Here is a 57,671-nt window from a genome sequence, read left to right on the forward strand (position 1 = left end):
GACTGACTATGCAGCTGATCCAAAAAGCCTTTAAACGCCTGCATTATCCCACCGATATTATTGCTCAGTGCGTCCGCTGGTACCTGGCTTATTCCCTGAGCCTGCGTAATCTGGAGGAGATGATGGCGGAGCGGGGTATCACCGTCGACCATTACACGCTTCACCGCTGGGTCATCCGTCTGGTACCAGTGCTGGATAAGGCGTTCCGCCAGCATAAATGTACCGTGGGACACCGGTGGCGAATGGATGAAACCTACATAAAAGTCAGTGGGCAGTGGAAATATCTTTACCGTGCGGTCGATACCGAATGCAGGACAATCGACTTTCTGCAGACGGCGAAGAGGGATGCCACAGCAGCCCTGCGCTTCTTCCGCAACGCCATTCGCTATCACGTTAAACCGGAAGTCGTTACCATCGCTAAAAGTGGCGCCAACACCGCGGCACTGGCCATACTCAATGCCGGAGAACCGGATGAAGAAACCATCGCCATCAGGCAGAGTAAATACCTGAATAACGTTGTTGAGCAGGATCATCGTAGCATTAAATGCCGGATAAAACTGATGCTGGGATTCAAATCGTTTCGTCGGGCACAGTCGCTCCTGGCTGGCATCGAGCTGGTCCACATGATACACAAAGTGCAATATCAGCATCCGGACGGGGAAGGATTATCTCCGGCAGAGCAGTTTTACCTATTGGGTGCCTGAAAAACAGGCAATGCACTTTTTGACAACCCGCTGCCGTTAATGCGACAGAACCGACAAAAGCATCACCCACACAGACGTTTGAAACGTGGTTTCTGGACTGAGCCGGAAACCGCCGATCTTAATCGGGAATAAGGTAATGACTCCAATTTATTGGTAATGATTTATCGTCAGATAGTGCCCGATGACTTTGTCATGCAGTTCCGCCGATTTTGAGAACGACAGCGACTTCCTGCCCAGCCGGGCCAGATGTTGCCTCAGGTTCAGATTATGACGCTCAATACGCTGCGTGTAACGCTTGCTGATAACGTGCAGCTTTCCATTAAGCCGGGATTCATACAGCGGCCAGCCGTCCGTCATCCATACCACCACCTCAAAAGCCGACAACTGGCTCATAAGACGTTCCAGTGTGACCATGGTCCGCTCACCAAAGACGTGGGCTATCGCGGTCCTGCATATCCTGTCATACGCGTAAAACAGCCAGCGCTGGCGTGATTTGGCCCCATACCTGTGAGGAATCCAGAGGCCTGACTGCATAATCGGCTTGTGGATGGTCTCCTTAGAAAGCATTACACCGTGAAGCTCGGCCAGTTTCTCGCAGGCTAGCGTCGGACCAAAGTCAGCATAATACTCTCGGATGATCTGAACGGCGCGTTCAACTAGACCTCCGGTCAGCCATACCTAACGGGACTTCAGCGAGATAGCGCTGGAGCAGACGGCGACACTGCGTGACGGAAATACCGAGAAGTTCTTCCGCGAGACGGGTTGTCAGCCACCGGTCGACGATATCCTAAGTTATTTTAAGCAGGTTAACTTCATTTATTGTGAAAAAATCCGCGCCAGAAGACGTCATAACAGGTTCCGCAGCGGGTAAGTCACCCGAATCGGCCATATCAGCTTAGCTCAAGCGAAGTTCGTATTTATGTTAAATTTCATCGTTATTAATGCTTTTTATAAGGTTTTTTAATGACTTATTTGAAACACTTATTATTCATATTTACCATGAACAGGCTTGCAATTAATAACGATAATTGTTATCATTTTCATTAGCATTAATAATGCCTAGGGTTAGAAGTTATTAAGATTTCAATTGGTGGTATTGGTATTACTAAAAAATTTATTGAATGCTAATGAAAAGGGAGGTATTCATGAAAACGGAGAAAAATTTAATCAACAGCCTTGAGTTAATAAATGATGAAAGTGCGTTAAGTTGGGTAAACTCACAGAACCATATTACTTTAGAAAAGTTTTGCAATACAGAGAGTTTTTTTAAAAGAAAAGATATTTACCTTAAGTGCTACAATGATAATTCTAATATACCTTGGGTTACTCATTACGGAGACAAAGTATATAACTTTTGGCAAGATGAAAATAATCCGAGAGGTAAATGGCGGCGCTCAGATGAAAAGTCTTATTTACTTGGTGAACCTGAATGGGAGATTATTCTTGATCTTGATGCTCTTAATGAGAATGAGCAATCAAATTTGATTTTTAATTATGCACAATTGCTATATCCGAAATTTGAAAAAGCACTTATTTATTTATCACATGGTGGTGATGCATGTGAAATTAGAGAGTTTGATTTGATCAAGAAAGAATTTATTGCTGATGGTTTTTATCTTCCTGAAAGTAAAAGCTCTGTCTCTTGGTACGATGAGAACACATTACTATTATCTCTTGATTACGATGAAGAATCACTAACTTCATCGTGTTACCCACGTTGTGTATATAAATGGAAAAGAAACACATCGCCAACAGAATCAATTCTTATTTATTCTGGTGAGAAAAGTGATTTGGCTGTTTCTTCTTGGCACGTATTTCATCCAGGATACGAGAAAACTATTATTTGCCGTCAAATAGACTTTTATAGAAGTTGTATATACATACTTAAGGGAGGTAATGAATTAAAACAGCTAGAAATTCCTCATGATGCTTATTGCGATTTTTTCTTTCAATGGCTTATTATTCGTTTAAGTAGTTCATGGGTAATAAAAGAAAAATGTTATCTTGCCGGATCCCTTCTTGTTATTGATACTAATAACTTTATTAATGGTGAACGAGAATTTTCAGTTTTATTTGAGCCGCAGTATAATGTTACGTTGCAGGGCTTCAGCTTCACGCGTGATTATATTATCTTAAATTTGACACGTGATGTTGTTGGAACGGTAAATGTATTAAAAGCAATAGATGGAGATTGGATAAAATTTCAAGAAATAAAATTGCCAAACTTTACTAATGCATGGGCCGCTGGCATCAGTTTAGAATCAAATAGTTTTCAATTGATTAGCAATGGTTTTCTGCAACCCTGTTGCTTAAGCTATGGAGACCTTGATAATCAATCAAAAGAAATCATATTTCGGGATCCGGATTTTTTTGATTCAGATTCATTTGACGTTTCACAGCATTTTTCGAATTCCCTAGATGGAACTCGCATACCATATTTCCAAATTGCAAACAAAGAACTAAAGCTAACCGGTGAAAATGCAACTCTGATATATGGCTATGGTGGTTTTGAAGTTTCTCTTGTTCCTGAATACATAGGAGCCAAAGGGCTTACTTGGTTAAATGAAGGGGGAGTCTATGTAGTAGCTAATATACGTGGTGGAGGTGAATACGGGCCACAATGGCATCAGGCTGCGCTAAAAAAGAATCGTAATCTTGCTTATGAGGATTTTTCTTCAATAGCTTATGATTTGATTAGGCGTAAGGTAACCAGTAAAGGTAAACTCGCGGCTCAGGGGGGAAGTAATGGTGGTTTACTTATAGGAAATATGTTAACTGACTATCCTGATCTTTTCAGTGCTCTTGTATGTGAATTCCCTTTACTCGATATGTTAAACTATACTAAATGGCTCGTTGGGTCATCATGGATTGCAGAATATGGTGACCCTAATATTGATGAAGAGAAAGAGTGGCTTAAAAAATATTCACCATTTCATAAAATTTCTTGCGACGAAAAATATCCAGCTGTGCTTTTCATTACAGGCACGTTTGATGATAGAGTTTCTCCTGCGCATGCACGTAGAATGGTTGCACTCATGCAAGAAAAAGGACATAAAGATGTTTGGTTTTATGAAGAGCCTAATGTGGGTCATTCTGGAGCACCTGAAAAAAATGAAATTGCATTTAAAAATGCTTTGGTTGATGAATTTTTAACGTATGCTTTAAAAAAATCCAAACTTGATTTAGATTTTGAGTGAATTAAAATTTTATAAAAACATTAACTCTTAGTAATGTATTTGATCTGCCCCCAGAATTAGATACAACGCTCAGTTAATAATGTTAGTTTGTTTACGTTCTAATTTTTCATTTCGCCAGTTTGCTGCAAATCAAGCTGGCGTCTGGTAATTCAGCGATGAATGAGGTCTGGACTCGTTATAGTCCTGCCGCCAGTCATTAATCGTTTTCCTGGCATAAGCAATATCGCTGAACCCGTGTTCATTCAGGCATTCATCTCTGAATCGTCCGTTAAAACTCTCAATAAATCCGTTCTGAATCGGCTTGCACGGCTGGATAAGCCGTAGTTCCACACCATGCTCAAAGGCCCATTGATCGGTCGCGCGACAGGTAAATTCCGGGCCCTGATCGGTTCTTATTGTCGCCGGATAGCCCCTGAACAGCGCGATGCTGTCCAGAATATGCGTGACCTGAACGCCTGAAATACCGAAAGCAGCGGTGATCGTCAGACACTCTTGCGTGAAATCATCCACACAGGTCAGGCACTTGATCCTCTGACCGTTGGCAAGTACATCCATGACAAAATCCATCGACCTTGTCAGATTCGGCGCAGCCGGGCGCAGAAGCGGAAACCGTTCGGTTGCCAGCCCTTTACGGCGTTGCCTGCGCTTTACGCTCAGTCCATTAAGGTGGTAAATACGGTATACCCGCTTGTCGTCTAATCAGTCAATATCAGGATCAGATGGAGTCTTTGTCGTCTTCGTAGTCATTTTTTCAATGCTAAAACATGCATCATGGAATAAAATTATCTGTGCAGTAATTTTGATATTATGGAATATATTCAATAACGCATTGTAATAATATATTTTTTATAAAGTTTAGGGTTTACTAAACCCTAAACTCATTAGGTTTTTCCAAAATAATTTTCGGCTTCATTTAAATAGAAGCACCTATTCCATGATAGTCACCCCAACACTTTTTTAACTTTTTTGCCAATTCAAAGATGATATCATTCCTATATTTTAGTTACATTAATCCTAAATAAAATGATAATATTCTTAGTGGGAAGTGATATAAAACAAAAAAACCCAAATTCATTAAAAAAAATTATTCCACCCCGTTAATTTTATGATACGCTAATTATAAGGATATTTTTATTGACATTTGTTATTTCAAAATGGAGGAGTTTCATTTATGAAGAAAAATTATGGTGTTTTTGTTTTAACAACTTCTCTTTTTTTTTCTATTAGTGTTGCTACTGCAGCATCACAAAATACGATTCGCTTTCAGGGCGAGGTCAATGCACAAACCTGTAACGTCAATGTTAATGATGCAACCGGCAGCCCGATTATTCTGCTGCCGACCGTTTCAACGGCCGAGCTGAGTACGGCAAAATCAACCGCCGGTAAAACACCTTTTACGATTAACTTAACCGGTTGCGTCGCACCGGCTTCCGGAACAACTCAGCAAGTTGATATCAATCTGGCTGGCAATAATATTTCGCCCACCGGCGATTTACTGAATACCGGGACCGCCAAAAACGTGGCGCTGCGTTTACTGGACAGTAGTGACAAACCGATCGATTTGTCGGGTGGAACGGTAACAGTTCCCGGAATGAAACTGGAAAGCGGAAGCACCAGCGCATCCCAGGATTTTTCGGTCGAATATTACAGCGACTCCGGAAGCGCGGGCGCCGGTACGGTTTTAAGTAGCGTTCAATATTCTGTCAGCTATCCCTAATCATCAGGCCCCCTTATTTTAAGGGGGCAGGAGAACCCTGTGTTGAAGTCTCTTGTTCTTCTTTTTCTGGCCTTTTCAGCCATGTGTTGTCAGGCAAGCGTCGTATTAAATGGCACGCGCGTCATTGTAGACGGTGCGAAAAAAGAAAAAACGCTTCAGTTTACGAATGCTGGCGATCAGCCAGCGCTGATTCAGATTCAGGCGATCAATCTCAATAATCATTCTGTCCCCCCTTTTGTGGCGTTGCCGCAAATATTCAGGATTGCTCCTGAAGCCGGCCAAACGGTAAAGCTCAACGTGACGGAGAATAATCTTCCTCAGGACAGAGAGTCACTGTTTTATATGGATTACACCGAAATTCCCTCGTTAAAAAAAGGGCTGGAGGATAAGAATAAACTCTATTTAATTATTAAGAACAGAGTAAAGGTTATCGTTCGCCCAAAGGGACTGAATTTTTCCATGGATAACCTGAAGAATGCGCTCTCATACCATATTCAGGGACATGACATCGTCTTCCGCAATGCCTCGCCCTTTTACGCCAATATTCGATCTTTTGCGTTGGTTAAAGGAAATAACCGTGTTCCCTGGCATGAAGCCGTGACGCTGGCACCGTTTAGTGAGCAGCGTATTACGTTAAAAGGCCAGTCATCCCTTCAGGGATATACGCTTAACGCCGTTCTTATTAATGATTTTGGTGCCGACGAAAGAATAAACGTGAACGAAAAGTAGCAGAAATGAATAGAGTCTCATTAGTCTTATTGTTCGCTTTGAGTCTGCTTTTCCTCCGGGGCGGTCAGGCGGCTGAAGGTCAGGATGACTATCTGTTTGATCCTGCTTTAGTGCGCGAAATGCTGCCTGGACAGATTGCGATGCCTGACAATGTGCAGGACGCCTGGTTCCAGCCCGGCCGCTATGATGTCGATCTTTATCTCAACGGTAAATTTCAACAGTCCACGTCGGTTGATATCGTTCGTGCGGGCAGAGCGCTTTCGGTATGCCTGCCGTTGTCCTTTTATCAGGCCTTTGGCGTCAAGGCCCACTATCTCACTGCGCTCAAGGCGAAAGACTGTGCCAGGCCCGATGCGCTTTTGACGGGCGCGTCAGTTAACGTGAATACGGGCAGCCTGCGTGTAGACGTTACCGTCCCACAGGCGATGCGGGTTCAGCGGCCCGTCGGCTATATCGCGCCCGAAAACCTGACGGCGGGCACGACCATGGGGTTCGTGAATTACAATCTGAACCAGTTCTATTCCGATTATAAAAATGCGCAGCGTTTCGAATCCACGTATCTGGGTATTAACAGTGGCATCAATGTCGGCATGTGGCGTTTTCGTCAACAGGGAAACTTTACGCATGACGAGGTCGGCAATCGCTGGCAAAGCGCCAGGGCCTGGGTACAACGTGCGCTGCCGTCATTACGAAGTGAGGCGGGCATAGGCGAGCTTTTCAGTAACGGCGATCTGTTTACGGCGGTCAGTTTCAACGGGGTCAGTCTGGACTCTGATGACCGTATGCTGCCGGATTCTGTTCGGGGTTATGCACCGCTGGTGCGCGGCGTGGCAAACAGCAATGCCCGCGTGACGGTCTGGCAGGGCAAGCAACGGATATATCAGACAACCGTGCCGCCAGGGCCGTTTACGATCAATGACCTGAGCCCGGTGAGCTATGGCGGCGATCTCAGCGTGGAGGTTCAGGAGTCTGACGGCAGCCTGCATCGTTTTAGCGTGCCGTATGCGGTCTTACCGCAGTCGCTGCGTCCAGGCCGGACAGACTACAACTTTGCCGCCGGTAAAGTCAGGGATTACAGCAAAACCAACACCTTTACTGAGTTAACCGTCAGGCACGGCCTGAGCAATGCCATTACGCTGAACGGCGGCGTCAGGCTGGGCGAACGCTATCATGCCGTGCTGGCTGGCGGCGTCTGGGCTTCAGACATAGGGGCCGTGGGATTTAACAGCGCGTATTCCAGCGCGGTTCTGAACGGCGGTGAGTCGACCCAGGGATGGCGTTACGCACTGAGTTACAGCCGGACCTTTCAGCCCACGAATACCACTCTGACGTTTGCGGGCTACCAGTATTCCACCCAGGGTTACCGCGATCTCAACGACGTGATTGCACTGAATAATGCGGAAACGCCGGGCCGCAACAGTATTACCAGCGAATATATGCAGCGTACCCGCCTGCAGATGACCCTGAATCAGACGCTGGGGCAGTGGGGCAACATCTATCTCTCCGGCTCGAAGCAAAATTACTATGACGGTCGCTCACGGACGACACAGTTTCAGGTCGGTTATGGCACGGTGCTGCCCAAAAACATCGCACTGAATATTTCCCTGTCCCGCCAGTATTCGCGCAGAGCCTATGCCACCGATCCGCGCATGGCGGTGATGGCCCAGCATGCAGACGATACCTTTTATAAAGATACCCAGTTGCAGGTCAGCCTCTCTGTGCCGCTGGGCTCGGACGCCACCTCACCCTATCTGGCTCTGGGCGGCACGCGGGGAAGCCAGAACGGCAGTAACTACAACGCGTCGTTCAGCGGACTGAGCGGCGAGAGCGGCACCAGCTATAGCGTAAATGTGAATCGCGATCAGCAGCAACGTGACACGACAGTAAGCGGCAGCCTGGGCAAAAAGTTTTCAGAAGCCAGCGTGACCGGTACCGCATCGACCTCTTCGCGGTTTAACCAGATGTCCGTTAACGCGATGGGCGCAGCAGTGATCCACAGCGGCGGCGTGACGTTGGGCAATTATCTCGGCGACACCTTCGCCCTTGTCGAAGCGAAAGGCGCCAGGAACGCCCACGTTCTCAACAGCCAGGGTACCGAGATCGACCGCTTCGGCTATGCCCTGGTGCCGTCGCTTAACCCCTATCACTACAACACGATTTCGTTGGGAGCCGGCGGCAGCGATAGCCATGTTGAGATACAGGACAGCGAGAAAATCGTCGCGCCCTATGCCGGTGCGATGGTGAAGGTGTCGTTCAGAACCTTACGCGGTTATCCGCTCATGTTAAAGACCCGCACCAATCGCGATAACACGGTGCCGATGGGCGCAGATCTGCTGGACGAGTCGGGCAATCGGGTGGGTACATTTGGTCAGGGCGGCAATGCCTGGTTGCGGGTGGCTAAAACTCAGGGGCAACTGAAGGCCGTCTGGGGAGAGGGCGCACAGTCATCCTGTTTAATTGATTACCGCATCCCGAAACCCAAGCCCGACGCGGTGATCACCTACGCGGATGCCGTCTGTCGTTTTTAGATTCTAAGGTGTTAATGATGAAACGCGTTTTAACGGTAATGACATTCTTTTTTTTGACCGCATGGCTCCCGGCTTACGCGACCTGCACCCGGGTCAACCCGGTCGATCAGGGCTGTGATGCCTGCGGTGCGTCCCTGAATTTCGGTAATATCGGCTTGATGAATCTGCGTTATCAGCCGGCCGGCACCGTGCTGGCCCGCTCGGTGTTTCGGGTCGTACCGGCTGTCAATAACAGCGATCCGGACCGCGTGTTGTACGAGTGTGATCTGGCGGACAAAGACCAGCTGTATGAGGTCTTCGCCACCAATGGCGACAGTAACGTTGGCGGCGCCTGGGACATGGGCGACGGCTATTTCCAGACCTACTTCCCCTATACCGCATTAAAACTGGTTCACGTGCGCAGCGGTACGCCCTTTACCCGTATCTGGCAAAAGGTGCCGCTCACCCAGTATGAAATACAGGGGAATAAAATCCTGATCAGGGGACGCGACTTCAGCCCCATCAGTGCGGAGCTCATTCGTACCGACAGAAACAACCGCACGCCGGCTTCGGCGACATGGGGCTGCCCCTCGGCGGCGGCCGATAATTACACTGGCTCTTACAGTTGCAACCAGCCCAATGGCTATGTGGTGTTTATGGGGCCGGGGATGAATGTGCCCGAAGCGGGTCAGGACAGTTGGAGTCATCATGAGACTTGGGGAACCGGACGTTACATGGCCTTTGGGATGAATACCGCGCCGGTCGCCACTCTGACGCAAAATATGACCCAGGGCTGCCGGGTGGAGAATTATACCGCAAACGTCCTTTTCCCCGGCATCAGCATCAATGCGCTCAATGAGGGCCAGGCGGTGACGGCGCCGCTCAGCATTACGCTGGCCTGTGCGGACGGAACCGAAAACATCTCGGGTATTAACTCAGGCCAGCTGTCTCTGGGCTTTCAACCGAGCTACGCCGCGTGGCTGCAGGCGCAGCAGCTGGGACTGACGACGGGAGACGGGCTTTCGCGCTACCTGGTGTCCGATCATTACGACAGTTTACCGTCGCTGGCGAAAGGCGTCGGGATTCAGCTGGAAACGTCAGGTGGCCAGCCCGTCTCCTTTTTAAGCTGGAGCAGCTTCAGCAGTAATGCGGGCTGGCGGCCGGTGCTGGAGGACGCGCAGGTGATCAGCGGCAGCCAGCAGAGTGACGAGAAACTGTATCAGCGTACTTTCAACGCCCGTCTGGCAAAGCTCCCGGGTAAAACGGTGACGGCGGGCCATGTTGATGCAACCGCATCTATCCTCATTCGGCTGCAATAACATGAAAACGTTTCTTTGGTTATGTATGTGTATCGTGATTAACGCCCGGGCCGCGGTAATTCCGCAGCAAAGCCGACTGATCTTCCATCCCGGCGAGGTGCAAACCCCGTTACTGCTGATTAACAGCGGCGACGCACCCGTGTTGATCCAGACCTGGGTCGACAGCGGCGCACCGGAAAAATCGCCGGGCAGTAAAGCCTTTCCTTTTGTCGCGCTTCCCGGCGTTTTTACGCTGAACAAAGATGAAAAAAAACAGATTACCGTTTTGCGCACTGAGCTGGCCGCAACGCTGCCACAGGATCGGGAATCCCTTTACTGGCTCAATCTGTACGAAATCAGCGCCGTAAAAAAAGGAACGATACAGCCGGGCAGCGATAAGATCAGCATGGCGCTGAATACCCAACTTAAAGTGATCAACAGACCGTTTAAGAAGGCGATACCGTTTACGGCACGGGTGAACGCTGTCACCTTTCAGGTCAGGAAAATGCAGGGGCAGGTTTTCATTCGTGCCACCAACCGTAGCGGCTACTTTTTTACCCCAGGCAAGATGACGGTGGCCATGGGCGGTAAACGGTACCCCGTTTATCTGGACGGGGATAAGACGCTCGCCCCATTTTCAAGTAAAGAGTATCCCCTTATGGGAGATGCGCTTCTGGCGGCGAGCCATATCCTGCTGGATTACACGGCGCTTGATGACCAAGGAAACCCACATCATTTTAAAAAAAATTTAACTCAAATCTAAGGGATGCTGCTTGATATTAGCACTTTTATAATTAATGGATATAGATGACTTAGGTAGTTAATTTCAATCTGAATTGACTATACAGACTAAAAAAAGGATAGCTTTATAAGGAATGCAGCAAAGATAATTTTGCCACTATAGATGCTGGTATCGAGGTGAATTGCCATGAAGTTTCACTTTCCAGTGGTCCATGAGGGCTACTGGAATTTGATAAACACAATTTTCAACGACATATAATACTTAACCGTTAGTGTCAGAAATCGAGGAAATATCTGTACATGACCACCATCCTTATTTGTCTTCGCCACTCTTAAATTAATTTACGCCAGCAAAAAAGATAATTAGATCCTAACGATAAACACACTGCTCCCCACCTGTATTGCGCGCATAAAAGCTTCAATATTAAATTGAATAAGAAACGCGATATTAATAAAGTAAGTCATTTCTTTAATATCATCCTTTGATGATATTCGCTTATACAAGTATACAGGCGAATAAGTTTAAAAAATAGCAAAATTGTTATGTGAAAAAGATAAATAAATTAAAGCTCATTAATATAGTGATGACGGTTAATAATAAAACAGGGGAAATCTAGGATGTAAATAAAAACCCTTCGATAGGCGAATATAACATTTTATAAACCTTATATAGGTATAATGAACTTTAATTAAAAAATTATTACTAAAATAAAAATACCTTTATCTATGCCAGGCACTATTCATTCCAAAAATCACATCTGGTTTTTTGTTTTCCAGATGAATTTATTTTATAGTCAAAGTGTATTTTTTATAGACAATCCATTTCCGCTTAAAAAAATGAAAACCAAATCAAAAGAAGTATTAGTGAAAACCCAACCATGCCTAAATTTTAGAATACTGCATCAATTACTTTTGTAAATTTCTATTAAAAACTCGAACAAGATATTATAGTCATAGGTTTTTAAGTATTAAAATTTCATTAAAAATTATGAGGGGGGGATGAAAAATTTATGTTAAATAAAAAATACTTTTAAAATTTTCCATAAAAATGTGAGGGTGAGGGATAAGATCTTTACTGATAAAATTCTTAAAAAATTCATAATAATGTTTTCCTTAAGAGGGTTTTTATTTATCTTATTGTTTTTATTAGGTTGAAATATAATAAAAGGAAATAAAATCTTAAGTTCCAATAGTTAAAAGCTATTAAAAAATAGAAATTGATCGATTAAGATAATTGTGTTAATTTTGTTAAAACCTGATTTAATAATATTAAACCTTTACCTAAAATGAAAAATATACCTAGAAGGATAAAAAAATTATTACCAATTTATTTACTGCTATTAAATTTTTCATGTACCTTAGTAATTGGAAAATATATTTTCATATAAAAGGATGATTTGTTATGCATTACGTTTTTTTAAAAAAAATTTTAGCTAAAATGAGGTTATTAGATAGGCATCAAAATGGAACCGATCTGGAAATAAAGTAATTTAAACGTAAATGGTAAATAAAAATGCTAACTAAAGAGTTAAACAAAAACCCCATTAAAATCATACTAATTACCGATGATAACTATTTAACAACTGCAATAAAATATCATTTTTTTAATATTAATCATTATAAAAGCAATGAGATTATTAATTACATAACTAATAAAGAAATTGACAACAAAATCGTTTTAGTTGACGACAGATGTGAGGGATTGAAACTGTTAAATCATCGAAATATCTCAAGAGAAAACGACTTTCTAATGGTATTGAGATCATCAAATAAAGGTGAAAGAGATGTGCCATTTCATAATGAAACTTTCATAGAGTTATCAGTTAGCACAATTTGTTTTTGCAACAGACTTAAAAAGTTTATGTATATTTATACAAAAAATAAATGCTCGAGCTTTCCTCGGAAGAACATATTAACTGATGCTGAAAGCATAATAATAAAATTGTTGTGCATGAATAAAACCCCTAAGGAAATAGCGAAAATAAAAAAATTATCGTTACCCAGTACTTATAGGTACATTAAGAACGTCGTCAATAAATATGATTATAAAAAACTCTATTTCTTTTACAATGAACTTCTTAAAAACCAAAGCGTAAATTAGCTTAAAATAAAACGTAAATATTTATGCTATATTAAAGATATAGCATAAATAAAAAATATCTATAGCTCTTCCAAATGTTAGCACCCAGGTAAAGCGGCTATTCACAATGATAGATCTCCCTATATGTATAAATTCATCAAGGCAGTCGCCTTGGTGCTGTGGCTATAAACATGGGCTGACGACGTGCAGGTGAGATCCAGAGCGCATCAGCAATCATCCAGCGCCTCAGTGGAGATCTTGAACCAGCTGCTGTCGTGTAATATTTCTGCGGCAAGTGTGGGCCCCTATCCGACGTTATTTTCGTGTAGCAGCGTCAGTGCGCAGTAACGAAGAGTCTCGACAATACGATGTGTACCCGGATACAGCGTCGTGCGTTGATAAGAACGGGGAGCAGGTCATCCTTTCCGAGGGTTCCCCGCTGAGAACGCAACTGCGGACGGTTTATAGTTCGGATTGCTTACGTTGATCAAAGTTAACTAAGCATAGGACTTGCGAAGCTGCTAATAAATCCAGTGTTCATCATTAGTAAACAGGCTTAAGTTGCACCAATGACTGACCATATAAAATAGCCCGGATATCCGGGCATTGAGTATCACTTCAAGATATTATACCGGTAAAGCATCTTGCCAAAATCCTGCTTCATACTGATGACAAGCAGTATGTGAATCGCGCTGCCGTCAAAATCATAAAGTACGCGGTACTCGCCATCTACATCCAGTCTTTCCCGCAACAACAGCCCCCTGTCAGCCAGGTAAACGTTATAACGGTATCTTTCCGGGTCCTGAACGATTTTTGATACGGATTCCATCAGCAAATTATCCACCATGGTGGCCGCCTGTTGCGCCCCTACTGTCCCACTTTTATAGGACTCAATGTCTTTAAGGCACTGCTCTGCCAGAGGAGAGATTAAGACCTGATACTTCTGCGACACTCAACACCTCATATTCAGTTTCTGGCCGCACGTAATCTCCCCAGCACATCTTCAGGAGTCATGCCCTTGCCGTCAGTAATTTCTTTTTTCGCCTGCATAGCAAGCTTAAAAAGCGCATTAATGTTTCTTTCCTGCTCCAGCTCTTTTAATTCAGCCTGCCTTTCAGCTGCGGTCTGGATGAACAGTTCAGCAACACCATTTTTGGTAACGTATACGCCGCCTTCGAACGTTCCTGCATTGCCGAGACTGTCTCGGGCAAGTTTCTGGGACATGGTTTGTGACATAGAGGGACCTCATACACGACTAGCAGGACAAAATGTGCCCTTCAAATTTTAAAAAGCCTCACAGAAGTGCTCAGCTGAACGACACGGTGTACCACTGTTTGAAGTGGGCAACTGAGAGTATAATCTGAGTAGAATAATTGTGTACATATTTATCCACTACTTTTGATTAAGACTTGGGTGATGCAATGTGGAACGCCTGCAAAACCATAAAGATGTATGCGGATTGCACGAATTGAGTAATAACAACACAGGTCAGAAGATTAGGCAGGTTATGAAAGTTCACATAAGGTTTTATCAGCTTAAGTTTTTTTGGCAGGTAACGGCACTGAGTTTGCGGGAAATTTAATCTGCGATAAGCATGACTGGGGGAGATAATCAGAGCGCTCATTACCGGAACAGGCCCCACCATCCCCCCGATTTTGCCTAAAAACAGGGGCACCAGGAGCAAGGCAGCCCTACTGACTGCGTCGCGCTCGCGGGGATTTTTTGATATCAACTCAGGTGGATGCTATGTGGCGACAGAAAAAAAAGCTTGAGGGTAAACTGTCACAGGGAAAAATTTTCCGTTTCAGCCTTTCACCTGCCCGTATGCGCATCCATAAAGTCAACCATTGCACCGGCATGAGCATCAACGTGCCGGATGTAGCGCATAACCGTTTCAGCCTTTTTCCAGGTCCCTTCCTGCATAATCTGTGCGGTACTGTATTTTTTTGTGGCCATGTCGATGGCAGCCCCTACACGCGTACTGTGTCCTGACCACCCCCGGTAACGGTTTTTGTTAGGCTTAACATCTCTGCCGGGCCCCCCCTCATGCCAGGCGCGGGCAAAAATATCTTCAAGGGCGCGGGTTGAAAGCGGCCTGTCGGTATTAATCTGCGCACGGTTGGCACGGTGAACAGGAGAAAAGATAAAAGCATCAGGCTCATGGATAAGGCCCGATGCATAAAGCCATTCACTCAGCCGTTGTTAAGAAAGAGTACCCAGTCCCTTGATAAGCCCACCGGTCATCACAATGGTTTTCGTCCAGCCGACATCCAGCACGACTCTGCCGTCTGCTGCGCGCGAAATGTCACGGACACGAAGCCGCCCCAGTTCGCTGACGCGTAACAGCGTTGCGTAAGCCACGTGCAGAAAAGCGAGGTCGCGGAGTTGCTGAAGACGGGCTGAACCGGACCACACTGAATCCAGAATAAGAAGATCTGGCAGGCGAAACGGTATTGCCTGACCGGTACGCTCGCCTCCTGTCACGGCCGTGCGATTTAATTTCTTCATGGCGCGAAAGGCTACCGGTGAGGTACCGGGGGGCGTGAGGCCAGCGTTACGGTGTAACATACAAATCAGAGCCAGATGTGTAGCGATTGTCGAAGATGCCCGCCCATTTGCCTGCAGCCAAAACAGGTAATCACGCAGACAGCAGGGTGACATGGGCAGAAAGGCGCGGCCGTGTTCATTCGCCCAGCCCGAACAGATCCGCATCACGCTGAGCAGCTGACGCCAGGTATTGTCAGAAAAGGCCTCTCGGTCCTCAACAAACGCCTGGAGCTGCGCCACCACGTCAGCCTGGCTGGGCAGCTGAGCATCAGATACGGGTAAATGTGGTCTGAAATCGTCCATTTTTATCCTTTCAGGAGACAGCGCTACGTGAATTCTGTAAAAGAAGCAGGGGAGAAACCCTGCAGATGACAGAGACAAACCTGTAAGCCTGCAGGCACGACGTTGCGACAGACCGGTCGCATCACACATAAACTCAACAGCTTCCCGCTTCTGGTCTGTCGTCAGTACTTTCGCCCCAGAGCCACCTGAAGTGCCTCCTTATCCAGCATGGCTTCGGCAAGCAGCTTCTTGAGGCGGGCGTTCCCCTCTTCAAGAGATTTAAGCCGCTTCACCTCAGGAACTTCCATGCCACCAAACTTCTTGCGCCAGGTGTAAAAGGTGGCGTCGGAAATGGCGTGCTTGCGGCAGAGCTCACGGGCAGAAACTCCGGCTTCCGCTTCGCGAAGAATACTGATGATCTGTTCGTCGGAAAAACGCTTCTTCATGGGGATGCCCTCATGTGGCTTATGAAGACATTACTAACATCGCGGTGTATTAATCAACGGGGAGCAGGTCAGCGCTATCGCACAAAGTGACCTGAGCACAAAAGGCCCTAAAGTGAACGTGTTGCCTGATAGTACGTTTAATCAGAAAGATTATTTCTCAATTAGGTTTATTCAACAAGACCTGTGCCGTACTAGTTTTTGGATTTTTTTAATTTAATAATACTCAATTTTGTCTAAAAATATTGGTATATAAGATGAGCGCTTATTGTAAGGACCTGGAACATAATGAACAAAAAAGATCTCATTTCTGTCATTATTTGTGTGGCAATCTTTGGCCTGACTTACGGCCTTAGCGCACCGTTGATCGCCACACGATTGCAGGATAATGGTTTCAGCGAAAGCTTTATCGGACTCAATGCCGCGATGCAGGCGATTGGCGTTTTTGCTGTCGCACCATTTATACCTCGACTCTTTCAGCGCTTCCGTCCAAGGCTGCTTTTGGGGACTTCGCTTGCCGCCGTGGCCATCGTCATGTTGCTTTTTACCTGTTTGCCTTTTATTTACTGGTTCGGACTCCGGCTTGCTTTGGGCATTTTCAGTGAGATTATAATGGTGCTCACAGAAACCTGGATCAATGACGCGACCGTTGAGCAGGCAAGGGCAAGAACAATGGCATGGTACACCGCCGGCATCTCAACAGGGTTTGCCTGTGGCCCGTTAATACTTACCCTTAGCGCAAGCCAGAGCAATTTTCCTTTCTTTATCGGCACGGCCATTGTTCTCCTGGCGTTGGTGCTGGTTAAGCTGCTGGGCATAGCGCAGCATCACTCGTCAACCAGCCACGCTATTGGCTTTCTGAAAAGCATCCGTCTCGCCTTTTTAATGATCGTTGCCACGGGGTTAAATGCTGCCGTCGAAGTGGCCGGGCTTAATTTTTTACCGCTTTATGCCGAGTCCCATGGCTGGAATCGACAACATGCCGTTGGATTAATTTCGGTTCTGATGTTGGGTGCCATTCTCTTACAGCCTTTGGTTGGCATGATTGCTGACAGCGTTGACCGCCGAAGACTCATCGTCATACTGGCGCTGTTGTCCACGGTGGGAGCGGCCATCTGGCCATGGTTGTTATCCTGGCCGGTTGCGGCTTATCTGATCCTCTTTGTGTGGGGTGGGCTGTTCGTGGGGATCTATACCGTCGCAATAACCTGGGCAGGCACGACATTCAGTGGAGCAGAGCTCGCAGGCGTATATGCTGCCGCCTCGGTAGCATGGGGCGCAGGGGCACTACTGGGGCCGTTGCTGTGTGGCCTTGCCATGTCAGCAACGCAGAATGGCTTGCCGCTGATGGTCGGCGCGCTTTGCGGCCTCTTCTGTTTAATGGCCGCAGTGGATCTGCGTATTCATGGCCCCGGACGAGCCTGATAAGCCGTTACAGCCTTTGTCCTGAACGGTTTGCGGACAGGGCTGGCAGGTTATTTTTCTATGGCACGGCGCCAGGGCAGACGGTGATACCAGGGACGAGGAACGGGATGCACCAGCGCATTCAATGCCCGGCTGTAATCCATTACCAGGCCAGGCGTCCAGGCCATAATCTGTGCGCGTTTACGCACCTGTGCAGCGATCCATAGCTCCGGCACCAGCAGGTCGCTCAGTTTTCGCTCATGTGCCAGCGCACCATCCAGGGCGGCTTCAAGAGCATAGGCAACACTACTTGAGCAGTTACGATAAGTCAGATTGTAGGTGTTATTGCGGCGATAAGATTCCCAGAAGTGATTCAGTTTCCGCAGGCTGAATTTTTTAAACTCGATTTGACGTACAGAATGACACCATTCTGAGGATTCTGTGGCGTAGTCTGGCAGAAAGCGCCCTGCCACATCATTATCTCGGGTGGCCTTAAGCGTGCGCAAAAACTCCGAAGGGGATCGATCAATCTCCTCGGCAGGATAAAGGCTGATGTAGAGATAATCAGCCACTTCAAGCGCCGCGTGGCCGGTTGAGATAACACCATTTTCGTCCACGGCGGCGATATAACGGTTAATGACAGGGCGCGAAACAGGCCTGGCTTCGGTGGTTTCTTCAGGCGTCCATACGTGCACAATCAGTGCGCGCGCTGCAGCAGACGTCGGCACCGGATGGGGGGCGGTCAGTTCTTGTTCCTGGATTAAAGGGGAGCTACTCAGCAGTACGTCGCCGGGTTGAATCAGCTGAAAAATAGACGTACCTCTTTTCATCCGCATCGCCTTCCTGGCGATGCCAAGGGTACTTAACCCACTGGTGACCATCTGAAAACCAATAAAGAATGAAACGGTCGCATCATGGTGACTGAGCAGGAAGAACGAAAAGGAAATTAATCCCAGTCCATAAACAAGCGTCAGCTTCCAGCGGGGAAAGCGCACAATAAAAGAGGAAAAGCTGGTGAAGAAGCCGATGATAAAAAAAGTAAAACCAAAAATGACAGCCAGCAGGACATTACTGTATTCCTGATTAACGATGATAATCAGTGATACGAATAAAAATATGCCGCCTTTGAAAAAAAGAATGCTCTTTTTTGTTCCGACAGCGCTGGTCGCAACACAAAGTGTAAGCATGCTTTCCAGCAGCAGAATATAGCCAAAGATCTGTAATGGGAAGTACGAGTGAAGATCAAGACCATCGATGAAAAGTAATATACCTGTGATAAACCACAGTGTTGCGGCAACCGAAAGGTATCGGGCATTTCGCTTAATATATGCCGTACCCAGTAGCAACATGGCTATCTGTATCAATCTATCCCTCTCCTAAATGCGCTGAAAAGTCAGGTGGAAACCGACCAGTTACCCAGTATGAACAGCGATCCCTGACGCTCGAACATCAGGGCTCCGCTATCGGTAACGTGCAGCCATTGCCCATTTCCGTATTGCAATCTGAATTGAATCGCAGGAAGCGTCTGCTGACGTGGAATGGCCTGCCAGTGTCCGGCGAGGCGCTGTTTATCCTCTGGATGCAATTGCGCCAGTATTGCCTCTTTCTTTTCAAGAATCCCGCGAGGAAGCGCAGCAAGTTCACCAGAAAGGTTTTCCCAGCAGAGCGTGCCCTCTGTCAGGTTTAGCTGATAAATGGCCTGTAAATTGAGTCGTGCGTCGGTTTCTGAATTGAAGCGGTAAATATTTCGCGTCACCACCCGTAAAAAAACCAGCAGCAACGCACTGGCGCTTAAATAGCACTGTACAAGGAGCAGGGGTTCACCGGTATGTAATCCCTTGAGAAAGAACGGCCCCACGCCCTTATCGGCATAATAGATAACGCAACCTGACAACGTTAATAACGCTATCGATCCGCCACGATTACCCCAGAAGAGCGTTAAAAAAGCGGCAAGAATAATCGGGAGGCAACTGAAAGCGAAAATCAGGCTTTCATCGTGGGTGATCGTATTAGCGATACTAAATTCTTTAACACCGCCACTGAATATCCACAAAGACAGTGCCACTAGCGCGGCGAGCAGCGTTAAGCCTGACAGAAGTGTTTTGATGGAAATCTGAACGGCTGTGGTAAGGCGGCTGTTAGCAAAGCCCATAATAATGGTGGTGACCAGGAAAATGCCGGTCATGTCGGCAATAAAACCGGTCCAGAACAGATCGGAGAAGCTGTTTTTTCCTGCTAATGAGAGTCCGATACCGAAAAGCACGGCATCCAGAAAGCTGATGATAATGGTTGAGGCGAACCACAACATAATAATATTTAAATCATCACCGGGCCGGGAAAAACGTTTCACTATCCACGCAATTATCAGTGAAGAAGGCAGATCAAGAATGGCGTAAAACGTCTCGGTCGGCAGCCTGCTGAACGAAGGATTGTCCAGAATCACATCAAGCACAACAAACAAAACACACAGCGCTGGCCATAGTCGCCAGCGCGAATTTAAAAACGCCGCAGTGGCGACGCCAGCAGGAAACCATACGACAGATATGTGCAACTGAGGATCGTCAAATCGCAGCGACAGCACTCCAGACAGGTAATAAATGACCGCCCATATCGTCATTACTCTAAAGTTGAACATTACCGATGGGACAAATTTTGGCATATACCTATAATAAATCCTGAGTGAACACAAGTTCTCTGAGTGGCTCGCTTGCGAGAATGGTTGTTGGATTAAATTTTATCAAAAATTATCTTCTATAACCAATATCAGAAACTCTTTTAGCATTCTCAAACGTATCTTTTATTGGTTTACAAGCCATATTTGATTAACCGAGCATCAGCATCCTATGAGAAGTGGAAGGCAGTGTAATGCCTGCTGTCTGGCTGCTCTGTTCCTGCCGAACTTTTGATCCTGTTAAGTTTCATGATGCTGCCTAACCGGTTTTACCGTAGGTTATCCCCGATTTCGGTCAGGTCGTCATGAAGTACACCTCGTCTCAGTGAATAAGAGAGGTAAAAAAGGCGTTGATGAACAGGTTGATCACGCAATCAAACACTTTATTTAACATAAATAGCATTATGCGCATTTTAATTGTAGCGGCTAAATTCAGATGTCCGCCTCTGGCTGTATTGAAATGTCCGCATTATCGTCCTTTTCCCAGGGTTTCCCGGCCGAGGACGCAACTGATGACGGCTTACGGTTCGGCGTCTGTCAGCGCGTTATCGCGAGTCCGGGCCGCTGGCTCTGGCGAACCCCGCCGGGGAACGGGCAAAACCAGGTACCACGCGAACGATTCCAGTAACCCAACCACAGATCAGCAGACCTGAGGTAGCCAAAGCACAAAACTTGCACACACCTTAGTTATTTAACCCAAGTACACCTATCTTCGCAGCAAGCTCAAGTCTGCTGTAATGCCAGTCAGTCAGAGCCTGGATCTGTTGTTTCTCAGCATCAGCAAGTGATTTTTGGGCATTCAGCAATTCAATAATATTCCCTACGCCATTTTCATAGCGGTATTCTGCTACTGAGTAGGACTTTCTTGTGTTATCCAACAGTCTTTCAATCAGTGGTAAATTATTTGTGTTAGCTTTGAGAGACTGAAAACTTTTCCAGACATCAAGTTCAATGCTCTGTCTCGCTTCGGATACTGCATCCTGCTTCTGCTCAGCCTGAGCAAGGCCCTCCCGAACTTTGTATTCACGGGTGAACCCCTCAAATAAAGGGACCGAGACCTGGATGCCAATATATCTGTCATTGTGTACAGAATCAAAATAGGGTTGCCCTATTCCTTCGCTGACTTTCTGATTATCACGGCTGGCTTTGCCTACGAGACTTAAACTGGGCATGCCCTCAGCCCTGGTCTGATCAACTTCAGCTTCTGCTGCCTGAAACTGAGCCTGTGCTGCCAGCAGCGCCGGATGTATTTTAATTGCCTCATCGATTAATGCCGAAACCGATTCTTTAAACCTGTAATCAGGTTTAGGGCCTTCCTGAACATTCGCCAGATTGATATGACTGTCTGGGCGCAACCCCATGTCGGCTGCAATAACGCCCAAATCATTCTCAAGTGTATTTTCTGCTTTCTCTTTATCGGTTTTAGCCTGCAGCCACGCCGTTCTGGCTTGTAACTCATCACCGACTGAAGCAGCACCGTGTCCTTCCCTGGACACTACCACGTCGATACTCGTTGAGGTAATTCTTTCCATATCAGTGGCAGCAGCCAGGTTTCCAGCAGCGGCCTGCGCTGCATAATAATCTTTTGCTGTGGCAATCATTACGGACTGCAGCGTATCCATATGACTGGCTTCTGCTGCTAAAAGAAGGGCTTTAGCCTTTTGCAACGCTGCTGAACGGGCTCCAAAATCGTAGAGGACCCAGTTTAAGCTAAAATCAGCGGAATAATTTGGCGATGAATTGACTGAATCGAACTCCCTGTGTCCGGCTACATTTGTTTCGGAACGTTCACTGACCTCTCTTCCGGATAAGGAGAACGTGGGCAGGTATGCACCTTTAGCTGTACCGACAGCGGCACTTTCAGCCTTTATTTCCGCCCAGCTTTCGGCTGTTTTGGGGTTATTACATAAACTACGCTCCAGAGCATCATTCAGGGAAAGTGGGTCTGGCAACGGGCCAGACTGGCACAGAGTGTTTGCATATACTGGTGCAGCCTGTGAAGAAGGCACGTCAGCTTCTGTATTAAATATATCGACTGCATAACTTTTCACTGTAGCCAGGATTGAGAGCATCAAAACCATAACTTGCAATACTTTATTATCTTTCATGCAGACTCTCATTGCTCATTCTGATAAGCGGATCAAAAAAGTATTGCCAGACATTCCTTTTTCCGGTTTTGATCTCTGCGGACACGGTCATGCCTGGCGTCAGTTTGATCCAGCGCCCTCCTGCCTCAATGCCACTTTTATCAAGATGTACCCTGGCAGTAAAATTCAAGCCATGATTACGATCCTGAACGGCGTCATTTGATACTGAAATTACATTCCCTTTGATGTAGCCATAGTACGTGTAGGGAAAAGCATCAATTTTAACTATGGCATCCTGACCCTCTTTTATAAAACCAATGTCTTTTTCGCTATGTTAACTTCAACTTCCATAGCGTCATCAGGTACGATTTCCATCACTTTTTGTGCACTGGTGACCACCCCACCTATCGTATGAACACTGAGTTGCTGAACTGTTCCACTTACAGGCGAGACGAGATTAAGTAATTGCTTACGCGTTTTAGCCTTCACTTCATCTTCAACGCTTTGTTTTAATTTTTGCTCAGCCTGCTCAAGAGCATCGAGCTGTTCCCGTCGGAACTGTGAGCCTACTGAGGCTTTTTCTGCAATCTGCGCATCAATAGCCGCTTTGAGTTCGTTGGCGTGACTGCGCTTGGCTGTAAGGTCATGCTCCTGCTCCAGCGCCGTCTGCTCTTTATCGAGGTAGTCATTTCTTGCGACATAATGATCTTTGGCAAGCATCTTATAACTGTTAGCCTGCTCTCTTGCTAACGGTGCCGTAGATTTTAAGCGTTCAATGTCCTGTAAAGTCGTGGCAAGTTCATCACGGTGCTGTGTAAGCTCAGCCTCCGCACGGTTAAGCTTATCTCTATATTCCATGAAAATACCGTCAGCAAAACGGCTTGTGGCGTTCACATCGTCTTGTGTAAGTCCATCACTGACTTTCATCTCAGGGACATGACCAGACATTTGCGCATCCAGTAAGGCTTTTGCCCTTATTATCGCCAGCATGGACTCCGCTCTTGACGCTTCGGTTTTAGTCAAATCGGCTTCTGCCTGCGTGGAATCCAGAACCATCAAAACGGTGCCAGCATTTACACGCTGCCCGTCATCAACGTAAATATGGCGCACCACCCCCGTAATGGCAGGCTGAATTTCTTTTACTCTTGCATCCGGAATAACTTTACCTTTAGCCACAACAACTATATCTAACCTGCCAAAAAGTGAGATGCTGATAACAACAAGTGTCAAAATAACGATGACTCTCATCGTCCAGTATGGGGCCGGGTGAACAGGTGCTTCTGCCAGTTCTATATTTGCCGGCAAAAATGCAAGCTCATAAGACTGTCTTTCATAAGCGTTTTGTTGCTTACGTATTTTCCAGTTGGCAAGGAATACATCCTTGTAACGACGCAGCAACTCAGTTAAAGCTATTATCTTCAACATAAAATCGTCCTTTTAAGCATGCTGAAGGGAAACCAGGTGACTGTACAGGCCGTTTTCTTCAATGAGATGAAGGTGGCTGCCCTGCTCTACAATCATCCCTTTCTCCATAACTAAAATGGTGTCCGCCGTTCTTACTGCTGTCAGTCGGTGAGCGATGATAATAACAGTCCGGCCCTGACATATGGCCTGCATGTTTTTGTGAATCACGCGTTCTGTTTCAAAATCGAGAGCACTCGTTGCCTCATCGAAGATGAGTATTCGTGGGTTCGTAATCAACGCGCGTGCAATAGCAATACGCTGACGCTGGCCTCCTGACAGTCCACTTCCGTGCTCTCCGATTCGTGTGTCATAACCCTCAGGCATTTCACTGATAAAATCATGAGCGCCAGCAAGTTTGGCGGCGTTTATCACCGACTCCAGAGGGATACCGGGATCGGTTAGCGCAATGTTCTCACGAATTGATCTGCCAAAAAGTATGTTTTCCTGAAGGACCACACCAATCTGCCTGCGTAACCATGAGGGATCAGCCAGCGCTATATCGGTACCATCGACCCAGACGCGGCCCGACTCAGGAAGATAAAGGCGCTGAATTAATTTTGTGAGGGTGCTTTTCCCCGAGCCTGACCGTCCGACAACGCCGATAACTTTGCCAGGTTCAATATCAAAAGAAATATTATTCAGTACTGCAGGTGCTTCGGGTTTATATCTGAACCTTACATTCTCAAAACGAATGGCACCCTTAAGGGAGGGCTGAGAATTCCGGCCTTGTAAGTTTTCTGTACGGGTATTGAGAATATCACCTAACCGTTGCATCGAAATGCCTACCTGCTGAAAATCCTGCCATAACTGTGCCAGGCGCAGAATCGGTGCAGAGACGCGTTGAGACATCATATTAAAAGCTATCAGAGCGCCTACAGATAGCGCGCCCGATATGACAAGTTTAGCGCCCAAAAAAAGGGTTAAAACAGTGACTGTTTTCCCGACAAACTGAACTAACTGCTGCCCGACATTCCCTAAATTACTGACGCGAAATGACGCGGCAACATAACCAGCCAGTAAATTATCCCACTGACGAATAAATAAAGGTTCAACTGCTGAGGATTTAACAGTTTCTATTGCGGAAACGGTTTCAACTAAAAATGACTGGTTATCAGCCCCACGTGCGTATTTTTCATTAAGACGTCGTCTGAAAGCGGGGATGATCACTGTTGTGATAATGACATACACAGGCAGAGACAGCAGAACAATCAGTGTGAGCTTTACGCTGTAAAGACACATGACGGCAATAAAAACTACCGAAAAAAGACTGTCGATTATCGCTGTAAGGGCCTGCCCCGTCAGAAAGTTGCGAATATTTTCAAGCTCTTTTACGCGTGCCACCGTGTCGCCAACCCGACGAGTAGCATAGTAACCAACAGGTAACGCAAGTATATGCCGGAAAATACGCGATCCCAGTTCGACATCCATTCGGTTAGTGGTATGTGAGAAAACATAATTTCGCAGACCTGTCAGTAAAACTTCGGCGATACTGCTGATCAACAGTCCTATACAAACCACATTAAGCGTTGAAAGGGCGTTATTTACCAGCACTTTATCCATTACCACCTGGAACATAAGGGGTGATATAAGACCAAAAAGTTGAATCAGCGCAGACACAAAAAAGACTTCTAATAAAATTTTTCTGTACTTAACTATCGCAGGTATAAACCACGTGAAGTCAAATTTAGCCAGTTCACCCGTTAAGGATGCTCGGGAAGCAAACAGAAGAAAATCGCCATTGCAGTGCTGCCAGAGCACGTCTGTAAGGATAACTGTAGGTTTTCCGGCGCCAGGTTCCAAAACCAGTACCTTGTCACCCTCGCATGCCGTAACAATCAAGTGGCGACCAAGCTGATCCAGGGCCAGTGCAGGAAAAGGTGTCTTAGCCAGACGTTCAGGCCGCACAGCAACTTTACGGGATTTGAGTCCTAACGTTCGCGCGGCAAGAATGAGATCACCATGGGAAAGCTGTTTTTTACCTGATCCTGATAAATGTCTGATTTGTTGTACATCAGCAGCAATTTTATGATACCTGGCTATCAAAACTAAAGCTTCTACGCCTGAATCTTGTTCTACTTCTTTTTCCGTATAATGATTTTCATTCATTTTTTTATTTGAGCTATAAGAGGAACTCATGGAATTACCTGAATATATTTATACTGTCTTAATCATATAAAGGCAGGCTTTTACCTGAGTAAAAGCCTGCTGCAACGTTAATTCCAGGCTGCGTCTAAACTTGGTTTCAATTGCGTCACCTGATCCTGACTAAGCGTCGTCTGGCCTATTGCGGGTGGTGTCATGGTCGCCATCGCGCTAATTAAATTATCAAGCTGTGAATTAACCAGCGCATGGCCGTCACCTGATTTTATTTGTAGCTGATTTGCTCCGGCTCCGAACCAGTTATTAATATCAACCTCCTGGTGCGTTCCTATTACAGATGCAACCAGGGTATTACCACTCTGGCTGAACCACAGTTGATCGATACTTATGCCATTCATGAACTGTAAGGCATCGTCCTGTGTTGCGTTTGTAATATTGAGTGACAGCGTACCTGTATTGTTCAGGGAAACAGTATCAGTCGACCCTGTTATTGTCAGCGAGTCACCATTACCGCTTACTGTCACAGCGTCACCGCTCCCCTGAACAGATGTCTGTATCTGGTTGCCAGCCAGTGAAACAGCCGTCACCCCGCTGGTGACTATACTTGAATTATCACCCGTTACGGTAATGCTGTTGTTTTGACCGGATACGGATATCAGCTGATTTTTACCCTCGAGCATGACAGCATTAGAATCCCCTTTGATTACGACAGTATTGCTGTCCCCCTCAAGTTTAATGACCGACTGGTTACCGGTGTAAGCCAGAGCGTTATTGTTGCTCATAGTGTTAACAACCATTGCTGTCCCTGACACCATAAGGGCCGAGTTATCATTACTGAGCGTAACAGAGGTAGTTGTGCCGGCCTGCAGGACGTTACCTTTTCCATATACATTAATGTTGTCAGTTGTCCCGTTTAACGTAACCAAATCATTGCCCGTCATGGTAACTGTATCTGTGTTTCCGTTAACGGTTAATGTGTCGCCCTGTCCCATAAGCACGGTGTTGAAGTCACCATTAAGAATATTGCTGCTGGCCGCGGTTGCTGCTGAGCTTCCGCCATACCAGTGATCGACGACATTCTGTGCCGGTTTTCCCTGGACGCTGAAATCATCTGCGGCTACGCCTGACGGATTCGCTTCCCAGTTCCACAGGTAGGCCCCCTCCATCCAACTGCCCTGACCACCCCATGCCTCAAAAAAGGCTTCAAGAGCACGAGTCTGTTGCTGGAAGTCAACCCAGTGGAAGCCACTCCAGTCACCGTTTAGCGTGTTAGTTCCATTTACGCTGCGGTATCCGACTTCAGTAAGCAGCACGGGCTTTCCATAGTTAGTGGAGAGAGAATGATAAAAATCGATTGGGGAAAGGTTATTGAATAATGATGCCGTGTAGCTGTCGGCTGAAACACTGTTCCACCCGGCAACCATTTGCGCCACAGTGGGATCGGTGATATCAGTCGGGGCCTCATAGGCATTCGCCCCAATAACGTCCACTTTGTTCCAGAAGCTGACGCTCCCGGTTTCATTCCATGCGGATGCGTAGGTAATGGGTCCGGTATAAACCTGCCGCACGGCAGAAATAATATCATTCCAGTAATTTGTATAAGCACTTCCACTCATGGATGTCAGCTCTGTGCCCACGCTGAACATGCTTACGTGCGTTGCCTGTGCAATCGCTGCGTAGTGCAGAATAAACGTTTTGTAACTGGCAAAAAAATCGTCAACATTTGAAGGTTTCAGTAAGGCCCTCCAGGTACCATCCTCAATATCAATATGCGGCTTCAGAAGCACCGATATCCCATCCGCCTGAGCCTGTCCGATTGCGAGTTCAAGGTTGGCGTCGGATTCTGTAGCCGCAGTGGCTGCAATACTGTCTCCTGTCACAGAATCAAGATACTGAGTCACTACAATTTGTGTTGAGTTAGCGCCGGTCTGTTGCATGGCTTTAAGTGATTCAGATGCATTTGCATACTGACCATTTGCAGAGGAGGTAAAACCAAATCCTTTAACCTGAAAACCACTATTGGCATTACTGTTCGACGAAACACTGTCAAGCGTAAGAGACGAACTGGTCATGTGTAGCACGTTGCCCGTACCGGAAATATCCAGTGAACCGTTTGAAGCCGCAGTGACAGTATTGTTATTACCCGAGAGGTTCAGGCTTGCTCCTGCCTCTAAAACAGCATTACCGCTGTTCATCAGAGCATACTGGCCATTACCATCAATGGTAAGTTGCCCGCCATCACCGCTGAATCCAGCCCCATTTGCATAGCCTTTCAGCAAGACTGTGTCTGTTGCTTGCGCATTTATCCAGTTATCTCCGCCATCAACTTCAACATTAGCAACTTTGCCCGCAGTGATAATGTTGCCATGGCCCTGAAGAACGGCCTGCGCATCGGCGGCAGTCGTTACACTGCCATTTTCCATCACGACCGTCTGGCCCGTTCCCGTTAAGCTGACCTCTCCACCCGTCCCGTTAACGCTGACACTGTTGCCATTTCCGTTCATCTGGATACTGTCGCTGTTGCCGTTAGCCGTAAACGTATTGCCTGAGCCATTCAGCGTTATGTTACTCCAGTCTCCCTGAAGCGAAGCGCTACTTCCTGCTCCGTTGAAATTTAATGTATATCCGCTGCCATTGATTGATACATTATCATTGTCACTCAGGAAGACTTTATTTCCCCCGCCATTTAACCATGCCTGAGTATTGTTTTTAACTGATACTGAATTCCCGCTCGTATGGAGGTCATCCTGGCTGCCATCAAGTGAAATGTCATCACCCGAACCATTGGCATAAATAACGTCCTGCTGCCCATGAATATCAATATTATTCATATCACCATTGGCCGTGATGCTGTCGTTATTTCCTGAAACAACATTAAACGAATGTCCGCCGTTGGTTGTGAACGTATTTTGATTGCCTTTAATGGTGACTACCTCACGATCGCCGTTAGCGACAACAGTGGACTGCTGTCCAGTAAGGTTAATAACAAAATCACCGCCATTAATGGTGTCGTTGTCTCTGTTTCCAAGCGTGACACTGTCATCGACGCCTGACAAAGTTGCCTGCGTATCATCAGAGACAGCAACAGTACCGTCTCCGATTGTCAGTTTACTGTTTTCACCCTGTAACAGGACAATATCACCCGGCCCGTTGGCAACAATATCATTGTTTTCACCCTGCATCTGAATCCAGGTTGAAGGACCATTCGCTGTCAACATATTGTTGTTGCCGACAACAGTAACAACAGCTTTTGCACCGTTCAGTGTGATGGTGTTATTTACACCTTTAACGATAGCCACTTCTTTATCACCATTGGCGGTGATATATGATGCGCTTCCTTCTGCCAGTAATGTTGAGCCGCCACCGTTAACAGTGATTAAGTCTGCATTACCAATATGAACAGCATCATTATTGCCGTTGAGAGTGAGCTGGCTGGCATCAGACAAAACTATTTGTGCGCCGCCTGTAGTCAGGCTGTCATTCTGCCCGGATATTTCCACATTGCTGTGTTGTCCATTTGCAGTAAAGTTATCATTATTTCCTGATACAAATACTGTTTCGTCGTCGCCGTTACTCGTTACAGACGAATTATCTGCCTGCAGATAAAAATTGTACTCACCGCCGTTTGCTGTGAGCGATTCATTATTACCTATAGCAACCGTATCATTACCACCATTGATGGTCAGTGAATCATTGTCTGCGAGTATGGCGGTACCTCCGGACAGCGTTACGTCCTCTCCCTGGCCTTTAATATAGACAGTGTCTCCCTTTCCGTTCGCAGCAAGTGTGTTGCTGTTTCCTTCAACGAAAAATTTCGCGTTGTCACCATTAACGGTTAAGCTGTTGGTATCACCTTCAGTTGTCATCACAGCACTCCCGCCATTCATGACAAGGGTGTTTTTACTGCCTTTTGTAATGATGTTGTTCCCATCACCATTTGCAACAATTTGAGAAGCAGTCCCGTTTGTGGTGATCGAAAAGCCGCTTCCGTTTACCTGCAGGTTTTCATTACTGCCTGCCCGCACGACACCCACACTGCCATTTACTGTACCCTGACTGTCATTTGCGAAAAATACGCTGCCACCACCCACATTAGCCGTGTCAGCCTGACCATCCATAACGACCACATCACCACTGCCGTTAGCCCATACGGTATCGTTATTTCCGGTAATCAGAATCTGATTATTGTTACCATTAGCTGTAAGCGTTGAAGAATTACCCTGTATGGCAGAAGTGAAACTGTTACCGTTCGTTGTGACATTATCATTGTTTCCAAGGCCAACAATATTGGACAGACCGTTGACAACAGCCTGTGTACTGTTAGATGTCAGTATTGTACTGTTGCTGGTAGTCGCACTGTTATTTACTCCGCTTATAACAATGATGTTCTTATCACCGTTAGCAGTGATACTGTTCCCAGAGCCCCCAGCAGTTACAACTTCATTATTACCATTGGTGGTAATCGCAGAACCATTTCCTTCGAAAGCCAATGCAAAATTTCCACCGTTAATTGTACCGCTGTCGCTGTTATGCACAGTTACTGAATTATTGGAACCATTGATGTTTACTTTAGTATTATCAGCCAAAACGATACCATTATGCCTGGAATCGGCGGAGATTCGCGACATAATGGCCGTGTTATCATTACTGGCAACCTGCTGAATCTGACTGGGAGTGCTTGACGCATTAGCGCCGTCTGGCAAGCTTCCGTTATCAATCACGCTATATGCAGAGCTGTTAAACGCCCCATCGATCATGTTCAGAATCTGTTGCCAGACGGGATTGACGGTACCGTTCCATCCTGGCGTAGCGTTACTGCTACCCTGAGCGAAGTTTACGTTTTCAATCGGTTCGATACTGCCATTGCTGAATATTACCGTCGCGACACCAGATATCTGATTGCCTTGCGCATTGACTGACAGTGTTTCGTTTTGCAGACGGATAGACTGAATTCCAAGCTGTGAAAGTGTGTAAGCCTGTGCCTGAGCACTGCCGTTACCTGTCGGATCAGCAAGCACGCGCAACTGGTTAAAGACCACATCAGAGGCATCAATCACGCCGTCTTTGTTAAGGTCATAGCTGGCCAATACTGCCATTGCATCTCCGGCACCGTTAACCAGGGAAGGGTTAATTATTTGTGTTCCAGCCGACGTCACGATTGCGAGGACGCCGGTATCCGAGCCGATCCAGCCCGAAGTTGACGACTGACCAGCAATGTTTACGACTGCATGCGACAGATTTAAAGGAATAAGCTGTATCGGATGACCGTCAAGGCTCATGACTAATGGATCACCGCCGCCATCTCCGCCATCCCCGCCTTCTCCCGCGCCATCAGCATCACTCCCATCACCGCCACCGGCCTGGTTATAACTATCACCGCCGTTACTCCCATCACTGCTGTCACCACCTGAATTATCTCCACCGTCCCCATCTCCTGCCCCCCCCCACCATCACCGCTGTCCCCATCTCCTGAATCCCCCCCACCATCACCGTTGTCACCGTCTCCTGAACCGCCCCCACTGTATCCGAAGTCTGTAGAAAGCCCACCGTACAGATCGCTTGTGACTATATCTGGGATGTGAGCATCAAAAGAATACTGCGCAGCGTCAGAAATCCAGTTTCCTAATGTAAGACCTTCGGTTTGAAGTGAGTCAGCAGTAAAGTTAGTGAATGAATATGATCCTGCTGCGCCATTGAGTAAATTATTAGAAAATGAAGGTAATGACACAAAATTGGGAACAGTAAGCTTTGCGGTGTCAAAATTTAACTGGGTACCAGCTGTTCCCCAGTTGTCCCCACTGGGTGTGTAGGATGAACTGCCAAGGCCAGTTGGCGCGGTATTAAACAAACTGAGATCAACTGTGCCAGTTGCATTTGGAAGAGAAAAATTTTGGGTGATTGATGTCAGATTTAAATTTGGAGTTAAATTAAGATCAGGTGGAAGGTTAAAAGTTGAAGACGCATTATAATTAACAACCTCTGATGTTCCATCATTGAAGTTAAATTCTGTCGTAGTCAGTTCACCCGTACCAAAAGCTTTTGAATATGTATCTTTCATTGAAAACAAGTTACCTCCCGGCATACCAAAAACAGTATTTGTGGAGGTGCCATCCGCATTGTTCACAAGAGAATTTATTAAGTTACCAGTATCATTTTTCCCACTGTATTGATCAGTAACGGAAGTCCAGTTCCCACCTTGCTGATTGTAAACTGTATCCTCTGATGTGCCATCGGCATGGTTTACCAATGATTCGGTCAACGCCCCCGTTGCATCATGTGCGGCATAACTGTTAGTGACAGAGAAACCACTACCATCGGTGCTGTATGAAGTTAAACTTGATGTGCCATCATTACGGTTGGTCAGTGTGTTTGTCAGTTCTCCTGTTTTATCAGGTCCGCTGTAAGTATTAGTGATTGATTCTATAGTTGCTGAAGGACCGAAAGCAGTATCAGTTGATGTACCATCCGTAAAATTTTTGACAGTTTCAGTTAGCGTACCAGTATCGTTTGTACCACTGTAGTAGTTAGTGCTTGAAAGTATAGGGCCTTGAGTCTGGTAACTGGTATCAGTCGAAGTGCCATCTAAATTATTAACTTGATGTTCGGTAATATTTCCAAGACCATTGAGACCTGTAAATGTGTCAGTAGTAGAACTTACAGAGCCCAGGATATTATTATAAGATGTAACCTGAGATGTCCCTTCAGCGGTGTTTCTTATTGACTCAGTTAATTGAGTTGTATCTGAAGGATTACCGTAGATGCTCACATTAGAGTCAATACCTGCAGCAATAACGTTTCCTACACCTGTTACTTTAACTTGAGAGTAATCTCCAACAGCGATTATATTACCACTGCCGTTTATTGCAATGGTTGACAGGTCCCCGCTTTTTAAAGAACCATCAGCGACATTTATGGCTATCACATCAGGAATTTCATTCTGTCCATGAGGACCTAATTCGTTTATTTGAATACCATCAGTAATTTGTGTGACGGAAAAGTTTCCTTTTCCTATCAAGTCAGTACTATAGCCTATAATATCTGTAGTGTATATATCTCCGTCAATTATGGAATTTAAGGTGAAATTATCAATATTAAGTTCACTCTTTAAAATTTCATTACCTAAAGCAAATCCTGCATTTATATTAGCTTCATTAGCTAATGATAATCCATCAATGCCATCAATATTTATCGAGGGTTTGAAAGCGTGATGTAATTCATTTAACTTTCCACCGGCCCATTCCGCATCTGCGATAGGGATTCCAGCGAGAGTTGTTACCAACCCCAGATGATATGATGCAACGTCAATAAATGCTGGTGCAGTCAGTCCTTCAGCAAGCCCCCAGTTTCTCTGAAGATCCTGAGATCCGTTTTGTACAAATGCGACTGCCATTGCCGCATAGGCATCTATGATATCGGGGCTAATCCCTGCAGTATATGAGCCTGGAGTTAAAGTTGAGCCATCAAGTTTTAACAAAGCTCTAATCGGAGTAGCAAATTCAATAGCATCATTAATTGTGTAATCCAATGGTGCTATTAAATAATTATTAGGGTTTGCTTCTATACCGGATACTGGTGTACCATCCTTTGTGTATAGTCTATTTTTTTGAGACCCACCGGGAACTGGGTCTATAATTGGATTACCATCCAAGTCTTTTAAAAAGTGAGCCGGCGCTGCTCCTTCAACAATATTACCATTTCCGTCAACACCACCTACATAAAACTCAGAATTTACATCTATTTCACTCATTTCTTATCCCTTTTGCTGATGTAATTTATGATTAAGTCATCTATCTTTTACACAGGAAGTATGAAAATTATCTTTATAGAGAGGTTGTTCTTCGTTATATTCCAGCTGATAAAACCCATGCCCTAAATCCACCGAATATAATTGTAAAACTGGAGCCAGTGAAGGTGCATCCATGTTATATAACAAACTCGAGTTAGAAATATTTGCAAATTTTACCCATGCAGTCTTCCATGAGCATAAGCGCTTATTATTATTCAAAGGTATTTCATGTCCTGAGTCGTAAAACACATCTCTGTCCACACCTTGTTCTTTTGAATAAGTCCTAAAACAATAAGAAAGTAAGTCCATGCCGTTATTATATTTTTCGGATAGACATTTAGATGGGTCGTTGATTAATTCTTTTTGAAAAAAATTGAAACCTGCGCGAACTACAATATCGCTGACATCACTATGAAAGTACTTTCCTACAGTGTACACTGCAAAAAATATTATAAAAAGATCCTTCCATCTTAAGCATATCAAAAGCCATATGAAACAAGATAATAATAGCAGTGATGCCATTTGAAAGACATTGAAACTATAAGCATCAAAATTAGCATACCTTGTAAATTCAAAATAAATCGCTGATAAAAAATATATAAATGACAATATCAATGTTTGTCTTACATCGATGAATACTTTTTTAATTTTATTAAAAAAAAATTTAATGAATTTCTCTTTTTTTGTTTTTTGCATCCTGCATGGCCTTTATGTAGATTGTAATTTTTAATTAATATTCCATAGATAACGAACTTACTTTAAACTAGATTTAATAAAAACCTCCAATTTATAGTAAGAAGTTTTAAGTATTTTGATAACCACAGCCATAACAAATAGTCATTTCTTATTAATTTAACATTTGAAATAAATACGCCTAAAATCTCATTTTTTATATAGATGTTTTAGAGAACAAAACCATCAAATATCATAAGGTTTATGACATCAATAATCGCAAATGTTAAATTTATGTATACCATAGAGACTTTAATGTGAATTATCCATCTTTTTTTTTGCAGGAAATTTGCGTTTAACTTTCGTTTAACATTTGCTGTTTTAACTTAAAAAGCTAACATACATTCTGTTTATGACATTAAAATGTCATTCATTTTTACAATTAGTTTCAAAATGAAATTATCAAAAACACCATCCAACAAAAAATTCGCACTGAACATGAAAAACCTTTATATTTCTTTCATAGAAAAAATAAAAACATGAATTTTATTTATATAAAAATAAAGCATTCTGATATTAAAATCCTTTGATTGAAGCATAATTCGGATATAACTTCTAAAAGTTCAATTGAAAATAGTTTATCAACGCGATTTCCAAATGTGTTTTGTTGCGTGAAAGGAACAGTGTTTCCACCTTTTTCGATACCTATCAAAGCTATAATCGATGCCTTTGACTAAACTCTCACAATTCTCTTTTTCATTAATCCATTTCCTGCTAGGTATCCAGCTAAGAGTGCCTGGAGGCTCTGTCGCATTAAGGAGTCGTCAGGTAACATGCAGTTTTTTTTGCGATGTTCCCTGCCCATGTCTCTGATCCGAAAAGCCTTCAAACGCCTGCATTATCCCGTCGATATTATTGCCCAGTGCGTTCGCTGGTATCTGGCTTACTCACTCAGCTTGCGAAATCTTGAAGAGATAATGGCTGAGCGGGGGATTGTCGTTGATCATTCCACGCTTCACCGCTGGGTCATCCGGCTGGTACCACGCTTAGCTAAGGCGTTTCGCCGGTATAAACGTAATCCTGGCCGACGGTGGCGAATGGACGAAACCTACATCAAAATCAGGGGGCAGTGGAAATACCTGTACCGGGCAGTTGACAGTACGGGGCAGACCATCGACTTCCTGCTGGTCGCTAAACGTGATGCGGCAGCTGCTCTGCGTTTCTTCCGCAAGGCTATCCGCAATAACGGGGAACCGGAGGTGGTAACCATTGATAAAAGCGGCGCGAATACCGCGGCTCTGGATACACTCAACGCGGGTAAAGCAGATGAAGAAACCATTATCGTCAGGCAAAGCAAGTATCTGAACAATTTGATTGAGCAGGATCACCGGAACATCAAACGGCGGATACGACTGATGCTGGGGTTCAAATCATTTCGCCGGGCGCAGACGATACTGGCCGGCATTGAGTTAATCCATATGATACGCAAAGGGCAGTATAAACATCCGCAGGGGAACGGGTTGTCACCGGCAGAACAATTCTATCTTTTGATTGACTGAAAAACAGATTACGCAGCTTTTGCTGACTTACTGCCGTTAATGCGACAGAGCCGATTTATGTCCATATTGATGTGAATAAACTTCATGAACCAAATGTTGTTTGGCCACCCGCTTACCACAGATATGCACAGGAACATAGCCCAGAGTTTCCAGCTTCGACTTCGCGCGAGTTTGTTCCTTGCCTTTTCCGTTCTCAGCTTTCTTCCTGAGTGAGGTGGGGGTGCCCTCAGGCCATACAGTATCAATGTCGTCTGGGTAGGCCGCTAAATAACAAAGGGCGTTAACAACCAACTGCAATGCAGCTCTGTAAGTCGGGAATCTGCGGTGAGTTATATCGTTGCGGATAACAGCCATTTTCGGTGTTATGTCCTTTATTCGCATACCGTCAGGTATGGAAGAACCGCTCATTGATAATTCATTCTGAACAGAAGCTGTGATATCACCGCCCTTCCTCGTCTGCTGCACCTTTAAACTGTCGAGCCTGTCCGATAACATAGTGTTGATCGCTGTCGACAGGTCCATTAACCGGTAGTCTCCGACAAAATCCTGTGTATATTCAGCCTCAGGAAACACATACCATTGTCGGGAAAGCGAATGGTCATTGGGGATTGCCGTAAGTGTAAAGCGCACATCTCCGCTTACGCCCCGTTGCTCTACATAAGCTCCATCCACGAACCAGCCAGGTTCAAGCTCCAGATCTTTCTGGGGGCCGAAATGAATGTATTGTGACGCGTAGGGTAGCCTGATGCTGTTGAGAGGAATGTCATCAATGTCCGTCCTTGCCAGCATTTCAATCAGTGCAGGCGGAAAATCCATGATCTGACGTCCTGCCTGGGTGAATCGCCCGTAGGCAGTGGCAAGTGTTTCCTCGGCTTCGATGACAAGTGATGACTCCGGGTGTGAACCCTTCTGTTTTCGGGGAAAGGCTATCGACCGGCGATTTAACTCAGATATCATGGTTAACATGATTTCGTTAAGTTGTCCCACGGTGAGCATGCCAGACGAGGGTTCAACCTTTTGGCGGTAGAACTTGCTGACAGGTTCTGTGTAGTCACGGTATGCTTTAAAACGCTCTGGATGGTAGCGGTATAATGGCGGGTCTGCTTTCTCGACCTGCTTAGGTGAACACTGGTATTTTTTGATATCAAACATAAAGCCGATATCCGCGAAAGCCATTACTGGATCATCAATGCTGCGGGACCAGCGATCCCAGACGACAGGCCCCGCCATCCTGTCAAGCCAGCCGATTTCAAAAGTAGCCTCGTTACCATGATTAGTTACTGTTAGATAATTTTCGCAGTCCATTCCTTCCAGAAACCGTTCCATTTCTTCCAGGGTGTTTTCTACCTGCAGCATCGACTCCTCCTGAGAAGGGGTGCCTGTCCAGTCAATCATGGCCTCGAAATTTAATATGTGGAATATGTTTTCGAAATTCAGTACGGCATTCTGGTTCGTCTGAATACTACTTGTGTATGCCCTGACCTCATCGTTATAGCCATTCTCGAGCAGCGCCATCAGCGGTGTAAGGTGTTCATCTGAATAGATTTCATCATCTGGTTCGTGGGTCATATTTAGCGATCCTCTCTGGTATGCCAGATGCGCAGCACGTAGATGACGGACTTCTGAATTTCATAGCGGACCTCATACTCTCCAACCAGAAGTCGTCTGATTTCCCGGGGCTCGAACTGGAATAATTGCTCCCCAAGACGTGAACTGGTTAACAGGATGGCCGGTGCCTGTGTCAATGCCTGGACTGCTCTTGCAGCAGCAGATTTGTTAGCCAGAGCCAGAAAGTCATACAAACGAGCTAAATCTGACAGTGCCTTACTTGTCCATTTAATTTCCATCAACGTGGAACCGGCAATGGTTTGTCGGTTCCCAGGCTGTCAGCCCACGCCTGCACGGCCTGGTGATCGATAACCCGTCCCGCATCCACATCGGCCAGCGCTTCCTGGGTCAGGCGGTCACGCTCCTCTTCCTGGGCTATCCATGCGGAAAGTGCCTGCTTCATGATCCAGCCTCGTGAACGTTCAAGTCGGGCTGCAATTTGATCAACCTTATCAGCTATCGGTAATGGCACATGAGCTGTCAGCACCCGGGTTACTGCCTGCGTATCGTTCTTCATTTATTCACTCCGGCTTATATTGGTTTATTTGTTATTAATCATAGTTAATCACTATGAATCAATCAAGTGTAATGGCATATATCCCCGTTTGGTAGTTCTGTTTAAGTATACTTATATCGAACTGGCATGGCTTTTAGGAGTATTAAAGGGTGGGGGAGGATTAGCGTGAAAACTCTCTAATAAACCTGTAGCAGAGGCGGTACTGCTTCACGGCCTATCAGGCAATGATCTTGAAGTCACGGGCCTATGCCGTCGTGCTACTTCCTTGATATTCAAACAAGACTTTCTTTGGCAGTGGTAATAGTTATACCTTTTGGCTGATTGTTGTACGGAAGAAAATACTCATGATCGTTTCCGTTATATTTTATTACTGCCAGCCTGGGAAGATGATTACTATAATTTAAAACATCAGAATTTTGATAAGGTTGCGGCTTTATTTTTGAAATGTTTTCCAATAAATGCTCATACTTTAATATTTTACCCTTAGTCAATACTTCTTTTCTCAGAGAAGAGTGCGTATTAATAATTTCACAGTGCATATTTTCATTTTTAACTGAGATAATTTTTTCTGCAAATGAAATGTATTTATTATTTTTCATTGCCAGACTGAATGCAGCATTGCTGCTGTGTAAGTATTTTGGGTAGTGCTTCCAATCAGTAGAACAAGTACTTTTCAATAAAGGAACCGATGACTTTTTCGTGGGTTTCTACGGAACGTGAGAAGCAGATTGTTTTACGTGCCAGCCGCTTAATGCGGGTGCGGAGGGTCAGGTTGTTACGTTCGATACGTTGCGTGAAGATTTTGCCGGTCAGGTGTTTCTCCTTCGGCACTTCTCTGGCGTAGCTGCCCCAGTCATCGCTGGTCACCATGCCGATGCTGAACGGTGTCAACAGGGCTAACAGTTCCCGACAGGTCTCATCATTCCGTGGTCCGAAGGTGTAAGCCAGTACACCGCCAGTTTTCGTGCTGTAAGCGTACCAGAGCCAGTGTTGTTGCGCCTTGCTACCAACGAAGCTCCACTGCTCATCGAGTTCACAGACAAGGGCAACATCAGCGTGAGCGACAGGCGCAGATGTTATCCGCCGGGGCGAGAGCTTTTTAATGTCCGTATGGCGGTATTGATGCCGATTTTCAGTGTTCTGGCGGTATCGCGGACACCTGCGCCGTTATGTGCCATTTCGACTATCAGCTCCTTAACGCCGGGTTTTCTGGCTTCATAAGAGTAAGTGAGCTGGAAAACACGTTTACATGAGCGACAACGGAAGCGCTCATGCCGGGAACAACTACGACCATGTCGATAAACTTCATCGGAATGACAGCGCGGACAATGAACAGTAACGGTAGCCACGGAAACCTCAAATACCAGTAGACTACCAGAAACTCCTATCGATTGAAGGCATTACCGTATTTTGCACGAAAGTAATTGACTATCTGCATCTTATAATCCTTATGTGCCAACAGGGTTAATAATTAATTTTAAGGTTTTATTTTAGTACCGCTCCCAAGTTTATCTACCAGGGTGGTAGTAGAACGGGAGACTGGATTACCAAAACTTGTTGACTTAATGGATGTTTCCACACGGAAATCTACAGCATTCTGGCGCTGATGCCCCCTGCTAAATCCGTATGTTGACTGCTGAACTTTATAAATGTTGCGTGCCAACTCCGACGATGAAGAGGTTTGATTGCGGACGTTTGCAGATGTGCTGGAGACCCCGTAATTTTGAGAGCCACTACCAATTCCACTTACAGGCATATAAATATCCTTCTTAAAAAAATATTTTTCATGTTAATAAAATAGCATATTAGATTTCTACAAAAAAACGGTCACGCATACTTTAACTGAACTAGTGCTTAACATTTTTTCGTCCCTGACCCAGTTTAAGAGACACCTCCTCCAGGAGCGAACCATGGCAGACCTCGCGGCTGCACGCGCCTAGGGACGAAAAGGAGGCCGCAGGGCAGTCAGCAAAAGCGCACCGAACGTGATGATGGCCTGGCGTATGTATTAGGATAAATCTTTTAGTATCAATGAGATTTGTGAAACGTTAAAAAATTTCCCGGGCGACATTCTTCAGGTACGTATCTTTAGCAAAAGATGCAGCCTAATGGTTATATAAAATATTTAGATATAACTTTTAGGCTTATGGCCAGAAATTAACGAATCCTTACGGTCACCCAATTAGAGGCATCACCCTTTTTGCGCATGGCTATACACGAAAGGTATGTAACCCGCCCCTAAAATTCCCCCGACGATTATACTGTTAAGTATGCCCTGAACGGGGGCAGCATAGGCTCCTGAAAATGCGGCACTAAATAAGGATGTGCGACTTGCTAATGTATTGCATACCTGATCTAAGGCGGTTTTCCGTGTTATTTCATCTTTCGGTCGAAAATCAATATCAATTTTAAGCTCAGGATTATTGGAGACATAGGCATTAGCACCGCGACTCGTTAATTCATCCAACGTTTCACCGCCAATATTAACCAGTGCCCGGCCGACAATATTCGCGGCTAATTTCCCCATCACAGGCTCAAGAGCATCGGAGAGCATGTCCATTCCTTGATCAACCGCAATCTGATTTCCCGCATAGGCAGTGGCGGAGAACGCGGTTGCCTTTATATTCAGGGGGCCTTGATTATTGTCCTGTAACTGTAATAAATACTGAGAGAGATCTCGTACAGGTACATAGACAAATACCGCCGCGATCAACGCATTTGCAGCGACGGAAAGTCCACCAGTCGCCGATAATGCCGTTCCTGTTCCGACAACCAAGGCGATATTGGCGAGTCGCGAGCGTAGGCTCTCTGGCGTTTGTGTTCCTTCTTTAATATCTCGTGCTATTGCCGCCAGCTGTAAAACAACAGGCATTGCAACGCTCACCCCTGCTAAACTTACTTGTGCAGCCTGAGGAAGCATTTTGAACAAGGCAGGAAGCGCCGCTCTCCTTACATATTCACGTGCAGCTGTGGGTATACCGACAGATACGGCATTACGCGTAAGTATTGCTCCTGTATTTTTGACATGCCGTTGAAAAAATGCTTTCAAAGACTCTGGCGCTTCACGATGAGCAGCCGTATTTAATACTGACTCTGGTATTTCAATAGTAGTGTGTGGTGAATCACTGCTCTGGGACGGTGTTGCTTGTCGACATGGTGCGTCTGAGCTTTCGGCATGTTGTTGACGGAGGTCAGTGGCTAAACGAGGCAGGTTTTTCTTTTCCTCTTTAGCGTCAATATCGAAGACTAATACCGTCTCTTTTTGTTCTAGACCGCGATGAGTGTCGTTTGATGTTTCAGAACGCTGCAACATCTGATACAGCAACCCATCGGCATCATGGATCATGGTTTTATTTTTTTTTAATAACTCACTGTCACTATTTCGAATGAAAGTTATCTGTGATACACCACGCTCCATAAGGTCTGGGGAATTCACGTTGTTTATTTCATTGCTTTCTGTTTTGCGGTAATAAGTTAATATCGCAGGTGAATTGTTAATAATACTGGCTGGCATAGGGTAAGCTCCCTAATTGAATGAAAATATGATTTTAATGTTTGTGTGTAAAATAAACTCATGCGTTGACTAATGGATTAGTTATAAAATATTCATCTAATGATTACTATCAAATTACGGTCTTTTATATCGGAACGGGCTTTGTTGAATAAATCGAACTGACACAGTACGGCCGGCACTGGAAGGTATCCTTTTCCAGAACCAGCACATTAAGGGGCTCTGTCGCATTAACGGCAGTAAGTCAGCAAAAGCTGCGTAATCTGTTTTTCAGTCAATCAAAAGATAGAATTGTTCTGCCGGTGACAACCCGTTCCCCTGCGGATGTTTATACTGCCCTTTGCGTATCATATGGATTAACTCAATGCCGGCCAGTATCATCGGCGCCCGGCGAAATGATTTGAACCCCAGCATCAGTCGTATCCGCCGTTTGATGTTCCGGTGATCCTGCTCAATCAAATTGTTCAGATACTTGCTTTGCCTGACGATAATGGTTTCTTCATCTGCTTTACCCGCGTTGAGTGTATCCAGAGCCGCGGTATTCGCGCCGCTTTTATCAATGGTTACCACCTCCGGTTCCCCGTTATTGCGGATAGCCTTGCGGAAGAAACGCAGAGCAGCTGCCGCATCACGTTTAGCGACCAGCAGGAAGTCGATGGTCTGCCCCGTACTGTCAACTGCCCGGTACAGGTATTTCCACTGCCCCCTGATTTTGATGTAGGTTTCGTCCATTCGCCACCGTCGGCCAGGATTACGTTTATACCGGCGAAACGCCTTAGCTAAGCGTGGTACCAGCCGGATGACCCAGCGGTGAAGCGTGGAATGATCAACGACAATCCCCCGCTCAGCCATTATCTCTTCAAGATTTCGCAAGCTGAGTGAGTAAGCCAGATACCAGCGAACGCACTGGGCAATAATATCGACGGGATAATGCAGGCGTTTGAAGGCTTTTCGGATCAGAGACATGGGCAGGGAACATCGCAAAAAAAACTGCATGTTACCTGACGACTCCTTAATGCGACAGAGCCGATATTTCCGGCTAGCTTCATTGGGAATGAAGGCGTGAGCTGTATTAGGTGATTGATGCGGATATTGTCATATAATTCTCCTTTGGTTAAGAGTTTACTCACTCAGCGTCGTTTCCACTATTGCTGGGTAAGGTCATAAGGCAGCGCGGTCTGGCCGTGGACATACTCGTCACGGAATGGCGGCTGGTATAATCATCCCGGGTATTCCTGACTTATAAGTGGAGATTCACGCGCATCCACTCATTGATGAAAATGGGGCATTACTCAAATGAAAGACGCTAACCAACGCTGACCAGCCAGCGCCCCAGCCTGGCAATTAGATGAGGCATTTCGTCAGTAAAAGCCCATAAAAAGGCGCTGAAAGAGGCATAAAGTGCACATCCGATATAACTCATATTAATTAACCCGCTGTTCATTAAGGGGGTTAACAACTAACAAATTCGGATTATTAAGTAAATAAAAAGTAAAAGAGCCTGATTTTGTAGCTGAAGTTTTTCGCGTTCCCAGAATCGGGCACATCTTTTTACATATCAATCAGGTTTGCAATCGACCGTGCCATATCATTGTCTATGTGGTCTGGATGTGACGTTTAAGATGAAGAAGCGTTGCGAAAGACCATATTCAGCAGCGTACCGGTTGCCGGTCTTACGGTGCCTGTTGAGAAAGTTAACGAACTTTGCCGCCCACTGGATACCAGCTATCAGGATTAAGTGGTGGAGCAGTACGGATGGGTAAAACGTTTCCTGCCTGCGCTTCTGCGTGCTATGCCCTTTCGGGTAAGGGTGCCAACTCACTGACAGTGTTTTATGTTCAGATAATACCCAATGACTTTGTCATGAAGTTCCACCGATTTAGACAACGACAGCGACTTCCTACCCAGTCTTGCCAGATGCTGCTCAGGTTCATGTTATGCCGCCCGATACGATGCGTGTAACCCTTGCTTGTTACGGGCAGTATTCCCTTCAGAAGTGACTCATACTGCGGCCATTCGTCCGTCATCCATATAATCACTTCAGAGTCCGACAGCAGCCCCAGAAACATTGTGCGTACACAAAGACGCGGGCCACGACCATCCTGCGTATCCGGTCATAAGCGTAAATCAGCCAGCGCTGGCGTGACTTAGCTACAACGTAGCTCACTGCTCGTCCATTTCCGGGCCGACAATTACGTCACTTTTCTAAATTATTCGGGAGGTTATCGATTACGGCATGAGTTTTTTAAATGGCGGAGAATGGTGTTAAGTCCAATCCACGTAATGCGAGCGCCTGCTCGACAACCGAAGCCATTCATGGGTCATATCAATAATTTTCTGGTGTGTGCCGGGCGGAGATACGGTGTAGGTGAAAGTCAGTTGCCAGGTCTTTCGACAGCGAGAACTAAGACAGAACTGATGATCGGCAATACTTTTGCCGTTACGCACCACACCTCCAGTAACGAAACAAGGGAGGACAACACACTACAGGGGAACCTCAAAGACATCATCATATACTAAATCAGTAAGTTGACAGCCTTATCGCCAGCGCAGATATCATGAACCTCAGTTAGCGTTGCTCATTATTTGGGCGCTAAGTTTATTGCTGTGCACGAGCAATCTTGTATCAGTTACTATTGATAATAATTCTCAATTACATTAAATTCTTTTCGAACTAAAAAGGACATAACAATTTCAGCAATTTTTTACGGTGTTCGACCAGAAACCGTTTTTATTTAAACCAGCAAGTGAGCGAATACTAACTATTAATCAGGTATTTCGCACATGTCTTTACTTCCTCAGGGAACCACCTGCCAGCACCTGTTTCGCGTGGCAGTTTTATCATCAACCGTCCATGCAGCATGCTGTTACGCTGCTGATATCAATGCGGCGAGTGAACCGACGATGACCGTTATTGCCCCTAAGCAACAGGCTGGGAGCAAAACCACACTGACAGCGGGCGACCTGCAAAGGCGTGGAGCCAATGACTTCGGCTCGATAATGCGTTATGAGCCGCTGATTAGCGCCACCGGTGCATCCGGAGGATCCTCAACAGGTAAAAGCGGTTTTGACCGTTCCGGTTACACAGGTTATAACATCCGCGGTCTGGAAGGTAACCGGGTAGGGCTGGATATCGACGGTATACCGATTCCGGATGCTACTGGCCGTCCTTACGTTAGCCGTTCAGGTAACAATACCTTTGGAATTGGACGCGACTATATCGATCCCTACATGTTTAACAGCGTTGATATTGAGAAAGGAGCAACCTCTGTAGAGCAGCCGAATACCGCAATTGGTGGCAACGTGTCATTTCATAATAAATCACCGGATGATTACCTCAGTAGTGTCAGGGATAGCTGGTTGGGTTATCAGAGCAATTACAGTTCAGATGATCACAGCTGGCACAACGGAATAACGGCAGCTGCAGGCGATGATGAATGGCGCGGATTGCTGGTTTACAGTCGCCGCGATGGCCAGCAAACCCGGAATAACAGCGATGTGAAACAGGCTTTTCCGGCCAACTGGCATTCGAACGCTTTTATGGCTTCCGGGATTTGGCAGCCCAACGATCAACATAAATTAAGCGCCAACGTTGATTATTATCAGAAAACGCTTCACAGCCATTACGATATCTGGGATGGCAGAGGTAATACCGTCTGGGGAAGCGCACAGCAAGAGAGTGATACCCGTCGTTTGGGCATCAATCTCGCTGATGAATGGACACCGGACGACGCCGTGATTGATACCCTGACGACACGGGTCTACTGGCAGAAAACTGAGGCCCACGACAATACGTATCTGCCAACCAGTCCCAGTGAGTTTGGCTTTGTGTATTCTGATTACAATGTTGACACCTATGGTTTTGACACGCGCGTCATTAAAACGCTGGGTCGCCATGAGTTGAGTGCGGGTTTTAACACGCGGCTGAATGACACCGAACGTCCATTTCGTCAGGCTCCGCCATCTGACGCGACCGGTGTAATTACGCAGCCGCAGGCGGACAGCCGCGCATGGACAGCTGCAGGTTATCTTCAGGACAAAATTAACTTTGATCTTGATAACCATAACGCTGCCATTATTCCTGGCGTCAGGGTGATGTATCAGCGTACTCAGCCGAAAGACCTTGGCGATCTGACTCACGGCAGTACCGTTCTGACCCGCGAGCAGGTTGAGCAGCTCTATAGCAAAACTAATGCTGATACCCAACTGCTGCCCTCTCTAACGTTGCAATACGATGTAATGCCGACCTTAACCACCTGGATCCAGTATAAACGCGGTGTTGAGTTTCCTACACCCAGCCAGCTGTATGGCTCATGGAATCTGGGGTCAAGCTATGCCGGCAGTCAGCAATATGCGTTGATTGGTAATACCGATCTGAAAACGGAAACCAGCGACAATATTAAATGGGGGCTAAAAGGGCAGGCGACGAAAGGCATTACAGTCAACACCTCCGTATTCTATAACCAGTATAAAAACTTCATTGCCTATACGCGGTATCGCCGCGCCACCAGTCCGGAGATGTTCGTGAATGTGCCACGTAACATCTACACCAGTTTTCAGGCTGAAAACCGTGACAAGGCTTATATCTACGGGGCAGAGATTTCAAGCAAGGTGGAGTATGGCGCCTGGTTCCCGCAGGTTGACGGACTGAGCAGTACTTTTGCTTTGGGCTATAACCAGGGAAAATCGAAGTCCAGCTATTTAGGCGACAAATACATCGATCTCGACAGCGTAGCCCCGCTTAAAGCCATTGTTGGGCTGGCCTGGGACGACAGACGGCTCTGTCGCATTAACGGCAGTAAGTCAGCAAAAGCTGCGTAATCTGTTTTTCAGTCAATCAAAAGATAGAATTGTTCTGCCGGTGACAACCCGTTCCCCTGCGGATGTTTATACTGCCCTTTGCGTATCATATGGATTAACTCAATGCCGGCCAGTATCGTCTGCGCCCGGCGAAATGATTTGAACCCCAGCATCAGTCGTATCCGCCGTTTGATGTTCCGGTGATCCTGCTCAATCAAATTGTTCAGATACTTGCTTTGCCTGACGATAATGGTTTCTTCATCTGCTTTACCCGCGTTGAGTGTATCCAGAGCCGCGGTATTCGCGCCGCTTTTATCAATGGTTACCACCTCCGGTTCCCCGTTATTGCGGATAGCCTTGCGGAAGAAACGCAGAGCAGCTGCCGCATCACGTTTAGCGACCAGCAGGAAGTCGATGGTCTGCCCCGTACTGTCAACTGCCCGGTACAGGTATTTCCACTGCCCCCTGATTTTGATGTAGGTTTCGTCCATTCGCCACCGTCGGCCAGGATTACGTTTATACCGGCGAAACGCCTTAGCTAAGCGTGGTACCAGCCGGATGACCCAGCGGTGAAGCGTGGAATGATCAACGACAATCCCCCGCTCAGCCATTATCTCTTCAAGATTTCGCAAGCTGAGTGAGTAAGCCAGATACCAGCGAACGCACTGGGCAATAATATCGACGGGATAATGCAGGCGTTTGAAGGCTTTTCGGATCAGAGACATGGGCAGGGAACATCGCAAAAAAAACTGCATGTTACCTGACGACTCCTTAATGCGACAGAGCCCGGTCCGGTGAGTAGGCGAACCATACCGCAGGTGGGAGCTGTGAACCCGCGTTGCGGTCATCCCGGACGTAGACCCACAGGCGGGCCGTGCGGGTTTTACCGCTGCCCGGCTCCTGTACCGGCACAGGGATATCGTCGGTATGCACCTTGCCCGGCATCAGCACGTACTGGCGCAGCAGGTCGTACAGCGGCTCCAGCAGCTCGCTCACCGGACCAGCGCCCCAGTGTGGCACGGCTCAGCTCCACGCCCTGACGGCGGTATATCTCCGACTGACGATAGTGAGGCGTGTGCTCCGCGAACTTCGCCGTGACGATGCGCGCCAGCAGGCCGGGGCCTGCATAGCTGCGCTCTATGGGTTTTGAGGGCATGGCTGTCTGAACGATGTGGTCACAGCTGCAGCAGGCCAGCTTCGGCCGCTGCGTTTCGATAACCTTAAAGGCGCTGCTGATAAGCTCCAGCTGCTCCGACACGTCGCAGCCCAGCGCGCTGAGCTCACCGCCGCATGCCGGGCAGGCGGTTTCTGCCGGCGGCAGCGTGCAGATTTCGCGGGGAAGCGAGGCGGGCAGCGGTTTGCGGGAAGACGACTGACGCAGCGGCTGCGGGAGTGCCGGGTCATGCTGCTCGCCCAGCACCTCCGCCATTTCCTCCTGCAGGGCGCTGATGCGCTCCTCTGCCTCGCGTACCTGGCGCTGCGTTTTCTCACGCAGCTTTTCGGAGCTTTTGCCGAACTGCATGCGCTGCAGCTTAGCAACCAGCGCTTTCAGGCGGTTTATTTCGCTGGCGTACGCCGCCACCCGCTGTGAGAGCAGGCGGTTATACTCCGCCATTTTGCGGAGGGTGGTCTGCTGCTCCAGCAGCAGCGCCCTGAGCCGGGCGTTTTCATCAGGGTATGAGGTCTCCATAACCCCACTTTACAGCAGGTTATATGCGTATTCCAGGGCGTTCCGTCCGCTGCGGATGTTTCCAGTTAATGCCTTCCAGCAGCATGGACAGCTGCGCCGGCGTCAGGTGGACTTTACCGTCACGGGTCACCGGCCAGACGAAGCGCCCCCGCTCCAGCCGTTTGGTGAACAGGCACAGGCCGCCCCGGTCCGCCCACAGCACCTTTATCATGTCGCCGCGACGCCCGCGGAAGATGAACAGATGCCCACTGAATGGGTCATCCCGTAACGTGTTCTGCACTCTGGAGGCAAGGCCATTGAAGCCGTTGCGCATGTCCGTCACGCCGGCAACCAGCCAGATGCGTGAGCCTGCGGGGAGTGATATCACCGGCATTCTCCCTGCATTTCCCGGATAAGCATCTGCAGCAGCTCTGGCGTCAGCTTTCCACTGATACGCAGCGTCCCGGCGTGCAGAACCAGTTCGCAGCAGGGAGACTCTTCCGCAGCGAGTGTGATCGGGCTCACCGGTCTTTCGGTAGCGGCCAGCGTCACGGGGAGCAGTGCCGGCGTGCTGGCCGGGGTTCCCGACAGCTCCTGCTGATAACGACGCCGCCAGTTGAACAGGAGATTGTCGTTAATGTTATTTTCACGGGCAAGCTGTGCCACGCTGACGCCGGGCTGCATCGACTGCGCCACCAGTGCGATTTTGAAGTCGCGGGGAAAGTTGGGACGTCGTGATCGTTTGGGGGCGACAGTGATCTCACATGGAGCAGGGGCTACGGGAAGACCGGGCGATTTTCGGGATGACTGTCGGTAAAGGCGTTTATCCAGATTTTTGGCGTTGATCCGTGGCGGCAAAGGCCAGGACAGACCGGCCTTCCTGAAGCGAACAAAGAGATCGCAGGCCGTGGTTTTGGGGATGCCTAGCCGGCGTCCGGCCTCAATGCGCGGCAGTTTTTCTTCAAAGTGGAGGCGAAGTACCTCGAGAAGCCATGTCCGGTGTTTCACGCGATAGTGTCCATTAAAAAATGATGGACACTATTTTCCCGGAACCGGAGCCTGCTGCACAGACGGTCTAATTGTGACGCTTACGGGTCAGCGTTAACTCATCGTCCAGTAATCCCGTATTCAGGCACTCAGCAGAAATAATGTTGTTTACTGACAGAAAATTTTTTTGATGATTATAAACTGGAGTTTTAACAGCCAACTATGGATCAAGAAAGGGATTATATGCCACCTGTTAAGCCACTCACCCCTACCTCATCAAACAATATATCCCGGATATACTTGGGTAGTTCAAACGCGGAAGACCCGGATATCTGGTTTGACACCATCGACCAGGTTGAAATGGAAGAGACCTGGTTTGACGCATGCGAAGACCATCAGGCTGAGCCGTCATCTTCTGCCGGAGAAACGGCGGATTTGCGGGTTCCGTTCACGGAAGACTGCCGCCGGGGTGTTCAGCAGCTTGTCCGTACTCTTGGGGAATACGGGGAGAATAAAATGCTTTCTGCCTGCCTTTCTAAAATACTTCCCGGCACTCCGGCCAGTCTCATTATCGCAGCAAACAGTCTGTATACCGCGGTTACTGAGGGACGGAATATTGATACCGCAGCACTGCATGCTCTCGGGCTGGCATCCTGGTACCTTCCTGAGAATATTAATGTGGTATCCGGACTGGCATCCTTTATCCGGGATACCGTAAGCGGATGGACGGATGAGACTTTTCTGCAGCCTCTTATAGGCAACGAAGAAAATCAGACTTCCATTCATCTGTTTACAGCTCTGGCGATTACGGCCATTGTGGCGGGACGCTGGATGAAGGACGCAGGTGCCCCGCAGCGCGGTGTTCTGAAGGTCCCGGCCTTTATGGCTAATATTTTTATCCGCGCCAGTCATTACAGGGCTGCGCTGGGAAATATGGCGGGCAGTCTCCCGTCCGGCGCGGCAATCCCTGAAAATACCGGCCCATCACAACGCGCGCCTGCTTTTGAGGTGGATACCCAGGCAGAATGGACAAGAGATGTATGCGATGCAGCCGTTTCCTGCACTTCCTCAATACCACGGCTTACCGCATTTTCGTCAAATTCAACAGCCAGCCCCGGGGCTTACACCCGAGCGACGGTACAGAACAGGCCGGCCCCTGCGACCGGGGGAAATACTCATCTCTCTTTGCCTGAACAGGCGCATTATCTGGCTGTGGATAAACTCCGGCAGAAGAGTGGTCTTTCAGACCTGTTGTATTGTACTGACATTAAGACTGAGAGCCGCCAGCGAATAAACGAAAAAGTTGTAACCAACGCGCATTTCAATACGAAATGTGATGCCATCCCTTATCCTGAGCCGTTGACGAAAGAGACTGACAGCCTACCTGTACACGCCGACATGCCGGAAACGCAGGTAACCTCGGCAGAAACAAGCCGGAGTGGCGGGGATGCTTTACTGCCTCTGGTGACAGGTGCCGCTGTGGCATCCGTGACAACACCATATATACAGGGCCTGAAGAGTAAAACGGTCATAGCAGCTGGAGCTGCTATGGGTCTGACCGGGCTTACCGTAGGGGGAATATTGTGGAACAGGTTCCGGACACTTGAACCAGAAGCCCCGGGGGGTAATTTAGCAGGAGATAAGAGCCGTGATGTTTCATCATCTGATAATGTTGCACTGCAGAATGAAGCTCTTATTAAGTCGGCTGTACCGCAATTAGGCAGCGGGGACTCACTGGAGGACTCTTTCGGCATCCATTCACTGCCGCATCACGATGTCATGGAAAACCGCATCAGACACAGGGTGCGGCATGTGCTAATAGATTCACCAAAAGAACAAACACAGCTTCCTGCTCCTGAAGATGTAAAAATTGAAAAACTGGATTATTCGTGCATTGAAGAACGGCAAGATTTATCCTTAACACAGATATTGAGACAAATCGGTAAAACCTTACAAAACCCGATAACTGAATTGGCAAAAGAATCTCAGGTCATTAATTATTACAATAATTTAGGACGATGCCCAACAAAAGGTGATGTTGAAAAGATTGAACATATAACTATGTTTGTAGATAAAGTTGTGTCTGCAGTTATTACGTTACTTCCTTACTCCCAACCTATAGCTATTTTACAAAGTGTGGGGGGGCCATTATTCAAACTCATGGCTGATGATATAGAACAAAAAGAAAATGATAAAATAGAAGCTATGAAGGAAATAGCTGAACAGGTAATATTCCTCTCCAAATCAATAACTGAAAAAATTCAAAGAGATAATAAAAACAAGGTTTCTGATGCGAAAATCTCCCTGCCAAAGGGCATATTTTTTCACGAAGGGAGAATTTATACACAAATCAATGGTGACAGATGGGAGTTATCGTATAAAAAGGAAAGGTTTTTCGCTACAAGAGAGAATGTAGAAAAAGAAGTGGAATATTCTACGAAAGAGGAAGAATGGATTATACGTAGAAACATAGAAGAAATTAATACTGAAGATTTTTCTTTGGATGAAAACTTAGTGTTTAGCAAAGAAGAAACAGAAAAAGTGATATCTGAGCTTGCAGTTGACGCTGAGCATTTTGAGCGTATAAATCATGTTAAAGATACTGAGTTGTATCGAGTGACGCTCTCAAATAATAGGATATATAACTGCATAAAAATAAATGGAAAATTTCTTCCCTTTCGTGCCATTTCCCTAAACAATTCTGATTTTGAAGTCTATAACATAAAAAAACCAAGAAGAACAGGGTATAGTATATTCATTTCGGCAGATAATAAATTTCATCTTGGGAAGCACTTCTCATTATCAATGAGACGCGGGATAGAATTTATACCTTATGCATCCGATAAACTGAAAAAAGCAATCCCTTCGTGTTACTATATAAAAAATTTAGATATGGCCAACTTAACACCAATAACTAGTAGAGGTATTGTAAAATCAGCAGATAATAAAAAATACATCCTTCTTGAGAAGGGGTATGTACAAATTGAACGCCATCCAATTCTTCCTAAGGTCTATCAACTTGGCCCTAGTGATAGGGATAAAATACTCTGTTACTATGATAAAGAAGCTAATAAATTCTTTTCAATCCCGGAGGAAAGGAGTGTTAGTGGGCAAATGGCAGGCAGGAGGAGTAGAGGTGGGAATGATCATCCTTATAGTCAAGAGAATATATTAAAGTATCAATTTGGAAAACAACAAAAACTGAATAATTACAGAGATGGATTCAGGACGAATAATTTCAATGATTATAAAATCATAAAAGAAATAGATATTAGGGTAACCAATAGGGTGAATAATATTTATCTATACGGACTAAATGACGAAGAGGCAAGTCACTCTATAAAATATAAGAAAGTGGCCTTGAAAATAAGGCGTGACATAGGCAGTGCAAATATGATGATCGAAAGAGTTAAAGAATCCTTACTGAACATAGAACATCCCAATCACGTGACTAATAGCTTTCATAGAATATTCGATATCGAACCTAATACTACAGAGTCAGGAAAATTAATTGAGTTATTTGTTAATCGTCTTGATGCCACAAAAAAAATATTAGAAAGTTATATTTCTGATGATTTCATCAATATTTGGCTCATCAATCACAATGACAATGGCATTATTGCTGAAACGTGGAAGGGTGATCCACTTCGTCGAATGTATATAAATATAAAAAAAACTAACGCTTATAAGAAACAAAACTCTATCCGTAGGTTTTTTATGAAATCTTCGAGTAAGGATGATGTGCCGACAGTTATCCATGAAGCTTCCCATCAGGGGGCAGATACTGTAGATTCTTTCTATTTGGATAATGCATCCCTTGAGAATAAAATAAGCCGACTAAAATCCGGAGAAATGACCCCATTAGAAATTAAAGCCATCCTTGATAGCGATGAGGCAATCGCGTTACCTCCTAGCTTAAAAACAGAAAAAGAAATTGCCACGGATCTCTTCAATAGAACCCCCTATGTAAGAGCAAAGCTCTTATTAAATAATGCTGATTCATTCTCTGCGTTAGTAACTGAATTATTTAGTGATATGCAAAAGATGCACAAGCGAGAAATTATTTCTCAACACTTTAAAAACCCTGAGATTATATATTTACTTTTCGCTTTAGCTTTAGAGTAGCTTATGAGCAAAGTTCAACCTTCTAGCCAGGGGGCAGTTTGGATATCGATAATTGTAACGGCTCGCAATCGAAATCCCCCGGGCTCGCAATCAGCGCAATTTTCGGCTAAGATTGGGGTTCCACGCCGGAAACCTGGATTTTTCCGCAATCAGTAACGGCGGTGGTGTCACATAAACGGGCTCTGTCGCATTAACGGCAGTAAGCGCGCTGAAAGACGTCATCAAAAAAAAAGGGCACTGTTGCAAATATCAGTCAGTGGTAAACTGATCATTATTTTTTGCTGACGGAGCAGCACATGTCCCCATTCAAAGGCCGGCATTTTCAGCGTTACATCATCCTGTGGGCGGTTCGCTGGTACTGCAAATACGGCATCAGCTACCGTGAACTGCAGGAGATGCTGGCTGAACGCGGTGTCAGTGTTGACCACACCACGATTTACCGATGGGTACAACGTTTCGCGCCTGAAATGGAAAAGCGGCTGCGGTGGTACTGGCGCAACCCTTCCGATCTCTGCCCGTGGCACATTGATGAAACGTATGTGAAGGTCAATGGTCGTTGGGCGTATCTGTACAGGGCCGTCGACAGCAGGAGCAGAACGATTGATTTTTACCTCTCGCCACGCCGTAACAGTAAAGCCGCATACCGGTTTCTGGGAAAGATATTAAACAACGTGGAGAAGTGGCAGGTCCCGCGGATTATCAACACTGACAAGGCCCCGACATACGGACGGGCGCTGACCCAGTTAAAGCGTGAAGGAAAATGTCCGCCATATGTTGAGCATCGTCAGATAAAGCACCACAACAACGTTATTGAATGTGACCACGGCAAGCTGAAAAGGATAATCAGCGCCACGCTGGGGTTCAAATCAATGAAGACGGCTTACGCCACGATAAAGGGAATCGAAGTCATGCGTGCGCTGCGCAAAGGTCAGGCAGAATCATTTTATTTCGGCCATCCCCTGGGCGAGATGCGTCTGGTGAGCAGAGTCTTTGAAATGTAAGGGCCTTTCAGTAACACCAAAGGCTACCTTATCGCGAATTTTGCAACAGTGCCATTTTTTCACCCATCGCGTCACTATCGCGTCATTGTGGAAGGGCCGACATCCATAGCACTGGCTGCATCTGCCATGGTGTAGTTCTGGTCAACGACCAGTTGAGCGGATTCGCGTTTAAACTCTGCGCTGAAATTTCTTTTTATTATGGCACCTGAACAGAGGCGAGCATCTCACCTCTGTTCAGGTGGCCAAATTCAGTAAACTAATACAATAGCGTCGAGATGGTCGTCAGGTCAACATCAGTATCTATTCTCCTGTATAAACAGTACTAAATTTTACAGTGCTTAGGAGTTTGCGGCCAGTAACATCGAAACCAACTAAACTATAACCCGCAGGTATATCAAATGATGCTTTTTTTTGTTTATCTTCTGGTATATTCCCTCCTGGATCACTTCCACATACTTTTGTATTTCCATTCTTATAAATGAATTTTAACTGACCTATGACATTGCTTCCGTAAACATTTGCATAGCCTGTGATTATCTCTATTTGCTTTATGTTTTGTGCATTATCTAATTTTAAAGTACTCCCACCATCTCCACCTATACCGGCCATATTGTCTACTAGCCAGCCACAACGCATATCAACGGTGTAATCAGGAGGGGATATGATAAATGATGCTTTATTATCCCCTGCGTTAATCTCTCCATAAGTCGGTGAATAATAAGGGGGTTTGACGGAAATGTTTGCGTTTTCGTTATAAGTAAAACCTTTGAAACTTCCGCTAACTTTTATCAAAGCATTGCCGCCTTTAATTCCTGTAACTAACCCGCTGCCATCAACACTGGCTATACCGCTTTGAGTACTTGACCATGACATACCATCACTTACAATTTCAACATCATAAGTATCAGATGCAGTTGCTTCAACTATTAACTTAAAAGTCCCACCCTCAACTATCGATTTTTCTTTAACATTCAAAGAAAAATTATATTTATACAACACCAAACTTTTTTTCAAGGTAATAAATTCATCTTTTTTAATTTGGGACGATATACTACTGTATTCCCCGGGTGAACTCCCTCTAATCGTTGCTTCATACTTACCTGGTTCTTTAGGATCAGCAACCACTTCACCTATACTTATTCCGCTTTTTACTATCGCTCCTGACTTATCTTTTACTGTGAAATTGATATCTTTTTCCAAGCCTGAAATGGGGTTATTTCCTGCGTCAAAAACCGTCATTGTAAGAAGTGCATAATCCTGACCGTTAGCAATTATTCTAGTCTTATCAATCACCAAGGTTGAAGTATTTTTATCTGGATCTCCCGCCACGAAGCTCACCGCCCTGTCAGCGCGCACGGCCGCCGTGCTGCCCACCTTCGCGCTCACGGTGATGTCCGCCACCGCCAGGGTGCTGCTGGTCAGCGTCACCGTGGCCTGCCCGGCCGGGCCGGTCACGCCGCCCGCCTTCACCGTCACGCCGGCCCTGTCCGCCGCCGGCGTCACGGTGGCGCCGGAGACCGGGTTGCCGTTACCGTCCGTCACCGTCACGGTGTAGGTGAAGCTGCTCTCGCCGTTGGCCACCTTGCTCACCGCCGTGCCGTTCAGCACCACCGCGCTCACCTTCGCCGTCGCCGCGTCCGCCACGAAGCTCACCGCCCTGTCAGCGCGCACGGCCGCCGTGCCGCCCACCTTCGCGCTCACGGTGATGTCCGCCACCGCCAGGGTGCTGCTGGTCAGCGTCACCGTGGCCTGCCCGGCCGGGCCGGTCACGCCGCCCGCCTTCACCGTCACGCCGGCCCTGTCCGCCGCCGGCGTCACGGTGGCGCCGGAGACCGGGTTGCCGTTACCGTCCGTCACCGTCACGGTGTAGGTGAAGCTGCTCTCGCCGTTGGCCACCTTGCTCACCGCCGTGCCGTTCAGCACCACCGCGCTCACCTTCGCCGTCGCCGCGTCCGCCACGAAGCTCACCGCCCTGTCAGCGCGCACGGCCGCCGTGCTGCCCACCTTCGCGCTCACGGTGATGTCCGCCACCGCCAGGGTGCTGCTGGTCAGCGTCACCGTGGCCTGCCCGGCCGGGCCGGTCACGCCGCCCGCCTTCACCGTCACGCCGGCCCTGTCCGCCGCCGGCGTCACGGTGGCGCCGGAGACCGGGTTGCCGTTACCGTCCGTCACCGTCACGGTGTAGGTGAAGGCGCTCTCACCGTCGGCCACCTTGCTCACCGCCGTGCCGTTCAGCACCACCGCGCTCACCTTCGCCGTCGCCGCGTCCGCCACGAAGCTCACCGCCCTGTCAGCGCTCACGGCCGCCGTGCTGCCCACCTTCGCGCTCACGGTGATGTCCGCCACCGCCAGGGTGCTGCTGGTCAGCGTTACCGTGGCCTGACCGGCAGCGTCTGTCGCCCCGGCCGCTTTCACCGTCACACCGGCCTTATCCGCCGCCGGCTTCACGGTGACGCCGGTGACCGGGTTGCCGTTGCCGTCCTTCACCGTCACGGTGTAGGTGAAGGCGCTCTCACCGTCGGCCACCTTGCTCACCGCCGTGCCGTTCAGCACCACCGCGCTCACCTTCGCCGTCGCCGCGTCCGCCACGAAGCTCACCGCCCTGTCAGCGCTCACGGCCGCCGTGCTGCCCAACTTCGCGCTCACGGTGATGTCCGCCACCGCCAGGGTGCTGCTGGTCAGCGTCACCGTGGCCTGACCGGCAGCGTCTGTCGCCCCGGCCGCTTTCACCGTCACACCGGCCTTATCCGCCGCCGGCTTCACGGTGACGCCGGTGACCGGGTTGCCGTTGCCGTCCTTCACCGTCACGGTGTAGGTGAAGGCGCTCTCACCGTCGGCCACCTTGCTCACCGCCGTGCCGTTCAGCACCACCGCGCTCACCTTCGCCGTCGCCGCGTCCGCCACGAAGCTCACCGCCCTGTCAGCGCTCACGGCCGCCGTGCTGCCCAACTTCGCGCTCACGGTGATGTCCGCCACCGCCAGGGTGCTGCTGGTCAGCGTTACCGTGGCCTGACCGGCAGCGTCTGTCGCCCCGGCCGCTTTCACCGTCACACCGGCCTTATCCGCCGCCGGCTTCACGGTGACGCCGGTGACCGGGTTGCCGTTGCCGTCCTTCACCGTCACGGTGTAGGTGAAGGCGCTCTCACCGTCGGCCACCTTGCTCACCGCCGTGCCGTTCAGCACCACCGCGCTCACCTTCGCCGTCGCCGCGTCCGCCACGAAGCTCACCGCCCTGTCAGCGCTCACGGCCGCCGTGCTGCCCACCTTCGCGCTCACGGTGATGTCCGCCACCGCCAGGGTGCTGCTGGTCAGCGTTACCGTGGCCTGACCGGCAGCGTCTGTCGCCCCGGCCGCTTTCACCGTCACACCGGCCTTATCCGCCGCCGGCTTCACGGTGACGCCGGTGACCGGGTTGCCGTTGCCGTCCTTCACCGTCACGGTGTAGGTGAAGGCGCTCTCACCGTC

33 protein-coding genes and 9 pseudogenes (1 of these 42 only partly in view) are annotated in these 57,671 nt (G+C 47.0%); 13 read left to right on the forward strand and 29 right to left on the reverse strand.

The genetic code is table 11. The features are described from left to right. The first annotated feature begins 8 nt into the window (after positions 1-8). Positions 9-704 (forward strand): IS6 family transposase, encoded by a 696-nt coding sequence (locus GC087_RS24410; RefSeq protein WP_064352145.1) that lies wholly within the window; start codon positions 9-11, stop codon positions 702-704. A 147-nt stretch (positions 705-851) separates the two neighbouring features. On the opposite strand, the pseudogene GC087_RS24415 reads toward GC087_RS24410, so the two are convergent. Next, a pseudogene (locus GC087_RS24415) lies at positions 852-1,205 on the reverse strand (IS1 family transposase); the annotation flags it as partial. A 644-nt stretch (positions 1,206-1,849) separates the two neighbouring features. On the opposite strand from GC087_RS24415, the gene GC087_RS24420 reads away from it, so the two are divergent. Continuing rightward, on the forward strand, positions 1,850-3,901 hold the full coding sequence (locus GC087_RS24420) for a prolyl oligopeptidase family serine peptidase (protein ID WP_205954045.1): 2,052 nt from the start codon (positions 1,850-1,852) through the stop codon (positions 3,899-3,901). A 129-nt stretch (positions 3,902-4,030) separates the two neighbouring features. On the opposite strand, the pseudogene GC087_RS24425 reads toward GC087_RS24420, so the two are convergent. Then, positions 4,031-4,600 (reverse strand): annotated as a pseudogene (locus tag GC087_RS24425) (integrase core domain-containing protein); the annotation flags it as partial. A 472-nt stretch (positions 4,601-5,072) separates the two neighbouring features. Here GC087_RS24425 and GC087_RS24430 point away from each other — a divergent pair. The 5 genes from GC087_RS24430 to GC087_RS24450 are packed head-to-tail and all read left to right on the forward strand — an operon-like array spanning position 5,073 to position 10,915. Next, entirely contained in the window at positions 5,073-5,618 is a 546-nt protein-coding gene (locus GC087_RS24430) for a fimbrial protein (RefSeq protein ID WP_064352149.1), read from the forward strand. 39 nt (positions 5,619-5,657) lie between these two features. Further along, entirely contained in the window at positions 5,658-6,347 is a 690-nt protein-coding gene (locus tag GC087_RS24435) for a fimbrial biogenesis chaperone (RefSeq protein WP_205954046.1), read from the forward strand. 5 nt (positions 6,348-6,352) lie between these two features. Continuing rightward, a complete protein-coding gene (locus tag GC087_RS24440) occupies positions 6,353-8,875 on the forward strand; it encodes a fimbria/pilus outer membrane usher protein (protein WP_205957262.1) in 2,523 nt (840 codons plus the stop codon). A gap of 14 nt (positions 8,876-8,889) precedes the next feature. Next, a complete protein-coding gene (locus GC087_RS24445) occupies positions 8,890-10,173 on the forward strand; it encodes a fimbrial protein (protein ID WP_205954722.1) in 1,284 nt (427 codons plus the stop codon). A gap of 1 nt (position 10,174) precedes the next feature. Then, entirely contained in the window at positions 10,175-10,915 is a 741-nt protein-coding gene (locus GC087_RS24450) for a fimbrial biogenesis chaperone (protein ID WP_205954721.1), read from the forward strand. Between the two features lie 2,671 nt (positions 10,916-13,586). On the opposite strand, the gene GC087_RS24455 is transcribed toward GC087_RS24450, so the two are convergent. From GC087_RS24455 to GC087_RS24470, 4 genes and pseudogenes are all read right to left on the reverse strand, one after another. Next, a complete protein-coding gene (locus GC087_RS24455) occupies positions 13,587-13,925 on the reverse strand; it encodes a type II toxin-antitoxin system RelE/ParE family toxin (protein WP_205954720.1) in 339 nt (112 codons plus the stop codon). A 14-nt stretch (positions 13,926-13,939) separates the two neighbouring features. After that, the gene (locus GC087_RS24460) at positions 13,940-14,209 is read right to left on the reverse strand and encodes a hypothetical protein (protein WP_104933866.1); all 270 of its coding nucleotides are present in this window, start codon (positions 14,207-14,209) and stop codon (positions 13,940-13,942) included. A 576-nt stretch (positions 14,210-14,785) separates the two neighbouring features. Next, positions 14,786-15,823 (reverse strand): annotated as a pseudogene (locus GC087_RS24465) (tyrosine-type recombinase/integrase). A 54-nt stretch (positions 15,824-15,877) separates the two neighbouring features. Then, positions 15,878-16,248 (reverse strand): annotated as a pseudogene (locus GC087_RS24470) (transposase); the annotation flags it as partial. A 285-nt stretch (positions 16,249-16,533) separates the two neighbouring features. Between GC087_RS24470 and GC087_RS24475 the strand changes: the two are divergent. After that, entirely contained in the window at positions 16,534-17,670 is a 1,137-nt protein-coding gene (locus GC087_RS24475; RefSeq protein ID WP_205954719.1) for an MFS transporter, read from the forward strand. A 50-nt stretch (positions 17,671-17,720) separates the two neighbouring features. Here GC087_RS24475 and GC087_RS24480 read toward each other — a convergent pair whose 3' ends face one another. The 9 genes from GC087_RS24480 to GC087_RS24520 all read right to left on the reverse strand — a co-directional run bounded on the left by GC087_RS24480 (position 17,721) and on the right by GC087_RS24520 (position 34,453). Further along, positions 17,721-19,013 carry an MFS transporter gene (locus GC087_RS24480; RefSeq protein ID WP_133745798.1) on the reverse strand — a complete coding sequence of 431 codons (1,293 nt, stop codon included), beginning with the start codon at positions 19,011-19,013 and terminating at the stop codon, positions 17,721-17,723. A gap of 29 nt (positions 19,014-19,042) precedes the next feature. Continuing rightward, positions 19,043-20,338 carry an MASE1 domain-containing protein gene (locus GC087_RS24485; RefSeq protein ID WP_324030747.1) on the reverse strand — a complete coding sequence of 432 codons (1,296 nt, stop codon included), beginning with the start codon at positions 20,336-20,338 and terminating at the stop codon, positions 19,043-19,045. 665 nt (positions 20,339-21,003) lie between these two features. Beyond that, positions 21,004-22,428, reverse strand: coding sequence for a TolC family protein (locus GC087_RS24490; RefSeq protein ID WP_324030748.1), 1,425 nt, complete (start codon positions 22,426-22,428; stop codon positions 21,004-21,006). Beyond that, the gene (locus GC087_RS24495) at positions 22,418-22,726 is read right to left on the reverse strand and encodes a beta-barrel domain-containing protein (protein ID WP_324030786.1); all 309 of its coding nucleotides are present in this window, start codon (positions 22,724-22,726) and stop codon (positions 22,418-22,420) included. Before GC087_RS24495 ends, GC087_RS24490 begins: the two co-directional genes overlap by 11 nt. Then, positions 22,714-23,832 (reverse strand): HlyD family type I secretion periplasmic adaptor subunit, encoded by a 1,119-nt coding sequence (locus tag GC087_RS24500; RefSeq protein ID WP_324030749.1) that lies wholly within the window; start codon positions 23,830-23,832, stop codon positions 22,714-22,716. The genes GC087_RS24495 and GC087_RS24500 overlap by 13 nt, the downstream gene beginning before the upstream one ends. 12 nt (positions 23,833-23,844) lie before the next feature. Next, positions 23,845-26,007, reverse strand: a complete 2,163-nt coding sequence (locus GC087_RS24505; RefSeq protein WP_416383446.1) for a type I secretion system permease/ATPase — start codon at positions 26,005-26,007, stop codon at positions 23,845-23,847. A 77-nt stretch (positions 26,008-26,084) separates the two neighbouring features. Further along, a complete protein-coding gene (locus tag GC087_RS24510; RefSeq protein ID WP_324030750.1) occupies positions 26,085-31,250 on the reverse strand; it encodes a glycoside hydrolase family 113 in 5,166 nt (1,721 codons plus the stop codon). A gap of 2 nt (positions 31,251-31,252) precedes the next feature. Then, positions 31,253-33,718: a hypothetical protein gene (locus tag GC087_RS24515; RefSeq protein WP_324030751.1), complete on the reverse strand. Its 2,466-nt coding sequence runs from the start codon at positions 33,716-33,718 to the stop codon at positions 31,253-31,255. A gap of 36 nt (positions 33,719-33,754) precedes the next feature. Next, entirely contained in the window at positions 33,755-34,453 is a 699-nt protein-coding gene (locus tag GC087_RS24520) for a hypothetical protein (protein ID WP_226374883.1), read from the reverse strand. Positions 34,454-35,292: 839 nt separating this feature from the next. Between GC087_RS24520 and GC087_RS24525 the strand changes: the two genes are divergently transcribed. Next, complete coding sequence (locus GC087_RS24525) at positions 35,293-35,988, forward strand: IS6 family transposase (protein ID WP_210523173.1); 696 nt, start codon at positions 35,293-35,295, stop codon at positions 35,986-35,988. A 36-nt stretch (positions 35,989-36,024) separates the two neighbouring features. Here the strand turns inward: GC087_RS24525 and GC087_RS24530 are convergent, their stop codons facing one another. From GC087_RS24530 to GC087_RS24560, 7 genes are all read right to left on the reverse strand, one after another. Next, positions 36,025-37,557, reverse strand: coding sequence for an AcrVA2 family anti-CRISPR protein (locus GC087_RS24530; RefSeq protein WP_324030752.1), 1,533 nt, complete (start codon positions 37,555-37,557; stop codon positions 36,025-36,027). Positions 37,558-37,559: 2 nt separating this feature from the next. Then, a complete protein-coding gene (locus GC087_RS24535; RefSeq protein WP_210523143.1) occupies positions 37,560-37,835 on the reverse strand; it encodes a type II toxin-antitoxin system RelE/ParE family toxin in 276 nt (91 codons plus the stop codon). Beyond that, positions 37,835-38,113: a CopG family ribbon-helix-helix protein gene (locus tag GC087_RS24540; RefSeq protein WP_034892433.1), complete on the reverse strand. Its 279-nt coding sequence runs from the start codon at positions 38,111-38,113 to the stop codon at positions 37,835-37,837. Before GC087_RS24540 ends, GC087_RS24535 begins: the two co-directional genes overlap by 1 nt. Before the next feature lie 272 nt (positions 38,114-38,385). Further along, complete coding sequence (locus GC087_RS24545) at positions 38,386-38,712, reverse strand: hypothetical protein (RefSeq protein ID WP_246874578.1); 327 nt, start codon at positions 38,710-38,712, stop codon at positions 38,386-38,388. Positions 38,713-38,767: 55 nt separating this feature from the next. Further along, positions 38,768-39,462, reverse strand: a protein-coding gene (locus GC087_RS24550) for an IS1 family transposase (protein ID WP_210523139.1) whose coding sequence is annotated in 2 segments (ribosomal slippage) — positions 38,768-39,216 and positions 39,216-39,462 — 696 coding nt in all. Because the reading frame shifts where the segments join, the coding sequence is not laid out codon by codon here. A gap of 842 nt (positions 39,463-40,304) precedes the next feature. Beyond that, positions 40,305-41,627, reverse strand: a complete 1,323-nt coding sequence (locus GC087_RS24555; protein ID WP_210523137.1) for a hypothetical protein — start codon at positions 41,625-41,627, stop codon at positions 40,305-40,307. A gap of 267 nt (positions 41,628-41,894) precedes the next feature. Continuing rightward, positions 41,895-42,590, reverse strand: a complete 696-nt coding sequence (locus GC087_RS24560) for an IS6 family transposase (RefSeq protein ID WP_324030753.1) — start codon at positions 42,588-42,590, stop codon at positions 41,895-41,897. A 658-nt stretch (positions 42,591-43,248) separates the two neighbouring features. On the opposite strand from GC087_RS24560, the pseudogene GC087_RS25900 reads away from it, so the two are divergent. Continuing rightward, positions 43,249-43,428 (forward strand): annotated as a pseudogene (locus GC087_RS25900) (hypothetical protein); the annotation flags it as partial. Between the two features lie 14 nt (positions 43,429-43,442). Here the strand turns inward: GC087_RS25900 and GC087_RS24565 are convergent. Further along, positions 43,443-44,109, reverse strand: a pseudogene (locus tag GC087_RS24565) (IS1 family transposase). Between the two features lie 299 nt (positions 44,110-44,408). Here GC087_RS24565 and GC087_RS24570 point away from each other — a divergent pair. Beyond that, positions 44,409-46,397: pseudogene (locus GC087_RS24570) on the forward strand (TonB-dependent receptor domain-containing protein); the annotation flags it as partial. 56 nt (positions 46,398-46,453) lie between these two features. Here the strand turns inward: GC087_RS24570 and GC087_RS24575 are convergent. From GC087_RS24575 to tnpA, 4 genes and pseudogenes are all read right to left on the reverse strand, one after another. Then, positions 46,454-47,149 (reverse strand): IS6 family transposase, encoded by a 696-nt coding sequence (locus tag GC087_RS24575; RefSeq protein WP_210523173.1) that lies wholly within the window; start codon positions 47,147-47,149, stop codon positions 46,454-46,456. A gap of 49 nt (positions 47,150-47,198) precedes the next feature. After that, positions 47,199-48,114, reverse strand: a pseudogene (gene tnpC, locus GC087_RS24580) (IS66 family transposase); the annotation flags it as partial. 19 nt (positions 48,115-48,133) lie between these two features. Next, positions 48,134-48,481 carry an IS66 family insertion sequence element accessory protein TnpB gene (gene tnpB, locus GC087_RS24585; protein WP_210523153.1) on the reverse strand — a complete coding sequence of 116 codons (348 nt, stop codon included), beginning with the start codon at positions 48,479-48,481 and terminating at the stop codon, positions 48,134-48,136. Beyond that, positions 48,478-49,101, reverse strand: a complete 624-nt coding sequence (gene tnpA, locus GC087_RS24590) for an IS66-like element accessory protein TnpA (RefSeq protein WP_210523155.1) — start codon at positions 49,099-49,101, stop codon at positions 48,478-48,480. The genes tnpB and tnpA overlap by 4 nt, the downstream gene beginning before the upstream one ends. Positions 49,102-49,440: 339 nt before the next feature. Here tnpA and GC087_RS24595 point away from each other — a divergent pair, with 339 nt between their 5' ends. Together GC087_RS24595 and GC087_RS24600 are read left to right on the forward strand one after the other, a co-directional pair. Then, positions 49,441-53,205, forward strand: coding sequence for a hypothetical protein (locus tag GC087_RS24595; RefSeq protein ID WP_324030754.1), 3,765 nt, complete (start codon positions 49,441-49,443; stop codon positions 53,203-53,205). A gap of 296 nt (positions 53,206-53,501) precedes the next feature. Continuing rightward, positions 53,502-54,206, forward strand: coding sequence for an IS6 family transposase (locus GC087_RS24600; protein ID WP_210523159.1), 705 nt, complete (start codon positions 53,502-53,504; stop codon positions 54,204-54,206). A gap of 77 nt (positions 54,207-54,283) precedes the next feature. Here the strand turns inward: GC087_RS24600 and GC087_RS24605 are convergent. Both GC087_RS24605 and GC087_RS24610 read right to left on the reverse strand, forming a co-directional pair. Further along, positions 54,284-54,406 (reverse strand): annotated as a pseudogene (locus tag GC087_RS24605) (transposase); the annotation flags it as partial. Positions 54,407-54,506: 100 nt separating this feature from the next. After that, positions 54,507-57,671, reverse strand: the 3' end of a protein-coding gene (locus GC087_RS24610) for an Ig-like domain-containing protein (protein ID WP_324030755.1). Its footprint extends 4,059 nt past the window's final position; the window shows 3,165 of its 7,224 coding nt (coding positions 4,060-7,224); its start codon lies beyond the right edge, outside the window; its stop codon occupies positions 54,507-54,509.

This window comes from Pantoea sp. JZ2 (genome assembly GCF_035191405.1).
In the GTDB taxonomy this organism is placed as follows: domain Bacteria; phylum Pseudomonadota; class Gammaproteobacteria; order Enterobacterales; family Enterobacteriaceae; genus Pantoea; species Pantoea stewartii.

Bases quoted from the DNA above. Each gene is read 5' to 3' on its own strand.
- GC087_RS24510 (WP_324030750.1), bottom strand. From the start codon at position 31,250: ATGAGCCTTGACGGTCATCCGATACAGCTTATTCCTTTAAATCTGTCG.
- GC087_RS24475 (WP_205954719.1), top strand. From the start codon at position 16,534: ATGAACAAAAAAGATCTCATTTCTGTCATTATTTGTGTGGCAATCTTT.
- GC087_RS24560 (WP_324030753.1), bottom strand. From the start codon at position 42,590: ATGTCTCTGATCCGAAAAGCCTTCAAACGCCTGCATTATCCCGTCGAT.
- GC087_RS24410 (WP_064352145.1), top strand. From the start codon at position 9: ATGCAGCTGATCCAAAAAGCCTTTAAACGCCTGCATTATCCCACCGAT.
- GC087_RS24440 (WP_205957262.1), top strand. From the start codon at position 6,353: ATGAATAGAGTCTCATTAGTCTTATTGTTCGCTTTGAGTCTGCTTTTC.
- GC087_RS24430 (WP_064352149.1), top strand. From the start codon at position 5,073: ATGAAGAAAAATTATGGTGTTTTTGTTTTAACAACTTCTCTTTTTTTT.
- GC087_RS24540 (WP_034892433.1), bottom strand. From the start codon at position 38,113: ATGAAGAACGATACGCAGGCAGTAACCCGGGTGCTGACAGCTCATGTG.
- GC087_RS24450 (WP_205954721.1), top strand. From the start codon at position 10,175: ATGAAAACGTTTCTTTGGTTATGTATGTGTATCGTGATTAACGCCCGG.
- GC087_RS24575 (WP_210523173.1), bottom strand. From the start codon at position 47,149: ATGTCTCTGATCCGAAAAGCCTTCAAACGCCTGCATTATCCCGTCGAT.
- GC087_RS24600 (WP_210523159.1), top strand. From the start codon at position 53,502: ATGTCCCCATTCAAAGGCCGGCATTTTCAGCGTTACATCATCCTGTGG.
- GC087_RS24505 (WP_416383446.1), bottom strand. From the start codon at position 26,007: ATGAGTTCCTCTTATAGCTCAAATAAAAAAATGAATGAAAATCATTAT.
- GC087_RS24515 (WP_324030751.1), bottom strand. From the start codon at position 33,718: ATGAGTGAAATAGATGTAAATTCTGAGTTTTATGTAGGTGGTGTTGAC.
- GC087_RS24525 (WP_210523173.1), top strand. From the start codon at position 35,293: ATGTCTCTGATCCGAAAAGCCTTCAAACGCCTGCATTATCCCGTCGAT.
- GC087_RS24555 (WP_210523137.1), bottom strand. From the start codon at position 41,627: ATGCCAGCCAGTATTATTAACAATTCACCTGCGATATTAACTTATTAC.
- GC087_RS24595 (WP_324030754.1), top strand. From the start codon at position 49,441: ATGGAAGAGACCTGGTTTGACGCATGCGAAGACCATCAGGCTGAGCCG.
- GC087_RS24490 (WP_324030748.1), bottom strand. From the start codon at position 22,428: ATGAAAGATAATAAAGTATTGCAAGTTATGGTTTTGATGCTCTCAATC.
- GC087_RS24520 (WP_226374883.1), bottom strand. From the start codon at position 34,453: ATGCAAAAAACAAAAAAAGAGAAATTCATTAAATTTTTTTTTAATAAA.
- GC087_RS24545 (WP_246874578.1), bottom strand. From the start codon at position 38,712: ATGAAAAATAATAAATACATTTCATTTGCAGAAAAAATTATCTCAGTT.
- GC087_RS24535 (WP_210523143.1), bottom strand. From the start codon at position 37,835: ATGGAAATTAAATGGACAAGTAAGGCACTGTCAGATTTAGCTCGTTTG.
- GC087_RS24500 (WP_324030749.1), bottom strand. From the start codon at position 23,832: ATGTTGAAGATAATAGCTTTAACTGAGTTGCTGCGTCGTTACAAGGAT.
- GC087_RS24530 (WP_324030752.1), bottom strand. From the start codon at position 37,557: ATGACCCACGAACCAGATGATGAAATCTATTCAGATGAACACCTTACA.
- GC087_RS24420 (WP_205954045.1), top strand. From the start codon at position 1,850: ATGAAAACGGAGAAAAATTTAATCAACAGCCTTGAGTTAATAAATGAT.
- GC087_RS24460 (WP_104933866.1), bottom strand. From the start codon at position 14,209: ATGTCACAAACCATGTCCCAGAAACTTGCCCGAGACAGTCTCGGCAAT.
- GC087_RS24445 (WP_205954722.1), top strand. From the start codon at position 8,890: ATGATGAAACGCGTTTTAACGGTAATGACATTCTTTTTTTTGACCGCA.